Raw genomic sequence first — 57,671 nt, forward strand, 5'->3', positions numbered from 1 at the left:
CTTCAAAATCTTAAAATTACGTTAAACGATTTATTAGGACATCTCACCGAAAAAATGTTTTCTTCGGTGAACTTTGCAATTTGCTTTATATAAATTCGTGTTTCAAAAGAACCCTATAAAAAATAGAAGATGAAAAATGCCCCTTATTTATTGATGCTGTTTGCTCTGGTCCTTTCTACCGGATGCAGCAGTGATGACAACATAGAGCCTGTTGGCGTTAACGAAGTTATAGTTGACCAGGTAGAATACAATTTAGTATCCCAGAATGGCTCAGGTATTACTGGTAAAGCTACATTTACCAGGGATAGTAATGACAATACCACTATTCTAATTGAACTCACCAATACCAATACTGAAGAGCACCCTGCATCCGTAAACTATAACACTGCATCTGAAGGTGGCCCAAAAGCCATTACCTTAGAGCCCTGTACCTGTGCTGTTAGTACGACAGTAGTCACCAAGCTTGATGATGGTACCCCAATTGATTTTGACAAGCTGGTAAATTTTGATGGCCATGTTAGTATACAGGATACACCTGCAAACCCGGAGGTTGTTGCCTCTGTAGATATTGGTGCCAACGCAAACTAAACACCCTATCTCAAAAAATACAAATCAAGCCTGGCTATCTTTAGCCGGGTTTTTTCTTGCCCGTTTCCAAAGTTGCTATAGCCTTCAGGCCAGCTTAACCCAATATTGTCTTATCTGGACGAAAAATTTATGTTTTTACTTAAATTTTAGCATTGTTTCTTAACTTTGCATAAGAAGATAACCCTCAAAATTAACTCAAGATGAAAAATGCCCCTTTTTTATTGATAGTATTGGCTATGGTCCTTATATCCGGATGTAGCGGCGACGACATAGAACCCACCGGTGTAAACGAAATTATCGTCGACCAAATCGATTACAATCTAATTGCCGTAAATAACTCAGGAATTACCGGTAAAGCAACCTTTACAAGGGATAGTAATGGCAATACCACCATTTTAATTGAACTGGTGAATACTAATACCGATGAACATCCCGCATATGTAAACTTTAATAATGCAGCCGAAGGTGGCCCTAAAGCCATTACATTAGAGCCTTGTACCTGTGCCGTAAGTACTACCGTGGTTACACAGCTTGATGATGGTACGCCTATTGATTTTAATAAATTATTGAATATGGACGGCCATGTAAGTATCCTCAATAGCCCCACAAACGATGAAATAATTGCTGTTGCAGATATTGGTATCAATGCAGATTAAACTTCCTTTAAAAAAAGATTCTGGAACCCTGGCCAATTAAACGTCGGGGTTTTTTATTGACTAAAACACATCAAAGGCCTTCCTCACTAATCGCTTCTTCAGGAAGTTCTGAAGCCTTCCCTAAATATTTTATAAAATTACGCTGTACACTATTGATATGTATATGGCTGGTTAAATTTGGAAACAAAATGAGTGATACCTGAAATACTTCAGCATTGTCACGGATAGTAAAGCTGATGTCATAGGAATTCTTCTTAGTGTTCCTGCTACTCTTCCAACGTTCCGGAATACCATTAAACTGGATAGCGCTACCCCTGCCATAACCCGCGCTAATCTGTTGCACCCCAAAATAAGGAAGATATGCGGAAACGGAATCCCCTTTTATTTTCAAATAATTTGGATTCCCGATCAGATTAATATTACTACCCGTATTTCCAGGAAGGAATAAGGCGCTACTCGCTACACTGTTCATCGCATTATTGGTTGAAGGTTGCGCCCAATCAGATTCTATAAGCAGCATTTTCTCCGCTACCAGCTTCTCAAGCACCTGATTTTCCTCAGCTGCACCGACTGCCTTTCCAGAACTTCCACAGCTCCATAAAACCCCTAATAAACCTACTAATACTATAGCTTTCCTCATCTTTCCAGTGTTTATAATTTCCTTAGCTTTAATAAGATAACTAAAATAGTTTTCACTTCTTATTAAAAATATGCTAAAACCAAAAAGATCCTATCACCCAACAATATACCATGCACAGAAATCCTATTTAAAACTGTGAAACCTCCAGGTAAGCCGTTTTCACTTTCGTCTTGTCCTCGGTAACATGCGTCCAGCTGAAATAGACCTTACCCCCTGCCAATTCCATTTGAGGAAACCCGGAACTACGTGATCCATGCATCTCAGCAATCCCTTTAACATTCGATAATTTTCCGGACCTGTCTATTTTTACAGCCTTTAGTTGGGCTCCCGTTTCATCGGCTTCCATCCAGCTCACGATAGCTATCTCTGCATCCAACAGTACCACATCTACACGTCCTATGGCATTGGCCTCATCTACCCGGATTGGCGGGTCAAAATTTGCTCCCCCATCTGCTGAAAATGCCAGCTTAACCTTTCCTTGTTCTCCTGCAGCAGTAAACCAGGCTACGGCCAGGTTATTATCCAAAGCAGCTACCTTCGGGCCGTTTACCGGACATCCTTTTATGCGCCAGTTATCGGCATGTATGGGCTTTGGGGCGGTCCATTTTCCCTCCACCTGTCGAACAATACTAATATCGCGTATTTCTTCCTCAGAACGATCCCTGTAGAGTACAACAGCACCGTTGGAAGTAATAGCTGCAGTAGTCTGGCAGCAATCGCAGGTACGAGAATCCAGCAAAGTATTTTGGCTCACCTCTCCCTTTTCAGAAACTATAGCAGCTCTCAGGGTCATAGGGCCACGTGGCATATCCTCCTTTTCCAACGTATTCCGGCCATCCAGCCAAGTCATAAAAAAAGAGTTGTCTTTATAAGGTACAGCAGCTACAAATCCGTGTTCTGTGGGTGTTCCATCCTTATGCAAGGGAAGGTTAGCCGACCAGTTTGTGGCTCCTTTTGGACGTACATTCAGCTTAATATCATAGGCAAAGGTTTCCGGAGCGGATTTTTGGAGCACATGCGATATAAAATTCCCCTGGTTTTCAAATAGCATGGGATAATCGGCCCAATTTACAAACCAATCTGTGCCTTCTGTAATTTTATTCGGAGCTTGCCATACATCATCCTTCATCTCCGCATAATACAACGAAGCGAGGCTATCTCCACTTTTTTCAACCCATGATAGGAATACCTTATCGCCGTTGGAAAATAAATGAGGTAATGCACTATTATTGCCAACCGGAGAAGCTAATGCGTGTACTAAATAACTGTCTTTTTTGGGTGCTTCAGAACAGCTTAGCAGCAAACCCACGAAAAAGATGACTGTATAAGGGATATAATTTTTCATTTAATGTGTGTCTTTTAATCTTTGAAGTACTTCAGGGGAATCCCAAACCACTTCCCCTACAATTTTTTCCACCTTCTCCCCTGCCTTGTTATAAATAAATGTGGTTGGTAAGGCATCAATTTCCTGTTGCGCCCAGGAACCATTGTACTTAATAAAGGTAAAATCAAATCCTTTTTTCGCCTTAAAGGCTTTAATGACTTTAACAGACTGGTCTGAAGCCAACAAGAAGATATAACCTTCTTTTTTAAGGATCTCCTGCGCACGCAACAGGGAAGGCATCTCTTCTATACAGGGCCTGCACCAGGTAGCCCAAAAGTTCAGGAGCACCCGTTTTCCTTTATAATCCGAAATAGTAACAGGCCTTCCTTCCAGATCTACAAATTGGTTTACGGTTTGTAATAATTTTTCGGAATTAGGAACTTTTTTTTCACTAATCTGCTGATTATTAATAATATTATTACAGCTTATGAGAAGTGTTAATATAAGTGAAAAAAAAAGTATTTTCAACCACATAAATTTCAATTATTTGGTCGAAAGTAATTAAAAATAGGCATAAAAAGAAAGGATTATTAGCTAATAGAAATTTGAGATTTGGTCCCGTCCCGTCCCGATAGCTTCTCCTTCGTAATACTATGGAGAAGGAGCTATCGGGAGCTATCGGGATGGATTTTGAGATTTAGAAGTTGATAAACTTCACTCTTTCTCCTCTTCAAATTGATTGTTAGCCAATAATATTTTTTGGAGTTTTTTGGAGCCTTTGTTACGGTACAAGTCGCGTATGAGTTTCTGACGTTTGCCCTCTGATAGATCCAGAGAGTCGATCAAAGTCTTCATTAAAAGGATTTCTTTTCGACGGGCATCGTTAGATTCCTGGTAATCCGGTTCAAATTTGTAGAGCTTGGGACCTTCTTCTTCGACCAGCTGTAATTTGGCCTCCAATTGCGGCTTTTCCTGTGAAAGAAGTCGGTTGGTGCACAATATAAAAAGGCATATACATGCCACAAGGAAAGGAACTTTTTTCATTTTAGTAGTCGTGTTCCCTCTCAAAATACATCATTTTTTTGCAATGGCCATAAAGCTTTTAAAGTCTTGTTTTTTAACCTAAATAATTAACCTAACACCGATAGATTATAGCATAGTGATTAATACTCATCCCCTGCCCTTTTGTAACTATTGGGTCTTAAGGACACGCACCTTAACTGATTTGCTAATAGGTGTTTTACTTCTGTCTGCATAGTGATTATAAGGCACCAGGACATTAGTTTCGGGAAAATAAGCCGCTAAGTTACCCTTAGGAATTTTATACGGCAGCACCTTAAAATTATAGGCTGTGCGGGTTTTGGCATCATAGGTGCTGCTAAGATGTACTACCTCCATTTTCTCCAATCCCCTTTCCGCCATATCCTCTGGGTTCATAAAAACAACCCTTCTTTCATTATATACCCCCCGGTATCTGTCGTCCAAACCATAAACCGTAGTATTAAACTGGTCGTGAGACCTTATGGTCATTAGCATATATTCATCGGCTTCCAGCTTATGTTCCGGCAGCTTATTCAATGTAATTTGTGCTTTTCCTCCCGGAAGTTTACTAAAATCGAGCTGTCTTACATTATTTGGCAGGTAATATCCGGCTCCCCTGGCCCTTTCCCCGGTGTTTTCAAAGCCTTTAGCCACTTTATCAATTAATTCCCGGATCCTGTTGTAATCGCTACCCAGGGCCTTCCAGTTAACCGGATGCTCTCCCTTAAAATAAACATCTGCCAGGCCGGTAATAAGCTCAGGTTCACTTTTCAATTGTTCTGAAGGTGCTTTTAAAACTCCTTTGGATTGGCGCACCCTGCCCATGCTGTTTTCTACGGTGACAAATTGTTCTTTTCCGCCCTTTACCTCTTTTTCGGAGCGACCGTAAGTGGGTAAAATCAAAGCGGTTTTCCCTGTCACCAGGTGGCTACGGTTTAATTTAGTACTTACCTGTACGGTGAGTTTGCATCGCTGCAAGGCTTCGGCTGTATAATCGGTATCAGAAGCAGCCATCAAGAAATTACCTCCCAGGGCCATAAATATTTTGGCTTTACCCTCATGCATTGCCTCCATGGCTCCCACCACGTCCACACCTTCTTCTGAAGGTGGCGTAAATCCCAAATGGGTTTCAATTCGTTTATTAAAAGCGGTATCAACGTAATGCATAATCCCTACACTGCGGTCGCCCTGCACATTGCTGTGCCCCCTAACCGGACACGTACCGCTGAAGGGCTTCGCAATAGCACCTTTAAGCAAAAGGAGGTTTACATATTCCCTGATGGTTTCCACTCCATTCTTATGTTGTGTGAGCCCCATGGCCCAACAAACAATAATTTTCTTTTTCCCGGCCAGTAATTTTGCTGCAGCGTCTATACTTTCAACAGCGACTCCACTTAGTTTTAAAAGTTCTTCATCAGCGTATGTATCCAGGTCACTCAAAAGGTCCTCTGCACCCGTAGTATAAGTGGCAATAAATTTCTGATCAAATACATTTCCCTCCGTCTTATCTAACACGACCAGCTTTTTAAGAATCAATTTCAGTAAGGGAATGTCCTGGTTTATATTAACAGCAAGATGAAGGTCCGTGATTTTTTCTCCGGAACCCAGTAAGCCTTTAAGACGTTGTGGATTTTTAAAATTCACCAGGCCTGATTCTTCCAAAGGATTTATACTGATTATACTTCCGCCATTTTCCTTGCATTTCTCTAAGGCAGAGAGCATCCTGGGATGATTGGTCCCGGGGTTTTGTCCGGCTACAATGATTACCTCCGCGCCATAGAGATCCTCCAGTTTTACAGACCCCTTCCCTATTCCAAGGGTTTCAGACAGGGCTACCCCGCTCGATTCATGACACATATTGGAACAATCGGGCAAATTGTTGGTCCCAAAAGCCCTTACAAAAAGTCCATATAAAAAGGCTGCCTCATTGCTCGAACGGCCAGAGGTATAAAAAATAGCTTCATTAGGATCCTGCAAAGCCCGAAGTTCGTCAGCAATTAAGGTAAAGGCTTCCTCCCATGTAATAGGGCTATAATAGATACTGCCTTCCCTTAAAACAAGTGGTTCCGTTAACCTGCCTAAAGCATTCAAATCATAATCGGATCTCTGGGATAATTCTTCAACAGAATAGTTGCCAAAGAAGTCGGCTCCGATATGTGAGGTAGTTGCTTCGTCTGCCAGCGCTTTGACCCCGTTTTCACAATACTCCCCCAATTTAGAGGGCTTTTCAGGATCTGGCCAGGCACAACTGGGACAATCGAAGCCCTCTTTCTGGTTCATATGCAGAAGGGTGGTCATAGCCCTAACAACGCCCATTTCTTTAAAGCTGTGTTTCATGGCGGCTGCAATCCCTTCCCTACCGGCAGCATATGGCTTGGGATCCGTCACTTTTAAGTCATTAAATGCATCAGGACCTCTAACACATATATTTCTATTAAAAGTATTTTTAGCCATTTACTTAAAGTGTTGCTTTAGGGTTAGGATAATTATCGGATTGGTCTTCCAGCCGCTCATCCAGGCAAATAAAATCCTTTTCCAACAAGAGTGATAAGGCGTTTTTTCGGTCGATTTCCATATGCCCATTAAACCCAACCTGTTCATTGCGGTGCCAATTTTCTCCCAGACTTAAGGGTAGATTCAGAATGATGGTATTGTCTTTAAATTGAGCGGAAAGCTTCTTTGCATGGGCTTCCATTTTTACAGCATAGGTAAAAACCTGGCTATCAAAGTGCGTTCGATCCTCTATATACCCCTTGGTACAAAGCGTATCAACCTCCGAACGCGTTAGCCTGAAACGCACAGAATTTCCCAATATCCTAATCTTCATAGTCTTTTAGCTTATCCATTTCTAAATGTACAACATTATTCTATTTTGATATACCTCCATAGGGCAACCTGGAATGCAAGGTTTTAACTGATAAAAATCATAGATCATCTGACTGAATAAGCAGATTTTTGTGATCTAAACTATAAAAGTCATGTCAACCAAAAACATTACACATACAACTCACGCGTCTAATGCTGTTTACGGATTGGGTTTTATTGGTGCAGCCGTTTATTATATTCAAATGGCCTCAGGTTTCTGGTCGGTAATAGTGGGACTTATTAAAGCGCTCTTATGGCCGGCATTTATTATTTATGAAGTCTTACGTCACCTTGAACTGTAAAAACTAATTTTCGTATCTTCTAACAACTAAATAAAGACCTTATGAAGAACCTGGTGAGAGCCATTGTTGCAGCCATCGGTGCAAAGAAAATAGGCGGTGGAAAATGTGGTTGTATAGGAACTATTGTTGTGTTTTTGATTCTGTATTGGTTACTTGGTTATGTTTTTGAACTCTTCTAGTTTGCTTTATTCCAATTAGGCATGAGAGTTCCTTTCAGACTTGCCCTTTTGTTTCTTTGGATTAGTGTATTTTTGCCGGATGCCGAAGAAAGAGCAATCCCAATTTGAATTTGTAGGCCTTATGGCCGCGCTCATGTCTATAGCCGCCTTGGCTTTGGACGCCCTATTGCCTGCACTGGATATTATTGGAATAGCTGTGGGTGTCACTAACCCTGCTCATAACCAATTACTCATTTTACTTTTCTTTTTAGGCCTGGGCACCGGACCGCTTTTGTTCGGGCCTGTTTCGGATAGTATTGGTCGGAAACCTGTAGTTTTTATGGGCTTTGGACTCTTTATTCTTGCCAGTCTCTTATGTGTTTTTGCCCAGAGTCTGGAGATAATGATTACGGGTCGTGTCTTACAGGGTTTTGCCCTTTCCGCCCCGCGAACCATAAGCATTGCGATGATCCGTGACAAATACAGCGGGAACTACATGGCAAGGATCATGTCTTTTGTAACGGTAGTCTTTATCCTCGTCCCTATAATTGCCCCGGCTATGGGCAAATGGATCCTCGATTTCTACGGTTGGGAAGCCATTTTCCATGTGCAGGTTATCTTTGCCATCCTTGTCTCTGTCTGGTTCTGGAAAAGGCAGCCAGAGACCCTGATTCCGCGCAAAAGGACTTCTTTCCGGGCGGGGGTCTTTATAGATGGGTATCGGGAATTGCTTAATTACCGTCAGACTATGTTATTTACGGTTATCTGGGGTTTTATTACAGGTTCTTTTTTAGTTTATCTGAGTACCTCACAACAAATTTTCCAGGAGCAATATGCCTTAAAGGAGGCCTTCCCCTATATTTTTGCCGCCCTCGCAATAACCATTGGAACTGCTACCCTGCTTAACGGTACCCTTGTATTGCGCTACGGTATGTTGAGATTGGTAACTGTTTCCATGGCATCCTATGTGCTCATTTCATTGCTCTATATTGTACTTTTTGCAGGTACTGGTAACCCTCCTTTTTTGGTACTGCTTCTCTTTTTTGCGCTACAATTTTTCGCGCTGGGATTTCTGTTTGGCAACCTTCGTTCCCTCGCTATGGAACCGGTGGGACATATTGCCGGTATAGGAGCTGCTATCACTGGTTTTATCGCCACTATAATGGGGGTAGCCATAAGTGCTTATATCGGTAAATTTGTAGTAGACAGTGTCCTTCCCATGTTTATTGGGTTCCTGGTTTGTGGTCTAATCGCTTTTGCAGTATTGGCTTATTTCTTCCTGGGTAAACGGGGCGTACAGAGCATTGATTAGTAAATCAAGGCACAAACTGTGCTTCGTGCTGGCCAGCTAATAAAAAACCCGCATTTCACAAGGATACGCGGGTTAACTACACTAAAGTATTTCTTCTTAATTCTCAATCAATCCCTGTCCTTCTATCCATGGGGCTCCCGAAGCTTTCACTTCTCGCTCCAGGGCTGGTAATTGGGTTTTTACAAATCCATTAAGCTCTGCTTTCATAGCCTCTAACATAGATTGGCCGGCACTGAAAGCGGCTTTATGATTAGCTGTTGGGCCATATGTACTGCTAGAAAGTGCCCGGCGACCTATGGAGTTCCCGGAATTTGGGCTTGGATCATTCCTTTCCCCAATTTCATTCTTAGCCGGATTTCCATTCATTTTGGAATCCATTTTTTGAAGCATCATCCTGGCATCGTGTAATTTCTGAACCAGATCAGCGGAAGGCGATGTCGCTTTTAGTAAAGCGCGCTGCATCGCACTAACTTTTAATGTGCTTTCCTTTAAAACTGTTTTTGTAGCCTTCAGATCTTGCTGAAAAGTCTGATAGGTTTCTGTGAACGCCGCTATCTCTTCATAGGACGCTCCTTTCAGAGCACCTTCCGCAAGAGGAACTACCTTAAAGTTTTTTGTGCTACCCAGTTGAGCCATTTGTCCATCTACCACTTTCGATAAAGTAACGGAATAGTCACCGGGTGTGACCATAATACTGCGGTCATAGCTGTTCCCTGTGGCCTTGGGTGGATTAAGGTCCTCCCCGCTTCTATCGGCGATATCCAAAGCCCAATTTACCCGGTTAAAGCCTTTCTTATTAGTCCCCTTAACTACTCTGACCACCTGTCCTCTACTATTTTTTACTGTAAGGAATAATGCTGGTTTTTCCTGAACCTTTTCTGCTTCCAGGGCATCCCATCCCGGAAAAGGAATCGAAGTCTTTCCCTTTTCAGCCATTTTTCGGGAAGACTCCAAAGAGACAAGAGAATCTTTCAAATAATAGGTGAAAATGGCACCAAATTCCGGATTCTTGGCCACATACTGATTACTTCCCTGGGCATAACGCGCCTGTTTAGGCACATACCAATACGCAGGTTTAACATCAAATAGTGTTCCTTCTGCATTTTTTACATTGTTGTCAAAGTCCCTTAGCGGGGTAATATCATCAAGTACATAAAAGCCTCTTCCAAAAGAAGCGGCTACCAAATCATTTTCCCTTCTCTGAATAGTAATATCACGAATGGCAATAGTTGGCATGCCTCCTTTTAGCTGAGTCCAGCTTCCCCCTCCATTAGCCGTAAAATAAACCCCATTTTCCGTGGCCGCAAAAAGTAAATCCTGTTTGACATGATCCTGCACTAAACGCCAGGTAAGCAATCGCTTTGGAAGATTTCCGTTGATCAAACTCCAGGTACGGCCCTTGTCCGAACTTTTTAATAGATAAGGCTTGTAATCTCCGTATTTGTGATTATCAAGCGCTGCATAAACAACATTCGCATCAAACAGGTCGGCTCGTACATCATTTACAAATGGTATGGCCGGTACGCCCTTTATAGAGCTTAATTCTGTTTTACGCCAATTAGCACCTCCGTCTTCCGACACTTGTATAATTCCATCATCGGTTCCTGCGTAAAGTAAACCTTCCTGTTTGGGAGATTCGGCCAGTGACGTAATGGTGTTATAGTTAGACATGGCATTTACATCCCAGGCATTATCCCAACTCTGTTGCCCTCCCATTATAGGCAGTGCCAGCCTCTCCTGATTTCGGGTCAGGTCTTTTGAAACAGCCTTCCATTCATCGCCGCGATTTTCCGATTTCCAGACCCGTTGTGAAGCAAAATAGAGACGGGTAGGTTTATGCGGACTCACCAATATAGGTGCATCCCAGTTAAAACGCTCCGCCGGTTCTCCTGCTGCCGGTTGAGGCTGGATGAATACGGTTTCCCCGGTGGTCTGGTCTACCCTCCATAAGACGCCTTGTTGAAACTCCCCATAAGTAATGTCAGGATTGCCCGGTTCGGTAGCAGATTGGTGACCATCAGCACCCAGCGTGATCCACCAGTCTGAATTTAAAATCCCCGCTGCACTTCTGGTCCTTGAAGGACCGCCATGAGAACCATTATCCTGAGTTCCTCCATAAATATTGTAAAAGGGTTTACTATCATCTACTGCAACCTTGTAATATTGGATCACCGGCAGATTAGAAACGTACTTCCAGCTTTTGGTGTGATCAAAGCTCTCATACAAGCCTCCATCTGTACCGAATAATACATAATTAGGATCTGATGCCTTAAAAGCCATTGCATGACTATCAACATGCTTTCCTTTTTCATTCATGGTGACGAAGGTTTTTCCAAAGTCTTCAGAAATCTTGACGTAATTGTTCATCAGGTAAAGCCTTCCTTCTTTATGCGGGGAAGCGTAAAGTTCCTGGTAGTAATGCGGGCCTGTACCGCCAGAAACCGTATTAGACTTCTTAGTCCAGGACTGACCGCCATTTTCAGACAGAAAAATACCTCCGGTTAATCGTTCCAATTCTATAGCTGCATAGATCATATTGGGATTGAAAGGATTCATGGCCAGGCCTATCTTACCCAGTCTTACCTTAGGAATTCCTGTGCTCAACTTTGTCCAGGTCTCACCACCATCAACACTTTTATGAATTCCCGAACCAGGTCCACCACCCATATAGGCCGCTACTGTTCTGTGTCTGTCCCAGGTTGCCGCATAAAGCATATCAGAATTGGTAGGATCAATTAGCAGGTCTGTGGCTCCGGTCCACTCCTCATTCCCAAGGGTTTTATTCCAGCTATTACCGCCATCGGTAGATTTATAGACACCACGTTCTCCGCCTTTACTCCAAAGCGGGCCTTGTGCGGCTACCCAAAGTGTATTGGAATCTTCGGGATGAACAATAATTTTAGAAATGTGTTCAGATTTACTGAGACCCTTATTCTTCCAGGTCTTCCCGTCATCATGACTAACGTAGATCCCATCGCCAAAACCTACATGCCTGCCTCCTACATTTTCACCTGTACCTACCCAGATCGTACTTGGTGCAGATTGGTCTATAGTAACACAACCTATGGAATAAGTGGATTCTTTGTCGAAAATAGGTTTCCAGGTGGTTCCGGAATTTACAGTTTTCCAAACCCCTCCTGAGCCTACGGCAATATACCAGACATTTTCATTATTAGGATGAATGGCTATATCAGCTACCCGACCGGAAGTAAATGCCGGTCCTAAACTTCTGAACTCCAGTCCTTGAAATGGATCCTCCTTAACCTCCTGAGCCTGAGTTGTACTAACTAGTCCAAGGCAAAATATTAATGCAACAAAGTAATGTTTTACGATCTTCATAAATGGTTATTTTTTAGAAGACCGAATGTAATAAAAATTGTTAAAATTAAAAGCCAAAATTAATGAAAATTGGAGCCACAACAAATCAACTAATCAAGATCCGAGTAGTATTGGCGTACTCCAATATTATTTGCTTTAAAACCAGTTTAATAGACCGTTTAGACTGCTTTAACGGATTTTAGAAAATCATGCCAGACTTAGTAATCCTATAGGGTTACAGCCGGACGGGTTGCAGTGTTTTCTTTAATTTTTTATACTCCTTAAACTGCTTAGGTTCCAAAATAGTTCCAATATGTTCAGTTTCCTCTTTAGATAATTGCATAAGGCTTTTCTTCTTTTCTTCAGGGCTTGCAGAACTACTTCTAACCGCATTTTCCTTTGCTAATATTTCAGCAATTTTTTCATAAACTGAAGATGCCTGCTCTACGGTCATCCCGACATCAGGCTGATAGGCCTGCACCAGCTTTGCAGCTTGCTTCTCCACATCATTTTTAGGAACAAATTGTGCATTTGTGTTATGAACTAAAAAGAGGGCAAGAATAATTGGCAAACCTTTAAGTAAATTTTGAAATTCTTTTGACATAATGATGATTTTGTATCCCAAGGTAAGCATTACAATCGGCTAAAACCTAATGGAAAGTTAACTTGCATCTTATTATACAACTACCATTCCAAAATTATGAAAACGATTCTTATATTCGCAATTAAATTGCTGTAAGTATGCTAATCTGGGCTGCCTTTATCTTTTTAATTTGTATTTTCCTTGCCCTTGATCTCGGCATTTTTAATAAGCATGACCATGTTATTCGTTCCAAAGAAGCCGGCATCTGGACTGCTGTTTGGTTTACGGTAGCCATGAGTTTCAGCGGCGTAATCTACTGGCTTTTCGCCAGTGGCACTATTGATAATCCAACAGGCTTAACACCCGGAAATGCTGTATTAAAGTATATTACAGGATATTTGATTGAACTCTCTTTAAGTATTGACAATGTTTTTGTTATAGCCGTAATTTTTACCGCTTTTGCCATACCTCCCATCTATCAGCACCGTGTTTTATTTTGGGGCATACTAGGGGCAATAGTTTTCAGGGCCTTTATGATCCTGTTCGGAGTGGCTTTAATAAACCGATTTGAGTGGACCATTTATGTATTTGGGATTTTCCTTATTTATACTGCTTATAAAATGCTACGTACCGGGAATACGGATTTTAACCCAAAGGAATCTTTTATTTTTAAACAAATAAAAAAAATCTATCCTATTACCACTGTCATCAGCGGACATAATTTCTTTATTAAAAAAATGGGGTTAACTGTGGCCACTCCTTTGTTTGTGGCTCTTATTGTCATTGAGATAACAGATATTATGTTCGCTTTGGATAGTATTCCTGCGATCCTAGCCATAACAGCAGATCCTTTTATTGTTTTTAGCTCCAATATTTTTGCAATTTTGGGATTGCGTTCTATGTACTTTCTAATATCGAGGATGTTAACTAAATTTAGGTTTATCCATTATAGCCTTGTCGTAATCCTGGCATTCGTGGGATTCAAAATGTTATTATCGCAAAAGTTTCACCCGCCAGAATGGGTATCCCTTACGGTAATTGTTGTATCGCTCTTAAGTGGCGTGATAGCTTCCGTATTGATCCCCGAAAGAGATGAATTCACTATTGATGAGTAGCGTGGGATTTAGCAGTGAAGTTTAGCCATGCCAATATATTCCAGCACCTTTAATTCTAGAGATTTATAAGTATCTAATTGCTGCCTGATTCGATCTTTGACGTCCTCAAAAAACAGCGTATGATCCTTCAAAGCAATAATCATCTCCTGGTTTGAATTTTTTAAATTCGCCAGTTTCCGTTTCAAGATTTCCATTCTCTCGAATAGTGTTCGCGTTTTTGGCTCGCAGACATAGGATTTTAATTGCTCTTCTAAGGAGATAAGGTCTAGTTTGTTCCGTTCAAGCCTTACCAGCGCGGAATTGCTGTCAGAATGCCTGGGAACACTGGATGTGGGTTCTATCGCAGTCATTTTAATTTGATTTTGGGGATGCTCGTTCTATTAAAAGGTCGCTTTAAGGTACGAAAATATTGACAAAATTTTCTGCAATGGAATCAAAATATGAAAACTTTAACGAATTCTTTCAGGAACCTTAACTTTATAACAAAAAGCTTAACCAAGAAGATTCTAATTTTATTAATTCCATATAGCAGGAAAAAAGAAGTTCTCCCAGGACAAATAGCCAGAGTGTACATAAATAATGCCTGGGAAATATAGAAATAGCCGAGACTCTTATTGAGTTCCTTCCTCAAATTCAAGATTTGCGATGACCTTATTCCATTGATCAGAAAAAGGCGATTCATAGAGCTCTTTTAGCAACCTGCGTCTTTGCCGAGTTGATATTTTTAAAGAATCCATAATTTGCAGTCGACTCTGGATTGTTGCAGCTCTTTCCTGTTTCAATTTTAAGCGCTCTTCCGGGGAAATCACCAGTTCTGCATCAAATTTTTCCAGAACAGTTCTTTTCTCAACTTTAAAATCCTTATTCTTTTCTTCCTGCCCATATGCCAAAGTGACTATAGAGAATAAAAATATCAGGAGAGCAGATCTTTGTAAATATAATTTAAAGCTAAACTTCATTACTCGTGTTCTATTTTGCAAAATACTGATTTTTAACGATATACTAAGGCTATAATTTATGAGGAATAGACCCCAGAACGATTTTATAAGCACTTTGTCGTTTAGCTGATTTAACTACCTTTGAGAAAAGATAAAATTCCTTGTTGCAATGAAATATCCTGTGAAATTAGTATTGTTGTTTTTGGCTATATTTCAGCTTGTTCAAGCACAACAATCAATAAGCTCTGCCAGGGTTGAATTCATCTTCCTCTCAAAAGATGTTGATGGTACCATTGAGGGGTTTCAATCGACCTCTAAAATTGATCCGGATGACCTTAGCAGTTCGGTTTTAGCTGGATCAGTCGAGGTTTCCACCATTAAAACAGGTAATTTTTTGCGCGACTGGCATTTAAAAAGCAGCAAATATTTTGATGATGAAGAATATCCCTTAATTACCTTTAAAAGTGAGGAGATCTCGCCAACCGAAAAAGGGATTAAGGTTGTTGGCATTATAAAAATCAAAGGAATTTCAAAAACATTAACCTGGCAATTTGATAAAGATGGCAATACACTTAGGGGTGCTGCTTCCCTCTATTGTTCTGATTTCAATATCAATATTAAAAAAAGACGAGAGGATAACAAGGTGGAGATTAATCTAATCCTAGAACTTAAATAAATATTTTCATTAAATACTGTAATACAGTTACTAAGAATTTTTTATCTAATCTTTTAATTTAAATATTAATTTGTAAATTTTACCCACTGCCCAGTTTCCTAAAGGAAAATAAAAAGCAAAAAATAGAGACATCCCCAGGGTAAAGTTGCGTATCCCGAATATCTGATCAATAATATTATTCGGAAAGGCATAGGACGTCTCGAATAAATAGCCCCCAAATTCCAACAAACCCATTGCTACAAGGCCGTATGCATACTGCGCATGAAATGGAAGGTTTCTCAGCAGAAGAGAAATAGGAACCATATACAAGATATAGCAGGTAATCACCTGCCACCAGTTGTTAAACATAGCAATCTCAGCCTCCTTTCCAAACCAGTTCATTAGCATGCCCCAGGTAAAATACACCAGGCAGTATATTAAGATTAGCCGTTTATCTACTTTTAACTTAGTACTGGCCCATGAATATATTGCATGCATAACTTTTTCAACTTCTTTTTTTGTTGATTATGGCAATGGCATCATTTACGGTCTGCATTTGATCCATATCATCGTTTTCGAGCGTAATACCAAAGGCATCTTCCACGTCCAGGACAATATCCACAAGATTAGCTGAATTAATGTTGAGTTCATTGATAAAATGACTTTCCGGAGTAACATCTTTAATGGTTACATCTTCCGGTAAATAGGGTTGTACAATACCCCTGAGTTGCTGATAATAATCTTCTTTTTCCATATTTTTTTATTCCTCAAAGTTTTTAAATATAACACAGGCATTGACATCTCCAAAACCAAAACTCGCCTTCGCAATTGTTTTTGGTTTGTAATTTATTGTTTTTTCGGGAATTCGGGATCTATCAACTAATTTTTCAATTTCAGGATGCAGGTCCTCACTATTCACATTACCGAAAATTTGACCTTCCTTAAACTGCAAAATGGCAGCTACACACTCCAAACTACCGGCAGCAGCCAAACCGTGTCCCATTATTCCTTTAAACGAATTGATATAGGGGAAATCTGTTCCCGTAAGTTCTAAAGCCTTTTGCCAGTTATGGATCTCTACCGGATCCTTGGCAGTGGCTGTTAGATGGCCATTGATCGCGTCTATTTCCCTGCTGCTTAAACCGGCGTTAGCCAAAGCTTCTCTAATACAGCGTTGTACAGACATACTGTTAGGAGCCGTCATACTCCCTCCGCCTCTATGACCACCACTATTAATTGCGCCACCCAATACTTCAGCATAAATGTTAGCTCCTCTTTCCCTGGCGCTTTCTAAGGACTCCAATACCAGGGCTCCTGCCCCACTTCCGGGTACAAAACCGGAGGCAGATGCGCTCAGAGGCCTGCTGGCCTTGTCAGGATTGTCATTAAAACTCCTCGGTAGAATCCGCATGGCATCAAATCCTCCCCAGACGTATGGGCCGCTATCGCTGCAACTACCCGTTAAAATTCGTTTGGCTTTACCATTATAAATTCGATCATAAGCCATGATCACACCCTCTGTACCTGTGGTACAGGCAGATGAATTGGTAGTCACCTGATTGCCTGAACCAAGAATTCCCCCCAGATAGGCACTTATGCCGCTTGCCATGGTCTGTATAACAGATGTACTCCCCAACCGGCGTGTATTTCCAGCATCTACATGGTGAATTGATTCACGAAACTTATCCACCCCTAAAATACCAGTGCCAAAAATAACGCCACTATCCCAATCAGGTTCTTCTTTGGCTGCTTTACTTAATCCGGCGTCGTTCCATGCATCCGTACCTGCTATAACCCCATACACCACACCACTGGCGTTTAGATCCCGTAGTTGTAATTTGGTAAAGTAATTATTTATATATTCTGTTGTAAGTATTGGTTTACCAGCTACTTGACACCCAAAGTTTAGTTCTTTTAATTCCGGATAAAAACGTATGCCACCCTTACCCTCCCTCAGGCTATTCGTGAAGTTGGTCAACCCCACTCCGTTGGGAGCGCAAATGCCTAAACCGGTTATTACTACTCTATGTGCCATTGGTTGAATTTTTAATCATACCGGCAAGTTCTCCTTTACAAACAAGCTTTTCTGCTGCATTGTACATTTTTACTTTGCATTTTAATTTATTGAATCGGAAGTAAATCTTTTCCGAAAATACAGACACTTTTTCACCGGGGTATACAGAAAGATAAAATTCCATCTCAGAGCTACTGAATCCCACGTCAAGGTCATTTATTTTAATGTCAGGTGTTTCTGAAAGCAAATAAATGCCCAGGCAAACCAATCCAATTTGAGCGCAACATTCCGTGAGGATTACCCCCGGGGTAATAGGCTGATTTTTAAAATGTCCTCTATAAAAATCTAATTCCTTATGAAAACAAAAACTACCCTGAACACCATTGCTATCAACGTGTGTTAATGAATCCACAAACAAAAAAGGTTTGGAATAGGGTAATTTTTCTATGATATGATTATAATCCATTTCTTATCTTAAACTTTCACCTCCATCAACCTTTATTACAGTCCCATTTATCCACTTGGCCTCATCAGAACATAAAAGAGAAACAACATCCGCAATATCCTCAGGCTTTGTAAGCCTTTTATTTGGATTTCGGGCTAAAGCCTGCTCTTTCAGCATTTCGCTACCCGGTATACGCCTTAACGATTCGGTGTCTGTAATCCCAGCCTGGATACAGTTCGATTTCAGGCCCAGGGAAGCAAATTCAATGGCCATATTCCTTACAATAGCTTCCAGAGCTGCTTTAGCTGCTCCCACCGCACCATAATTAGGCATGGCCTTAACAGACCCCTCACTAGTGAATGCAATGATCCTGGAATCGTTTTCAAAGAGTTTGGCTTTAATAAGGGCATTTGTCCAGTCGTATAAACTTATCGCCATCGCATTTATTGTAAGCTGAAAATCCTGGTTGTTAAGCTCTTCTTCTGTTTGGGAATTCATGGGTTTCAGATTGCCCTTTGCAATACTGTGCACCAAAACTTTGATCTTTTCACCTTTCGGAAGTAGTTTTTGTATTTCCTCTATTAATTGAGCCCTGCTGCCAGCTTGAATGGCGTCTTTGTTAAAACTGTGCAATTGCACTCCAAAACCGCTAATTTCTTTAAAGGCGTTTTCTATATCGGGCATATGCAGATTTCGATCCCTGTGAACAATAAGGATGTTGTATCCGCTCTTGGCCAGTTTACCTGCTGTGGCAAGGCCAAGACCTTTGCTCCCACCCAGTATTAATGCCCAACTCTGTTGTTTCATATTATTCACCTTTCTATTTTTTCTTTACCACTTCAGCAATACCCGTTGTGCGGAAAATCCCGGCCCAAAACTAAGGATCATCCCTTGTTCTCCTTTGCTAATCTCTTTTGACAGAAATCGTTCCAGTACATACAGGACCGTTGCACTACTCATATTACCGTAAAGCCGAAGTGTTTCGCGTGTATCATCAATATTCTTACCTAACTCACCGAACAACTCTTCCACCGTTTGGACAATCTTTTTTCCGCCCGGGTGAAAAATTAAATGGTCAACATGTTCAATGGAAGTTCCGTACTTTTCTAAAAATGGATGTACAATTTTAGGGAAATGTTCTGCTATCGTTTCAGGAACCGATGGGTCCAATATCATTTGCAGACCTGTGTTTTTAAGATCAAACCCCATCAGATGCGTGGCGTTGGTAAAGTGATACATCTCTTCACCAACAATTGAAGGTCCTTCTGCCTCCTCTTCCGAAGTCAGCAGTACGCAGGCGGCACCATCTCCAAATATGGCGGCACTAACCATATTGGCCATAGAGAAATCAGTTAGTTGAAATGTTGCAGTGGGACTTTCCACAGCTATTACAGCAGCTCGTTTTCCCGGATTTGCTCTTAAAAAGTTAGCAGCATATATCAGTCCGGAGACACCCGCGGCACAACCCATTTCAGTAACCGGTAACCTTACAATATCCTGTCTTAAGTTAAGATCATTAATGATATAAGCATCGAGTGAAGGGATCATAATACCTGTACAACTCACGGTAATTATATAGTCAAGAGAATCAGGCAGCCAGTTGCTTTCACTCAGTGCTTTTTGAAGCACAGCTGTTCCCAACTTTTTTACCTCCCTTACATAGATGTCGTTTTTAGCCTCCAAACTTGTCGCCGTGAACACCTCTTCAATATCCATTATCCCATATCTTTTCTCCACGGCGGCTCCCTCAAATATTTTTATCACCTTTCTTCTAAACCTATCCTCCTGACCACTAAGCCATAGCTCCACAAAAGGCAATATATCCTTTGTTTTTCTGGAGTATGGTGGCAGTACTTTGGCCACTTTTTTTATGCGTACATTATTCATTCGATTGGTTTAGTCGAGAAGTCCTTATCACCCATACATATCTGAAGGCAAATTTCCAATTAATGGTATGCCTTACCTGATGTAAATTTTTTGAAAAAGCAATTAAGTCTTTTTTTGTAAATCCACTTTTAATAGAGATGAGACCATCGTGTTTCGCAATTTTTGTTTTTATAAAAATAGCACTAAACCCTTTAAAAAGATAATATGCTAGCGCGCTTCTTTGTAAATCATTGACAACCACCCCAATTGTGGCTAATTTGATGAATTTTGACAGGAATACTGGTATTTGTTCATTGCTGAAATGATGCATAGTGAGTGTACAGAGCAGGATGTGGCATTTAAAATCCAATGGGTTTAAAGTTAAAACATCCTGTTTTATGAACGAGATCTCAGGAAAATTTACAGATAGTTCTCTCCCTATAGCGATGGCTTTATCGCTTAAATCGAGCCCAATTAGCTCCACGGCAATATTGGCTTTTCTAAAATATTTAGCCAATACGCGCATCGTATCCCCATCGCCACAGCCCATATCCACTATTGTATATTGCTGTTTTGGGCATTCCCTTACCAACTCACGTACCTTGCCCACAGTAATTGAACTACCCCCTAAAAGACGGTTACTGGTATTAATGTCCTCAAATACCATTCGGAGGGTCTGCATAGAAACATCAGGATTGTCCATCATTTCTGAATCCGTATTTCTATATCGGAAAGAAGTCATATTGAAATAGGTTTACCATGGGTTCTTTTAATAAGCGATCTGATAAGCCCCGGGGACTTAGAGACCGTTTGCATTAAAAAGTTGGAGGTAGCAGGCTGCAATAAAATATATTGTAATATGCGGCCAGTCTGCATTCGTCGCTTAAAGGCTTGTTTCCATGCCTTTGTGTAATCCTTTTCCATTTCCATACGGCCATAGTCTTTGTTTTTAAAATAAGTGTCAACTCTTTCAGAGGCGATTTTAGCACTATGAATTGCCATGGCCATCCCATTGCCGCATAGCGGGTGAATTAAGCCTGCAGTATCGCCACACATTAAAATATGATCCTCAACGATATCTTTTTGTCCAAAAGACACCTGAGCTATGCTTATAGGCTCGTCAAAAAGTGGCCTGGCATTTTTTAGAAAATAATTAAGATGTTTATTCCCGGATACCACATTTGAATTAAATTTTTCAATATTCTTTTGGGTCCGGAAGCTTTTGTACGATGCCAGATAACAAAAATTTACTGCTCCTGATTCTGTTTTGGACAAGCCTCCATAGCCACCTTCAAAATTATGCAAGGCAACAAGGTTATCAGGAAAATCAGGCATAAGATAATGCGCCTTAACTCCCAGCCATGGTGATGGTTTACTAATAAAACCTCGATTTAACTGTTTGTCCAATCCCGATCTTTTTCCATAAGCCCCAATAACTATTTTTGCAGAATACTCTTTTTCTTTTTCAGTTCGTACTACAAACCTATCTTCTAAAAATACAATATTGTTTACGGTTTCAAAATGGACAATGGCCCCCACCGCTATAGCTTTTTGGTATAGCGTATGATCAAAAGCAAACCTGCTTATTCCAAATCCCCCCAGAGGTAATTTTGTCTGAAGTAACTCGCCATTTCGGGTTGATAATTGCAGTGTATCAATGGAAACTGTATCAGGTAAGCTAAGCTTCAGTTGTTCCAGATATGGCAGAATCTCATTGGAGACATATTCACCACAAACTTTGTGGTGCGGATATGTATTTCGTTCAAGTAGTAAAACATTATATCCCGCATTTGCTAAATGCACGGCACAAGTCAGTCCGGCCAAACCACCGCCTATAATAATAACATCGTAGTTATCCACATTTGGAAGATAGGAGTTTTTAAATAAAAAGCCCTACAGGTATGTCGGGTTCAAAAAATCAGAATTGTTATCTTATCAACCTATCAATTAGCCTGAGCCTTGGCATCATCTATCATTTGCTTATTAGCAGATACGCCAATTTCAACTCTTCTGTTCCCTGCCTGTCCTTCTTTAGTGTCATTGTCAAACCTTGGAGCAGCTTCGCCAAAACCTTCTACAGTCATTCTGCTTGTTGCCACGCCTGCATCGGCAATATATTTAGCAACAACATCGGCCCGCCTTTTAGACAACTTTAAATTATAGTCATCATTACCTACGCTATCTGTATAGCCCTGGATCATTAAATTGGTGTCCGGAAATTCATTAAATATTTCTGCAACCTTGTCGAGATTGGATTTGGCTTCTGGCGTTAAGTCAGAACTGTCAAACGCAAAGTTCACCCCGCTCTTATCGTCAAAAATTATATGAATGCCTTCACCTACCCGTTTTACATCAGCTCCGGGAATTTCCGTTTCAATTTTCTGGGCTTGCTTATCCATCTTATTACCAATTAAGCCGCCTGCCACACCTCCTATTGCAGCACCAATTAATGCACCTCCTATATTCCCGGCGATAAGACCTCCAATAAGTGCACCTCCACCACCTCCAATAGCAGCGCCTCTTTGAGTTTTATTAGAGTTTTTTATGGCATTACAGCCCGTGTTTAAGGAAACAAACATCATGGCTACAATAAGGATACTTGTTAATTTTCTTGTCATGTCAATACTATTTAATTAAATTATTTTCTAAAGTGTTACATCTTTAGACACTTTGTCTAAGGTCAGCTCTACATCAAAAGGTTTCCCTTTATAATCTACTTCAACCATAAAAACAGTCTTTGATTCTGTTAAGCTCTTAATGATCATACGGTAGCCGCTTTTATCGCCACTAAGCGGTTTGTTTTTCGTATCCACTAATTTAAATTGAAGTCGGGTAGTACCATCACCGGGCTCATAGAACGACCATAGAATACGATGTGTTCCTTCCTGGCATCTATCGGAACCATTAATAGAGAACCTGCCTGTTCCATTATTTGGAATAAACATCCACTCTCCTCCTTTAAAGCAGGGAGAATCTGCAATGCCAAATAAATCTGCTTTATAGAGGCCCTCTTCACCGATAAACCTGATATCTGTAAGGGACCAGGTACCTTTAAGTGTCTTTTTCTTCATTTTAGTTGACTGAGAAGTTGCTGTTGTCGTTGCTGAGCAAGAGACTATGAGCAGGGTCAGTAACAAATAGAATGTATTTTTCATAATATTTTATTTATCAATTATTTGCTTGGTTACTAAAATATAAAAATGGTTTATTTACTATGAACTATTTAGAAAAATAATTTTAATACGCCAACAACTCAGTCAGGGCCGTAAAAAACCGTTCTTTTGGCAGGTAATTATTTTCCAATGATTTCGCAAAAGGCACCGGGGTTTCTATACTGGCAACCCGTTTGATAGGAGCATCCAAATACTCAAAACACTCCTCCACAACAAGGGCAGATATATCGCTCCCAACTCCACCAAATAAACTATCTTCCTGCAGGATAATTAGTTTTCCTGTTTTCTTCACGGATTGAAATATTGCATCTGTATCCAGGGGCTGGAGAGTTCGTAAATCCAGTAAGTCGGCCTGAATTTCTGGGTTTTGCTCCAGGCATTCAAGAGCCCAGTGAACCCCTGCTCCAAAAGTGATAATAGATACATCATCGCCCTCCTTAAGCACAGCAGCTTTTCCAAACGGGAGCGTATAATATGATGTAGGAACCTCCTGATATATACTGCGATATAATGCTTTATGCTCAAAAAACATTACCGGATTCGGATCATTTATTGCTGTGGCAAGCAAACCCTTTGCGTCATACGGGAAAGCGGGATAGACCACTTTGAGTCCCGGCGTTTTTGTAAACCAGGCCTCATTCGTCTGACTATGAAATGGACCGGCACCTACCCCGCCACCGCAGGGCATACGAATTACCACATCGGCATTTTCATTCCAGCGATAATGGACTTTAGCAAGATAATTGACAATTGGATTGAATCCGGAGCTTACAAAATCAGCAAATTGCATTTCCATAACACACTTCATCCCGTTTATAGACAGGCCCATAGCCGCTGAAACTATTGCCGATTCGCAAATAGGGGTATTTCTTACCCGATCTGCACCAAAAGCCTCTACAAATCCCTCAGTAATTTTAAAAACACCACCATATTCAGCGATGTCCTGCCCTAATATCACCAAATCTTCATGCTTTTCCATAGATTGCTTTAAACCTTCAGAGATTGCATCAACCAGCCTAATATTATGCCATTCGTTATTTGGTTTAATATCTTGATAATTAAACTCTTTATAGACGTCTTTTAATTCTTTACTTTCATTTATCTGAACCTGTTCTTCTGCAAAAGCCAACTTCAGATTATCATCTATTTCGTGAATAATCTGCTTTTTATAATCAACTTCCAGCTCCTCAGATAGCACCCCCTGAGCATGAAGATATTCTACATAATTTTCCAGAGGATCCATGGCTGCCCATTCTTCTAAGAGTTTCTTAGGGACATATTTGGTGCCGCTGGCTTCTTCATGCCCGCGCATTCTAAACGTTTTAAACTCTAATAAAACAGGTCTTGGCTTTTTCCGCATGCTTTCACACAGCTCATTGACTTTGCTATAGACTTCAAGAATATTATTACCATTTATGATATGGGCTTCCATTCCATAACCCTTGCCTTTATCGGCAATATGTTCACACCTAAATTGTTCTGAGATTGGAGTTGAAAGGCCATAACCATTGTTTTCAACACAAAATAGTACCGGTAAATCCCAAACAGCCGCCACATTTAAAGCCTCATGAAAGTCTCCTTCGCTTGTGGCTCCTTCACCTGTGAAAACTGCTGTCACTTTATTTCTCTTTTTTAAAAGATCAGCCAAAGCAATACCATCTGCTACTCCCAGTTGAGGTCCCAGATGGGAGATCATCCCCACAATCTTATATTCCTGCGTTCCAAAGTGAAAACTTCGATCCCGTCCATTTGTAAATCCACTCGCTTTACCCTGCCATTGCGCAAATAACCTGAATAAAGGTATTTCACGTGTAGTAAAGACCCCTAGATTCCTGTGCATTGGAAGAATGTATTCTTCCTTATTAAGAGCACTGGTCACACCTGCTGCTATAGCTTCCTGACCAATACCGCTAAACCATTTTGATATCTTTCCCTGTCGCAAGAGAATTAACATCTTCTCTTCTATCATCCTTGGTTTTAACATGGCGCGATACAACTCCAGGAGCTTTTCTTTGCTAATACCCTTACTTAAATATTGCATATATCAACTTAAAATCTGTGCTATTTCGGGTATAAATGTAACAAAATTGCCCTCAATAAAACAGTAGATTACCATGCATATTTGCTTCTAATATTTCTTAACTTTGGAATGACTAAAAAAGCAATAAGATGACTAGTATTCCCAGCGTTGATCTCAAAGATTATATAAGTGGTGAGCCAGAGCGAAAAGAAAAATTCATTAGAGAAATAGGTAATGCCTTTGAAAATATTGGCTTTGTAGCTCTAAGTGGTCATTTCTTATCCGATGATTTGGTAAAGGAACTTTATAGAGAAGTTAAAAAGTTTTTCAACTTGCCCCAGGAAATTAAGGACACTTATGAAATAGAAGGTATTGGCGGTCAGAGAGGGTATACTTCATTTGGTAAAGAACACGCCAAAGGTAGAAAAGAGGGAGATCTGAAAGAATTCTGGCACTTTGGGCAATATGTTGAAGATGATCCTGTCCTGGAACGCGAATATCCGGACAATGTAAATGTGAAAGAACTTCCTGAATTCAACTCTGTTGGCGAAGAGACTTATAAGATGTTGGAAAAGACAGCGAAATATGTCTTGCGAGCCCTGGCGCTTCATCTGGATCTGGATGAAAATTATTTTGACGCTTTTATTAAAAATGGCAATTCTATCCTGAGGCCCATTCATTATCCCCCTATTGTCAATGAACCCAAAAATGCGGTTAGGGCGGCCGCTCATGGAGACATTAACCTTATCACCCTCTTAATGGGTGCTCATGGCAAAGGTCTGCAAGTGAAAAATCACAAAGGTGAATGGATTGATGCCATAGCCACTCCAGATCAGTTAATGATCAATGTAGGTGATATGCTTTCACGATTGTCTAATGAACAACTTAAATCTACGGTACATAGAGTTGTTAATCCGCCCAGGGAACTATGGGGTACTTCGAGATATTCAATTCCGTTTTTTATGCATCCGGTTAGTAGCATGCCGCTTAATTGCCTTGAGAATTGTATCGATAAGGAACACCCTAAGCAATTTGAAGATATCACAGCAGGTGAATTTTTAAACGAAAGACTCATTGAGTTAGGGTTAATTAAAAAGTAATTTTATACTTTAAATAAATTGTTATATCTATTTATAATTCAATAATTTATATTAATTATATAAACATAATTAGTAGTCACTTATTTAAAAATGATATTATCTAGGCAATGGATTTAAAAGATCAGCTAAAAAACCTTTTCCCGGAACATATTTCTTCTGAAGAGGAACATACACCGGAGACTAAATTTGAAGTACTGCTTCAAAAAGAGCCCATAATTTGCAAATATGAAAAACGTAAAGGCAAGCCTATTACAATTTTGGAAGGCTACAACGGAGATGAAAAGGATTTTAAAAAATTAGCGAAGCACTTAAAGAAAAAATTGAGTGTCGGAGGTACTTTTAAAAATGGTTCTATAATCATACAGGGCGATTACAGAGATAAAATTATGGCCCTTTTACAGGAGATGGGATTTAAGACTAAGCGAGTTGGCGGCTGACAAATTGATAATTGTATTCGAAAAACCGCTGGAATATAATTTTTAGATTAGAATTCCTTAAGTTTTTCTGTTAATTTGTTTTTGTTTTTTTCGATTAAGTGTTATTTTTAGACGTTATAACTTAAACAACCTATTCAAAATGAGTTCCCAATTGCACATTACCAACGGGGATAGTTTCACCCAAAAGTTAAAAACACTAAAGCTTAAGGGCGACATAATCACCTGGCGCGAAATGCTTTGCGAGGGAAAAACGGAGACTAATGTAGGCAGTGAATCGTTTTGGAAAACCCGTTTTGATTTTCTTCACAAAAATTATAAAGTAAGCAAGTCCTGGTTTGTTGAGAAGACCTTAAAGGAATATCGTTCCCTCTGTAACCATAAACAACAGGATCAAATCGTGCTTTGGTTTGAGTATGACCTCTTTTGTCAGATCAATATGCTGGCCGTATTGAGTTGGCTAAAAAAGCACAGGCGATATGCCGAAATTTATTTGGTATGCACAGGCGATGAAGATCAAACAAGTCATTTATACGGCCTTAGTGAATTAACTGATGACCAACTTTTAAATTCCTACAAGAATAAAATTAAGCTTTCCCAGAACGATATCGAATATGCAGACTATGTCTGGCAACTGTATTGCAGTGATAATCCCATAAGGTTAGAAAATTTAATAGATTTTGAGAATTATCAGTTTGCTTATCTCTCTGATGCTATCAAAACCCACTTAAAGAGATTTCCTACCATCAAAAATGGTCTTAACGAACCGGAGAACCGTATTTTGGAAATATCCCTGCAGCAGAAACCAAAATCCAAAAAAGCTTTATTAAGTAAACTGATTCAAAATCAAGGTTACTATGGGTTTGGTGATACGCAATACGAACGCGTAATAGCGAACTTAAAACCACTTTTTTCTTCTTTCAATCCTGTACGGTTAACCGCTAAAGGAAAAGCAATTTTGGATGGACAAACCAATTATTATTCTCAAATAAGGGATAATGAAGACTACCTTGGAGGTGCATTAAAATATAATTTTTTATACAATACTGAGTCCGACAGAATTTTAAAACTGTAGTATGCAACTGAGTGCATCCGAACTCATTCTCAATGCCGATAAAAGCATTTACCACTTAAATCTACACCCTGAAGACCTCGCCGAAACAGTTATTGTTGTCGGCGATCAAAACAGAGTTCCTTTAGTTTCCAAATATTTTGATACCATTGAAATCGAAAAAGGTAAACGAGAATTTATCACCCATACCGGGACACTTAATGGGATACGAATTTCTGTAGTATCTACCGGCATCGGAACAGATAATATTGATATTGTAATGAATGAGCTGGATGCCCTGGTTAATATTGACTTTAAAACAAGGAAAATAAAGGAAAACAAAACACGCCTGGACATCATTAGAGTAGGAACCTCCGGCGGCATTCAACCTGATATTAGTACAGATTCATTTTTATTAAGTGAATATGCCATTGGTTTTGACAATGTTCTTCATTTCTACCAAAGTGAACATATTCAGCATCCGGAAATGCAACTTGCTTTTATAGATCAGACAGGGTGGTCTGTCTTTAAATCTATCCCATATGTTGTAGATTCAGATTTGCAGCTAACGGAGAAACTTCGGTCAGACAGGGTTATAATGGGATTTACTGGAACTAACACGGGATTCTATGGCCCGCAGGGGCGCCGACTACGCTTGTTACTAGAGGATGATGAACTCAACCGGAAATTAAGCGCATTTGAGTACAACGGCAAGAAAATCACCAATTTGGAAATGGAAACTTCTGCTATTTTTGGCCTGGCTAAACTTATGGGCCATAGAGCTGCTTCAATGAATTGTATTTTGGCAAACAGAAGTACAGGGGAATTTTCAACAAACCCGGTCAAAACCATTGATGCCCTTATTAAATACACACTTGAAAAACTTACTGCCCATTGAAAGCCGTAAAAATCGTAGGGGTCCCCGAACATTTTAATTTTCCATGGCTAATGGCCATCAATGAAGGGGCTTTTAAATCAAGAGGGATTGAGTTGATTTGGGAAGATGTCCCGGAAGGTACCGGGAGAATGAGTTCTATGCTGAAAAATGGAGAAGCAGATTTAGCCATAATCCTAACAGAAGGAATTGTTAAAAGCATCATCGAAGGCAATCCTTCAAAAATTGTTCAGGAATTTATAGCATCTCCACTTCAGTGGGGAATACATGTTGCCGCCAAAAGCGATTACCAAATTCTGGATGATCTTAAAAATAAGACGGTCGCAATCTCAAGATTTGGCAGTGGCAGCCACCTTATGTCCTTTGTAAATGCGCAAAATCTTGGTTGGGACACTACTTCGCTGGACTTCCATGTGGTGAATACCCTTAATGGGGCAATTGAAGCTCTGACGGAAGGGTCGGCAGACTATTTTATGTGGGAACACTTCACAACAAAACCTATAGTTGACAAAGGGATCTTTAGAAGACTGGCAGATTGCCCTACTCCATGGCCATGCTTTGTTATTGCAGCCACAGATTCATTTATAAAGGAGAATAAAGGATGTCTTCGGCATATTTTAGAGACTATTAATCGCTACACTTCTGAATTTAAACGTATCCCCAGCATTGACAGAACCCTGGCAAATAATTACGGGCAACAACTGGAAGATATACGCGAATGGCTGAGCATGACACAGTGGAGTCAGACGCAGATTGATGTGCAAACAATTGAAATTGTCCAGGATCAGCTGTTAAAGTTAGATTTGACAGACCATAAACTGGAAGTAAATAACCTAATTACCAATTTATAGGTTCTTTCCCCATTTTTAGCAGTAATTCGTTTGTTTTGCTGAAATGCTTATTCCCAAACCAATATCCCCTATTAGCACTTAGAGGAGAAGGATGACCGGAGGTGAGAATATGGTGTTTGGTATGATCAATTAGCGAGGCCTTCTTTTTGGCAAAACCACCCCATAAAAGAAATACTAGCCCTTTTTTAGTAATAGAAAGCCTTTTAATGACTGCATCGGTAAATACTTCCCAGCCTTTATTTTGATGACTGCCCGCACTTTGCGCCCTTACGGTAAGTGTGGCATTTAATAACAAAACACCTTGATCTGCCCAATGTTCAAGATTACCACTTTCGGGATAGGGTTTACCAATATCTCTTTCAATTTCCTTGAAAATATTTATTAATGATGGTGGATGCGCGACACCTGTTTTTACTGAAAAACATAGACCATTAGCCTGGTTTGCTCCGTGATAAGGATCCTGCCCGATAATAACCACTTTTGTTTTGTCAAAATTTGAGTGGTCAAATGCGGCAAAAATCTTGTTCCCGGGAGGGTAACAAACCCCCGAAGCATATTCATGCCTTACAAACTGAACCAAAGAAGTAAAATAAGGCTGCTCAAACTCAGTTTGTAACTGGTTTCGCCAGCTTGAATGTATAGATACGTTCATTAACTTAAGGCCTGATATTATTGATAAATTTAAATCAATATTAGCTATTCTACCAAATGGGATGTCAGATTATTATTATAAACGAAGTCTATTTGGAACTTATGTTCACTTTCTGCTCCTGGAGTATTTCATTTTGGCTCATCCGAAACTCCAGGGCTTTAATATAAGCCGAATTCTTTTTCGAAGAATGTTTTGAATAGGCCTTATTGGCCCAATCAACAGCTGCCACAAGCCTATTATTACGTTCGTTTAATATAGCGAGATTATAACAAGCCTTGCTACTTATTTTGGGATCGGGATTTTCCGATTCAGATCTCCATAGATTAGCTGCGGACTCCCAATCTCCGGATAAGGTAAAGCTTTCTGCCTTCTCAAATTCCGGAGTACCTTTAACATAATATGCTCGTGTAATGCTATATTCGTTTGGCTGCAACCTGGAACCGTAGGAACTGCCGGCTATTTTACTTTGTTCGATTATGCTTTCCACACGTCCTTCTATTGCCTGGAGGGCTTCGTAGGGATTAAGTCCCTTTGCGGTCGATACAATTTGATTGTTAAAAGAAAATTCATCCAGGACAAGTTTATTTGATGGGTCATAGATTCTCCACCCATTCTCAATTAAAGTCTCCAGGGTAATCTGCTGCCCGTTAACTTTGTATTTAACACGCAACAAATCATTCTGCTCCATTTTTGTATTTTTTAGGGAGACCTTGGTGTCTGCATTATAATATGCCAACGAAAAAATTGCATCAACCTCATATTCCCTGCATAATGCTTCAATGGTCTTCCAGTTAAGATAGTTGCCATCATCTTGCAAATCCTCGACATTTTGCCCAACATCTTCCATAAGGAGAATGGTATCAAAACGTTTGTCACTTGCAAGTTCATAGTAGAGTCCGGCTATTGCAGCATCACGGGCTTTTAGGATCATCTGTTCATTTTCCCTGGAAATAAGCCGATTTAATGAGTTTTCCTCTTTACCCCCTTCTATATGTATCTCACCTCCTATGATTCCTACTCTTTTAATCTTATCTGAAAGAGAGACAGGCGCGGGCTCCATGGCCCGGATATCAACATCCCTGGTAGTAACGCAACTTACGGCTATTGCCATAGGGATAAGTAATAAGACCCTGTAGTAAAATTTTATCATGAAAACTTGTTTTAATAAAATCGTTCTCTATACTTACTAAACAGCCATTTATATAGGATTATTGCCCTAAATGGGAAAATCAACAATCCCAGGATCTATAATACCTGAACAGCCGGACACAACAAGAAAGCGATTATAAGCAATAGTTATATAGAATTTTCAAAATCCGCCCTATTCCATACCTTTGCCACCTGCAATTCCAAGTAATGCAAAAAATAGACAAAAAGACTTTACAGGATTTAGAGTTTCCCCTGGTATTAAAACAGCTTGCCGAAAGGTGCAGTACCGAATTGGGAAAGAATAATACTCGTTCCCTTCAACCAATAGCAGACAAGGATGAATTATTGGTTGTATTGGGACAAACTTCTGAATACCTGGCTTCTTATAGTAATGATAATCGCATTCCTAATCACGGATTCGATTCCATAAACAGTGAATTACAGCTTCTTTCCATAGAAAATACTACTTTGGAAATTGGGGGGTTCCAACGGATTAGCAGAATATGTGTTACGGTGGATACCCATAAAAAATTCTTTAAAAAGTTCAAAGAGTATTATCCCCTATTATTTGCCGGTTCGGAACAATTGGAACCCAATTCGGAGATAGCATCCAATATTGAATTGGTAATTGATCGTTTTGGGGAGATCAGAGACAATGCTTCGGAATCGTTAAGAATTATACGCCGTCAAATTAACCAGGTAAAAGGTAAAATCAACCAGAGTTTTGCTGCAGCCTTAAACAACTATCAATCCGCCGACTTTTTAGATGAAATCCGCGAGTCAGTTGTGGAAAACCGTCGGGTTTTGGCCGTAAAGGCTATGTACAGGCGCAAAGTTAAAGGTACTGTAATGGGAACCTCTAAAACTGGAAGCATTATATATATTGAACCTGAAGCCTCTTTAAAGTATTCCAGGGAATTAAACAACCTTGAATTTGACGAAAAAGAAGAGATTCAAAGGATTCTTAATCAATTAACCAATCTAATAAGGCCATACGATGATCTGTTAAAAACCTATCAAACGTTTTTGACAAAGATGGATATTACGGCTGCGAAGGCCAGGTATGCTGACGAAATGAATGGGTTATTACCCGAAATAAACAATGAAAGCCGACTTTATTTACGTGATGCTTTTCATCCTTTACTTTATATGACTAATAAGGGTATAGGACAAAAGACATGGCCGCAGACCATAGAGTTGCATCCAGAGAAGAGAATAATTGTTATTTCGGGCCCAAATGCCGGTGGAAAGAGTATTACCCTAAAAACCATTGGTTTATTGCAGATTATGTTGCAAAGTGGTCTGCTGATTCCGGTGCATGAACGGAGTTCTGTTTGTTTGTTTAAAAATATCCTTACGGATATAGGTGATAATCAATCTATTGAAAATCATCTCAGTACCTATAGTTACAGGCTGAAGAATATGAATCGTTTTCTGAAAAAGTGTAATAAAAATACGCTGTTTCTGATTGATGAGTTTGGAACAGGCAGTGATCCTGAATTAGGCGGGGCGTTGGCTGAAGCTTTTTTGGAAGTTTTCTATGAACGCGGATCATATGGCGTAATTACCACCCATTACGCCAATCTAAAGGCGTTAGCGGATGAATTGCCCCATACTACAAATGCTAATATGCTATTCAACTCAAAAACCCTGGAACCTACATTTCAACTGGAGCTTGGACAACCGGGCAGTTCTTTTACTTTTGAAGTTGCCCAAAAAAATGGTATCCCCTATAATTTAATTAATAAGGCAAAGAAAAAAGTCGAACGCGGTAAATTACGATTTGATGCCACCATTGCTAAAATGCAAAAAGAGCGAAATAAAATGGCCCGTACAGGATCGAGACTTCAGGAGGAGGAATCAAAAGCCAGGGATGAAGCAAGTAGGCTCGAAAAGCTTAATGCCAAGATAAAATCGAAGCTGGAGAATTATCAGGAATTGTATGACCACGATCAGCGGATGATTCATTTGGGAAATAAAATAAATACCATTGCCGAAAGATATTTTCGGGATAATAAGAAACGCGTTCTGGTTTCGGAACTCTTGCGAATTGTAGAAACTGAAAATAGTAAACGCAAGAAAAAGTCTGCTGCACAAGCCAAAATTGAGCGCCAGAAAAAGGTTGCTACTGCTAAGGAAGTTCAAAAAGAGGTTAAGGTTATTAGGGAGAAAAAGAAAGTGGAAAAGAAAAAAATCACATCAAATAAGAAGCCTAAACCCAGACCTGTTTTAAAAGTTGGAGACCGTGTCCGTTTATTTGACGGAAGGGCAGTAGGAAGTATTGACAAGATTGAAAAAAATAAAGCTGTGGTAAACTATGGGATGTTTACCACTAACGTAAGTGTAGATCAATTGGAATTGGTGGAAGCCAAAAAATAGTTCATATACAACTTAGGGTTCAATACTTGGTGCCAACACACGATGAATATCTTAAAGACATATTAAAACCTATCGTTTTCTGCTTTCCAGTCTCTATTTTTGCAGCATGATATTTGAAGCTGATAAAAAAATTATCTTATTCGATGGTGTTTGTAACCTGTGTAATAACTCCATTCAATTTGTAATTAAGCACGATGCTAAGAATATGTATCAATTTGCTGCCCTGCAAAGCGATGCCGCCGCCGCACTACTTTATGAAAGGGGGATTGATTCTTCCAAAACAGATTCTATTATCCTGATAGATCCCAATAAAGCCTATTATACCAAATCATCGGCAGCTTTGGAGATCGGAAAATCTTTTGGAGGCGGATGGCGACTGTTGGGCATTTTTAAGTGGGTTCCTGAGCCAATAAGAGACTGGGTTTATGATGTAGTAGCTAAAAACAGGTATAAGTGGTTTGGAAAACAAAATGAATGCATGATCCCAACTCCCGAATTAAAATCAAAATTTCTGGATTAGTCTATTTTTGATTGTTTAATATAAAATCAATAGATTCATTTTTGCATAGCTTTTCAGAATATGCCAAATTCTTTTGCCTTATGGGTTGTGCAAGGCCCAACTTCTGCAAATAATTGATATCGCCGACGCTATTCAGTGACACTTTTCCCGAAAGCAGCCCTATACAGCTTATTTTTTGCCTTCCTTAGACCCTTTAGGAAACAAATGTTCATTGGTGAAATTTTTAAATTTATTTTACTTCGTCATAAAATTCATCCCAATCTTCAATGCGTGGCTTTCCTAATTTTCCAACAGATTTACCAACTACCATGGCAACGGTAGCATCTCCGGTAACATTTATTATAGTCCGGCACATATCCAATGGTCTGTCAACCGCAAATATCAAAGCAAGGCCTATTGCCAACTTATCTGATGGAAAACCAATAGACTCCAATACAATAACCAGCATCACCATCCCTGCTCCCGGCACAGCCGCGGAACCAATAGACGCCAATAAGGCCGTAAGAACTATGGTTAGTTGCCCCGCCAAATTTAAGTCAAATCCCAGGGCCTGAGCTATAAAAACTGCTGCAACGCCCTGATATAAACTTGTACCATCCATATTAATAGTCGCTCCAACAGGTAGCACAAAACTAGACACTTCTTTGTCTACCCCAATATGCTCCTCAACTCTTTCCATAGTTACCGGTAAGGTTGCTGCACTGGAACTGGTAGAAAATGCCAAAAGCTGAGCTGGGCTTATCTCTTTAAGAAACCAGAAAGGGTTCTTTTTTGTATAAACTGCCACTACAATGCTATAAAATACAATCATTAAAGATAGTCCGAGAACTACTACTCCCGCATACTTTAATAAGGCATATAACAAATCTGCATCACCAGATGAAGCCACAACATTGGCTAACAATGCAAAAACTGCAACCGGGGCCGTAAGCATAATTAAATCTACCATTTTCAGAACCACATCATTTAAAGAATCGAAAAATTTCTTCAGGGGTCTGGCCCGCTTTTCGCCTATTAACAACATGGAGATCCCCAGAAAAATAGTAAAAAATATCACCTGCAGCATCAAGCTATTGTCACTTAAAGCACCAAAAGCATTGTCCGGGACCATATCTTCCAGAAATTGTAATGGTGGGCCTTCTTTCTGTCTCGAAGCTTCTTCAATTTTTGAAGTTACCCCGGTGTCGGAGGCGTAGGTCTCTGTTAGTTTAGTAATTGTTTCTTCTGAAATGCCTTCGCCAGGCTGCATTATATTCACCAGGATAAGACCTATAGTAATCGCGACAATAGTAGTACAAATATAAATGGCTATAGTGCGCAAGCCAATGTTCCGAAATTTAGATATGTCTTTCAAATCCGAAATCCCTTTAACCAGGGATGCCAAAATAAGAGGAATTGCAATTAGTTTAAGAAGTTTAACGAAAATGGTGCCAAATGGATTGATCCAGTCCTGAACAAAACCACGCCCCCACTCAAGATAGGTCATTGCAAATCCAAAAATAAGCCCCAGGACCATCCCGATCAGGATTTTCCAATGCAACTCCAGTTTCCTCATTTAATATTGTTTAGGTTGGTAAGATAGTATATTGATTGGAAAACCCCTAAAAAAGCAAATTTATAATTTTATGGTTCTGTTTAAGAGCGTAAAATCTGCCAGCACTAATGCCGCCATAGCCTCAACTATGGGCACTGCCCTGGGCACCACACATGGATCATGCCTGCCCTTACCCTTTGTTTTAACCATATTTCCTTCCTTGTCAATAGTTTCATAGGGTTGTATAATCGTCGCCACGGGTTTAAAAGCAACATTAAAATAGATATCCATGCCATTGCTGATGCCTCCCTGAACACCACCGCTATTATTGGTACTGGTACTTCCGTCTGTATTGAATTGGTCATTATGAACGCTTCCCTTCATTTTAACACCTTCAAAACCACTGCCATATTCAAACCCCTTTACCGCATTAATTGATAACATGGCTTTCCCAAGTTCGGCATGGAGCTTATCAAAAACTGGTTCTCCAAGTCCCACAGGGACATTCTGAATAACGCAACTTATAATCCCGCCTATAGTGTCCCCTTCTTTACGTACCTCTTTTATATAAGATTCCATCCTGGCCGCTGTTTCCGGATCCGGACATCGTACAGCATTGCTTTCCGTCTGTTTTAAATCAAGTTCTGAATATGCCTTTTCCAAACGAAGCGATCCAACCTGAGAAACATATGCATTAATACTAATTCCATCTAAGAATTGTTTAGCAATTGCTCCTGCAACCACTCGACTGGCCGTTTCACGAGCAGAACTCCTGCCTCCTCCCCTATAGTCTCTAAAACCATATTTTTTGTCATATACATAATCTGCATGTGAAGGGCGATATGAATCCTTAATATGAGAATAGTCTTTTGATTTTTGGTTGGTGTTGTAAATAGCAAAACCAATGGGCGTACCGGTGGTCCTACCTTCAAATATACCTGAATAAAAAACCACTTCGTCCGGCTCTTTGCGTTGGGTAACTATAGCCGACTGACCGGGTTTTCTTCTATCCAGTTCATGCTGTATGGCTTCCAGATCTAAATTAATTCCTGATGGACATCCGTCCAAAACCCCGCCAATCGCTTTGCCGTGTGATTCACCAAATGTAGTGAGCTTAAAAAGTGTTCCAAACGTATTGCCTGCCATAAGTTAAAGGTCTTTCTGGTATTCTTCGTGGAGTATAATCTTTCATTATATCCAGGTCAAAGATAGATTTTAAATAACGGGAAACCAAAATGGAGGTTTGCTTAATATTTAGGTAACAATTGACAGAAATTTCACTCAACATTTAACCTTAACCTTATCTAATATTGATCAAGACTTAAAACCTGAATCGTATGGTAAGACTAATTTTGTACCGGTACTAAATATTTCACCTTGAAAAAAAGAAAAATAGATATTGTTGTAATTTCAGATGTGCATTTGGGTACTGCAAGATGTCGTGCAGAAGAACTGCTGGCTTATTTAAGCAGTATAAAACCAAAAAAACTGATTCTGAACGGAGATATCGTAGATATTGGACAATTGAATAGAAATTTTTTTCCAGCCTCACACCTAAATATTCTTAAGAAACTCATCAACATGGCATCTAAGGGCACTGAAGTCCTATATATCACAGGGGATCGTGACAGAGGCTTGCGAAAGTTTAGGAATTCATCAATTAGAAATATTAGTATCCAAGACAATTTGGTTCTGGAATTAGACGGAAAAAAAACCTGGTTTTTTCATGGAGATATGCTTGATTTTTCCCTGAAATATGCGAAATGGATGGCAAAACTGGGACGCGTTGGATATAGCCTCTCAGGCCAATTGAATAACCTGGTGAATTTCATCTTTGCACAATTCGGTAAAGAAACAAACTCCCTGGAGAAAGAAATTAAAAATAATTCAATAAATGCCGGGAAGCATATTAAAAATTTTGAAAAAACGGTTGCCGAGATAGCCATATCAAATGGTTATGATTATGTGGTCTGTGGGCATATCCAAAAATCGAGGAAAGAGATGGTTCAAACTCAAAAAGGCAGCTGTACCTACCTGAATTCAGGTGATTGGGTTAAAAATCTTACCGCCTTGGAATATAGTTTTAAGAGATGGAAGATATATAATTACTGCCACGATAAACTCTTACCGTTTTTTGCAGATGAAGAATTGAAATCACTGGATTTGCATGAGCTGATCAACACTCTTGAATCAAAAAAATCGCGCAAACGATATTCAAAGTAAAAGTAAGAGCAATCATGTAACGTTCATCGCATTTTTTAAAATAGTTACCGGATGCTGCGCTATGCGCTTTGTCCCATCGGCAATTTGATGCCTGCAACTTGTTCCATTTGCTGCAATGATTACGTTTTCATCAGATTTACGTATGGATGGAAAGAGCTTTAACTCGCCTATTTGCATACTAGTTTTATAATGTTCTTTTTCATAACCAAAAGACCCCGCCATTCCACAGCAGCCTGAAGCTATTATGCTAACACTGTAGTTTTCAGGAAGATTTAATATGTCAAAAGTTACTTTTTGATCAGATAAGGCCTTTTGATGGCAGTGATTGTGAATTTTAATTGTGGCGGCCGATGTGGTGAATTGTTCCTTCATTATTGCCCCATTTTTAATCTCATTCGACAAAAATTCTTCAATAAGAAAAGTATGATCTGCAATCGCGTTAACTATCTCAGTATCTAAGTGAAATCTTTTGTATTCATCCCTGAAAGTTAGGATTGCGGAAGGTTCAATACCCAGAATTGGTACCCCTCTCCTGGCATAGTCATGCAACGGTCCGATATTTTTTTCTGCCAGCTTTTTAGCCTCCTTTAAAAAACCTTTTGAAATGAGTGCCCTTCCACTTTCACCCTGAAAAAGATGTACATCATACCCTAATCCCAGCAACAAATCAATAGCATCTTTTCCTACAGCGGTATCCATATACCTGGTGAATTCATCAATGAATAAAAGCACTTCTTTTTCCTTGGTAACTGATTGTTTTTTAGTATTTTGAAGATGTTTTACTAAATTATAATTTGAAACGTTTGGTAAGGTTCTTTCCAGGGCAATTCCTGAAATAATTTTTATTGGAGAACTAAGTAGCCTGGAATTATAAATCGTATTTGTTATTTTGGGAAATATGCTTCCTATAGCATTCAATCTGGTATTATGAGCAAATATCTTATTTCTAATTGCATACCCTCTGGATTCCTGGTATTGAAATAAAAATTCTGATTTTAGGGTAGAAACGTCAACATTACTGGGGCATTCAGATGCACAAGCTTTGCAACTTAGGCAGAGATCAAAGACGTCTTTTAGTTCTTCTGAATCAAAACGGTTTTTTTCAACGGAATTTGTGAGTACTTCGCGAAGCACATTAGCTCTCCCCCTTGTCGTATCTTTTTCATTTTTTGTCGCTTGATAACTAGGGCACATCCCCCCCGGGGCCTTATGGGTTTTTCTGCAATCCCCGCTCCCATTACATTTTTCTGCGGCTTTTAATATTCCCTCACTGTCGGAAAAGTCAAAAAGCGTTTTGATATCGGGTTCATGCCTGTCAATTTCATACCTCAAAGCTTCATCCATTCGATAGGCATCTACAATTTTGCCAGGATTAAAAATATGATCGGGATCAAAATATGATTTTATTCTGGTTAACAACTTATAATTGTCATCACCTAGCATCATAGGTATGAATTCTGCCCTTACAATACCATCCCCATGCTCCCCGCTGAAGGATCCACCATATTTTTTTGTTAGTTTGGCCACATCAGTTGTTATAAGCCTGAACAGGGAAACATCTTCCGCTTTTTTTAAATTAAGGATGGGTCTTAAATGTAACTCCCCTGCCCCTGCGTGCGCATAATAAACTGCCTCCTGACCATAGGATTTCATAATCTCGGTAAATTCACCAATGAAATCTTTTAAATCGTTCAGAGCTACCGCCGTGTCCTCAATACATGCTACGGCCTTCCGGTCTCCTACCATATTCCCTAACAGGCCCAGACCAGCTTTCCTCAGTGCAATGGCCTTGTTTATATCAGCACCTCTAAGAATAGGATTTGCATAACTTAGTCCCGAACTTTCAATCGTCTTAATAAGTTCTTGTAATTTGCGCTCAAGACCTTCTTTGGTATCATCTTTTAATTCCAACATCAGCAGTGCTGCCGGATCACCTTCAACAAAAAATCGATTCGACAATTGTTCCCTATTGTTTTTTGTGCAATCCAGGATAACTTTATCCATCATCTCGCACAAATACAAATTATGATGCATTACAGGAGCCACATCCTGCAGACAACTTTCCAGATCTTTATAATGAGTAACTACCATAGCAGCGTTTCGCGGTGGAATATCATCTAATTGCAAAGTAATTTCCGTTGTAAAAGCCAGAGTTCCTTCACTTCCGCTAAGTAGTTTACAAAGATTAACCTCCTCTTCAATACCACCGAAAAGCTTAGTGCGCAATAGTTCGTCTACCGCATATCCTGTATTTCTCCTATGAATACCCTCTTTAGGAAATTCTTCTTTAATCTGTTGTTGTACATTTTTGTTCTGTAATTCCCTATGCAATTCCCTGTAGATAGTTCCTTCCAGGGTATTCAATTCCATTTTTTTTCTGTATTCCGAAGGCGTTATTGATTCAAAGGTTGCCTGTGAGCCATCTGAGAGTATGGCCTTTAAAGAAATCACTTTATCTCGCGTTACCCCGTATTGAATTGAGGTTGTACCACTGGAGTTATTACCCACCATTCCCCCAATCATACATCGGTTTGAGGTAGATGTATTTGGACCGAAGAACAAACCAGAGTCTTTCAGATATTGATTTAGTTCATCCCTGATAACACCCGGTTGAACCTTGACGGTTTTCTTTTCAGTATCTAACTTAAGAATTTTGGTATGATGCCTGGAAACGTCAACAACAATACCTTCCCCAACGCATTGTCCGGCTAATGAGGTACCGGCGGTTCGGGGAATTAATCCGACATGCTGTTCCCTCGCAAAAAGTATCAATTTAACAATATCATCTTCATCTTTGGGGAAAGCAACAGCGATTGGCTCTTTTCTATAGACCGAGGCATCAGTTGCATAAAGTGCTTTGGACAGTTTATCAAATTGCAAACTTCCGCTGAGGGAATTTCGTAAGCTTATTAAAAGATTTTTATCCAATCCAAAACAATTTTAAGTGCGAAATTAAGTTTTAAATAGCTGAGAGCCTTTTTTTTGATTCGCAATTTAAACCTAAGCTAAAATCAGAACATATGAAAATTTTAAATTCTGTTTTACTAATCACCCTTTTATTTTCAGTTACTGCAAGTTCACAGGATATTTCAGATAATGCACTGGGGCTTCGTCTTGGCGACAGTGATGGATTTGGTGCAGAAATTTCATATCAAAGGCTATTGAGCAGATATCACAGACTTGAACTTAATCTGGGCTGGAGAGATAGCCGGGAGTTTGATGCCATAAAAGTTTCAGGCCTTTATCAATGGGTGAGGCATATTGATGGTAATTTTAACTGGTATTATGGAGCAGGTGCCGGATTGGGAAGCGCCAGTTTTGAACCTGTTCCGGGAAATGGAACTACGGAACCATTTACCCCTGATGGAGGCTTTTTCGCGTTTATAGCTGGTACAGTGGGAGTCGAATATAATTTCGACATCCCCCTCTTGTTATCACTCGATATAAGACCTGAACTTGGCCTGATAGGGTACAATGATTTCTCAGATAATTTTGACTTTGATATTGCCCTCGGAATTCGATATCAGTTTTAAAATCCCCACTTTAGACTTTTCTGTCCTTAACACAACCTTATGTCCAAGGACTTTTTTTATTCTCCTTTATATAAGTACCTTTGCCCTGCTTATTTAAAAAACAATGAAAAAATACATTTTTACAGCATTGCTATCAGGGATACTTGTAGCATGTAACACAACTCCGGAGGGCTATAAACTGGAAGGTACTTTAACTGGTGAATTGGAAAACGGAACACAGGTCTTCCTTAAAAAAACCGATGAAACTAATCAGTTAGTTGAAGTAGACACTACCACGCTGGAAAACGGTCAGTTTACATTTACAGGTACTTCTGATCTCCCTGAGCTTCATTATATCCTAATCAACAGGGTGCGAGGTAATATTCCGGTGGTTCTTGAAAACGGATCGATTGAAGTTAAAGCTCAAAAAGACAGCCTTGCTTTCGCCGGAATGAAAGGGACTCTACAAAATGACCTTTTTGCCGATTTTCTTGAAGAATCAAGAGGATTATCAGGAAGGGCTCAGTCTATGTCCAACGAAATGAGAAATGCTACGGCAATGCAAGATACCGCAGCTATGACTTCTTTAAGGGATGAGTACTTCGAATTGCAGGAAGAAGCCAAGACATTTGAAGTCAGATTTACCAAAGAACATCCTGAAGCCCTTATTTCGGCTTTAATCATTGAAAAGGTAATGGCAACCAAGGGACTGCCTGAGAATGAGATTAAGGAACTTTATGAAGCCCTTACCCCTACTATCAAGGAAACTGTTGTTGGACAACGCATAAAAGACAAACTTGAGAAACTTACAACAACTTCAATTGGTTCTAAAGCCCCTAATTTTTCAGCTCCTACTCCTTCGGGTGATGAATTGGCATTGAATGATGTTTTAGGAAAAGTGACAATTGTAGATTTTTGGGCAGCCTGGTGCAAACCCTGCAGGGCGGAAAACCCAAATGTGGTAAAAATATATAATAAATATCATGAAAAAGGCCTGAATATTCTTGGGGTTTCATTGGACAGAAGGGCTGAGGACTGGACCAAGGCTATTGAGGATGACGGCTTGGTTTGGAACCATGTATCCAATGTTCAATATTTTGATGAAATTGCCGAACTCTACAATGTAAAGGCTATTCCTGCAACATTCATTTTGGATGAAAATGGAGTGATCATTGCAAAAGATTTAAGAGGTATGGCATTAGAAAATAAAATTAGCGAACTACTTCAATAAAAGGAAGTTCTTAACAATAAAAAAACCCTGATGCCTAATGCATCAGGGTTTTTTTATACATTCTATTAGATCTTAAAACTTATTCTGCACATCGTCGAAATCACCGGCGATCGTAACATCATCTCCGATTTTAACCTCGCCAAAAATATTGACTACAGAGTCAGAGCCAATGAATTCTATAGTGGATCCATCTTTTAAGTCTAAATCACCATAAATAGTAAGATTTCCTTCTATCCGTAAGGTTGCACCTTCTTCAATTTTAATTTCTTTCCTTTTCCTATTCCTGCCTACCAACAAATTACCATTCATTTCTAGAAGGCCACTATCTTTTTTTATATCCACATCATTGATTACTGTCCAGGAACCGCACATCAATAGGGATCCACTCACTTGGATTGAATTAAATCTCTTTGCTCCTCTAAAAGCACTATCTTGCCCTTCATTGATAACTAGTTTACTTGTACCATTATATTCTTCGAGTGTTGCACAAGTGGCAGCTAAGCTTTGCGACAATCTATTTAGTTTTATAATTTGTAAACCTTCTGCTCCTGAAGCAGCGAAAACATAATCCCCTTTAGATTGGACATAATTAACCGAGCCATTAATTTGTATTACCCCATAAGGTGCAGCACTAGGTCCCCTATCTTCGGATAACGAAAGCCCGGCACCACCATTGGCCATTAATATAATATCCTTGTTAAAAGCAACTGCGTTATTAACCACATCTCCTGTCGCCGTATTATTGGGATCAATACTTATGGGTATATATTGCAGACGGGTTCCGGAATCATAAGAATATAATCCAACTCCTTTACTTCCTTCCGCTACAACAATTTTATCTTCTACAAAATCAACCGTTCTTTTGGTATATGCCCCAAAATCTGAATTGATCGGAATTTCTTTTTTGATCTTTAAATTATCATCCAGAATGCGCAATCCAAATCCGGCATCTAACAAGGCCACTTTATTATTGTCGAACGCCAGTGACCGTAGGTCAGAAAATAATTCTTCCCTTTTAACATCAAAATCTTTTGTATCATATATGGTTACAGATCCATCTTTTCCACTGGAAACATAAACTTCATTACCATCTACATGTACATCTGTTGCATTGTCACCAGGCTGGTATCCATAAAGTATACCAGCACCTAAATCCATTGTGCCTCCGCCATTGATTCGTATTTTAGTAACAAAAGAACTGGACGAAGCGGTAAAAGATGCTTCCTTATTCAGACCTCCAACTGCATATAAATATCCATCTGAATATTGTAATGAGTTAATATCTGAATTTAAATAGATGAGTCGTGAGGTTACCACCGGATTGTGAGGATCAGCTATATTTACAATGTCGATAGCTCCATAGTAATCTTCTCCGGCTAAATTATAAGAAACATAAGCATAATCTCCGTCAACATCGACATGAGAGGCAGTCAAATCAGCACTCCCTCCAATGCTTGGCGGACTCACCTGAGCCACAAGTGTAATAGGATAATCCCCTGCTTCATCAGCTTTAGCAGCCGAGAATTTTTTATTTGAATTAAGTTCATCTTCAAAAATATCCAGCACACCGGAATTTTCGAAATTAATGCTACCACTTAACTTTACTAAATCATTTTCTAGAATGAGGTTCTCCTGTTGTTCATCAACGAATACAGTAGTTTCGTCATCACAGGATATAAAAATGGCCATTGAAGCCATAAGTAAATAGGGGACTCTTTTCATCATAAGTAGGTTATTCAATCTAATTTGGGTAATTAGTAAACGGCAAAGTAACCTAATTGGTATATAAACTGTACTTTTTTTCGTTCAAACGTAGGATTTGATCGATTATAAACTTGTTTATTCTGATGTATTATTTAGGTTTTTTCTTACTAAAATTCTATTTTATTAAAGCTTACCCAATTTTTCAAGAACAAATAAAATTACGATTGGAATGGCCAGAAGCACTACCATTAAGGTATCCGAAACTATAAGGTCAGGTTTAAACAGCAAGGTCGTAACATATCCCCCGATTGCCCCACCGAAATGGGCGGTGTGTCCAATATTACCCAATCGCTTTTTCATGCCATAAATAGAATATAGCATATAGGCCAGTCCCAGAATATAAGCAGGGATAGGAATGGGTATAAACATAATGCCGAGTTGCATATCGGGCTGAAGTAAAATTGCCGCATACAATATGCCCGTTACTGCACCACTTGCTCCTACGGCGCTATAATAGGGTTCATTTTTATGAAAAAAAAGAGCGAGTAAGCTCCCTGCCAGGAGACTTATAAAATAAATAATTAAAAATTTTTCCCAGCCAAACCATCTGATAACGACAGACGCGAAGAAATATAAGGTAAACATATTCATGAAGAGATGAGAAATATCTACATGAAGAAATCCGGAGGTTAACATTCTATCGCGTTGTCCCGCCTTAATGGCACTTATAGTAAACTTATAGCGATCAAAGAAATAAACATCATTAAATCCCTTTATTGAAATCAAAACATTTGCAGCCATAATCCCAATAGTAGCCAGATGCAAATTCATAAATATATCAATTTAATTAAGCGTCAAATATAGCTATATTTGCGCATATTAATTTATCGAATGCAGCTGCTCGTTTATATTATTGCCTTCCCGTTTTTATGGTTAATCTCAATTCTGCCCTATAGGTTATTCTATTTATTTTCTGATATGGTCTATGTGCTGGTATATCGGATCATAGGGTATAGAAAAAAAGTAGTTTATGCTAATTTGGCTTTGGTTTTTCCTGATAAAAGTGATGAGGAATTAAAACGAATTCAAAAAGCGTTTTACAAGCATATGTGTGATATGTTTTTGGAAACCATTAAAACCCTGAATATAGGTGAAGAGGAATTAAAAAAGCGCTATGCCCTGCCCAATATTGATCTGTTGCTTGAAGTAGAGAAAAAGCGCAGTATCCTGGTGATGTTTCCCCACTATGCGAATTGGGAATGGAGTATTATTGTAAATCGATATGTAACATCAAAAGGGTTTGCTATCTATCAGAAAATTGGCAACAAATATTTTGATCGCTTGATTAAGAAAATTCGCGCTATTTGGAACACAACGCCCATTTCACAGAAAGAAACGGTCATCACGATGGCCCGTAATCATCAGAATGGTGTTACCGGTGTTTATGGAATCGTAAGTGACCAATCTCCGGAGGCACACCGCGCGCAGTACTGGACCAAATTTATGAATATTACTGTCCCTGTTTTTAATGGTCCCGAAGTCCTTGCCAGAAAGTACGACCATGCCGTGGTCTTTGCTAAAGTGTCCAAAGTAAAACGAGGTTATTACAGGACCGAATTTATACCCATAGCACTGGAAGGCGGTAGTTCTAAAGAGAATGAAATTACCGATCAGTTCCTAAAACTGGCTGAAGAAGAAATCAGGGAAAAACCGGAGTATTATTTATGGACGCACAGGAGATGGAAACACAGAGATAAAGTGCCGGAAAAATATCTTTAGTTGCAATCCATCTTTAAATAGCTGCAGTACTACACTAAGGATTTAGGCAATTCCTGCAATTGCTTTTATTTCGCCTATAATTCTATCTGCCAGTGCATCAGCTTCTTTCTGCGATTTAGCTTCCGTATAAATGCGTATAATTGGCTCGGTATTGGATTTTCTCAAATGCACCCAATTATCGGGAAAGTCTACTTTTACCCCATCAATTGTTGAAACATCCTCATCGCTATACTTTTTTTCCATGGAAGCTAAGATCTCATCAACATCAAGATCGGGAATTAGCTGAATTTTCTTTTTGCTCATATAGTAACTTGGATAACTATCTCGTAATTCCTTTACGGTACCTCCTCTTTCGGCCATAAGCATTAAAAATAATGCAGTGCCAACAAGGGAATCCTTCATTTTCTTCACAACATTCACCTCTCCAACCGCTGCTGCCTCATAAATACCATTGTGTTTAGTCGTAATATCTCTAAGCGCACGTGAAGAAGATAAATTGGATACCGTATTCCCTTTTGTTTTACCCAAAACATAGTCTGCACATGCCACCAGGGTATATTCCTCTCCAAACATTTCTCCGTCATTACTAATAAATGCCAAACGATCCACATCCGGGTCAACTACGATCCCAAAATCGGCCTTTTCCTTTACCACCAAATCACAGATATCACCCAGATGTTCTTTCAAAGGCTCAGGATTATGTGGAAAATGCCCCGTGGGTTCGCAATACAGCTTTATTACTTCAACCCCTAAAGAATCCAATAATCGAGGTATAGCAATACCTCCAGTAGAATTTACACCATCTACGACCACCTTAAATTTAGCTTTCCTAATGGCCGCTGCATCTATTAATGATAAATTCAGAACTTCATCTATGTGTATATCTATATATGCGTCATTTTTTGTAATCTTTCCAAGGTCATCCACCTCAGAAAAAGTAAAATCTTCATTTGCAGCCAATTGAAGAATAATTGCTCCTTCCTCTGCATTAAGGAACTCACCTTTTTCATTTAAAAGCTTCAGGGCATTCCATTGTTTCGGATTGTGGCTGGCTGTAAGAATAATTCCACCATGTGCATTTTCAAGTGGTACAGCTATTTCCACTGTAGGAGTCGTAGACAGTCCAAGGTCTACTACATCGATACCAAGTCCTACCAATGTGGAGACTACCAAATTCTGAATCATTTCCCCGGATAACCTCGCATCCCTTCCAACAACCACTTTTAAATTCTCCGAGTTGGTATATTGTTTTAACCATGCACCATAGGCAGCTGCAAATTTTACGGTATCAATAGGTGTAAGATTTTCGCCGGGCTTCCCTCCTATGGTCCCCCTTATGCCTGAAATAGATTTTATTAAGGTCATAAAATTTTATAAGTTTTCTGCAAATATATAAGACTTAATCAATATCATGTCCTCTCAATTTGTAAATTGAGTTTTGAAGATTATATTCGTAGTTCATGAATTTTTTGGCACATATATATCTCTCATTTGGAGATGATGAAGTTACCATCGGGAATTTTGTAGCAGATAGCATTAAAGGAAACAAATACAAACACCTTCCTGAGAGGATACAAAAAGGAATCCTCCTGCATCGGGAAATTGACACTTTTACAGATGCACATCCAATTGCCAAGCTGAGCAGTAAGAGATTACATCAAAATTACAGTCACTATAGCAGGGTAATAGTGGATATTTTTTATGACCATTTTTTGGCCAAAAATTGGAATCAATATTCAAGAACTCCTTTAAATCTATTTGTTGATCAATTCTATGATTTACTGAAGGATAATTATACTGTTTTGCCCGATGCCACCAAGCGTATGATCCCTTACATGATGAGTGATAATTGGCTCCTTAACTACGCCCAAATGGATGGAATCAGCAGGGTTTTATCAGGGATGAACAGGCGAACCAATAATAGAAGCAAAATGAATGAAGCCATTATAGATCTGGAAAAACACTATGATACCTTTGAAATAGAATTTACCGCTTTTTTTAGTGAACTCGAATCCTTTTCCAAACAAAAATATATCTCCTTATGCGAATACTAATTCTTCTTCTTGGGCTTTTAACATTTGTACATTGTAAAAAAGAACCTGCGAAGCCTACAGGCCTGGTAACTAAAAATGCTATGGTTGTATCTGCACGTAAAGAAGCATCCAAAATTGGAACAGAAATTCTTAAAAAAGGTGGGAATGCCTTCGATGCAATGGTTGGGACAGAGCTGGCATTGGCCGTGGCCTATCCTTTTGCCGGTAACCTTGGCGGTGGTGGATTCATGGTTTACCGTAAAAACAACGGCAATATAGGTGCCATTGATTATCGTGAAAAGGCACCATTGGCGGCCCATAAGGATATGTATCTTGACTCTCTGGGCAATGTTATTCCGGGTAAAAGCACCATTGGTGCAAGTGCAACAGGAGTGCCGGGCACCATTGCCGGTATTTTTGAAGTACATAGTAAATTTGGTTCCTTACCCATAAAAGATATCATTGACCCTGTTATAAAACTGGTTGATCAAGGGGTTGAAGTAACTCCAAAACAGGCTGCGAGACTAGACAAATACTGGGAACAAATTAAAAGTGTGAATGGTGAAAACACATTGTTTTATACTAAGTGTGATGCCGGAGACACATTGAAGTATCCGGCCCTTGCCAATACTTTAAGAAGAATAGCAAAAAACGGAAGGGATGAGTTCTACAAGGGAGAAACTGCCAAAATCCTTGCAAGATTTATACAGGAAAAAGGCGGTTATGTTACAGAAGAAGATCTGGCGAAGTATGAGGCCAAATGGCGGCAACCCGTGGTGTTCAATTACAAGGACTTAAGAATAATTTCAATGAGTCCGCCAAGCAGCGGCGGAGTGACCATAAATCAAATCTTTAAAATGATTGAACCTTATGACATTTCTGACTTTGGTCATAATTCTGCAAAATCTATTCAATTGTTTACAGAAGCTGCAAGACGGGCCTATGCCGATAGGAACTTCTTTCTCGGCGATCCGGATTTTGTAGTTATTCCTCTCGATGTTTTATTGAGTAACAAGTATTTGCAGGCTCGAATGGAAAACTTTTCATTTGATGCTGCCACACTTTCCAGTGAAGTGCAGCATGGAAAAGTGGAAATTGTAGAAAGTAGTGAGACTACACATTATTCCATTGTAGACCAGATGGGAAATGCTGTTTCTGTAACTACCACCTTAAACGGCGCATATGGTTCCAAACTATATTGCGATGAACTAGGGTTCTTCCTTAATAATGAAATGGATGATTTTAGTGCAAAACCAGGTGAACCTAATATGTTTGGGCTTATTGGTGCTGACGCTAATAGTATAGAAGCTGAAAAACGAATGCTAAGCTCAATGACCCCAACTATCGTTGAAAAAGAAGGTGATCTTTGGATGGTTGTGGGTTCTCCGGGCGGGTCCACAATTATTACTGCCGTAGCACAAACAATTCTTAACGTATATGAATTTAATCTGAGTATGCAGGAAGCGGTGAACGCTCCCCGATTCCATCATCAGTGGTTACCCGATCATATCGTATTTGAGACCGAGGGATTTACGGATGCGTTGAAAGCTGAGTTAAAATCCAAAGAATACCTGATTAGTGAGAAACCTACCCCAATCCTCGGAAAAGTAGATGCCATTCTGGTTTTACCCGACGGGAGTCTTGAAGGGGGTGCAGATAAACGTGGTGATGATACCGCAGTAGGTTTTTAAGAGCTGAAAGGAGTGAAATAAAGATATAATCTAATAGCTTCTTTTTGAATACTTATTTCCTCAATTGATTTTTTAATTCTTCCATTGATTCCTGCAACTGTCTCAGCAATCCTTTTTCAGTAGTTGCATCGACCCCAAAAGTAATCTTACTGCTTACCTGCCATAATTCCTGAACCTGCTCTGAATCTATTTCATATGGCGGATACGTTTCATTAAGCGAAATAAGCAGCATTTTTGAACTTCCCGGCAATTTTTCAATTTTCTTTACAAGTACTGCGTCGTGAAGTACAATCACATACATTTTATTAGCATTTATGTCGTCTAATCCTTCCACGGCTTTTGCCAGTACCCATTCACCCGGTTGCAAATTTGGCAGCATGCTATCGCCTTCAACCTGAAAACCTCTGTATGTAGCATTTCTGAACTCAGGAAGTGGGAGATCAAAAGCAGGTAATTGTTTATACCAGCTTGTATCCTGAATGTTTTGAGGATAGCCGGCGGCAGCTTTGGCATTGACCAAAACCATGTTGTCATTGTCTTCAGAATCAACGGTTACCACTTTTGGAATAACACTTGTCCCGGAATAATTTAAATATTGATTATTACTATCCCCAAAAAGCCACAGTGGATTTACATTAAATTGTTTTAACATTTCCACCACTACTTTACCTGAAAGTTTGGTGCGACCACGTTCGATATCAGCAGTAGTATTGGGAATTCCAAGCATCCTTGCAAATTCTGCCTGGGTATAACCCAAATCCCTCCTTATCTCAATAAAGCGTTTAATAGTAAGTTCATTTTCCATAATCGTTCTCTTACGTTTCTATAGCTGATTTTTATTATACCACGGTAAAAACCTGTGATTTTTAGCACCTCACTAAATAAGGTTCTGGCTGTTTTTTTTGGCATTTTGCCCATTGATAGCTTCTCAAAGATACAAAATTTGGATTATTTCCAAAATATTATCGGAATATTTCCTAATTTAGGATATTTTCCATATTTTTGGATTATATACAAACAATGATTCTCATGATGGATGAAATAATAACAGAAAAACTAAGTCTCTGGGCTAAAGAAGGATTAGAAGACAGCACTTATATAAGCGTGTCAAGAAAACACAAAAAGAAGGATAAAGTGCAGGTATATAAAGATAGGGTTACTAAAAACAGTACGCAAAATTCAATCAGCAAACAATTAAGCTTATTCTGAAAATAATGGAACAAGAAAAAATTTTAGTGTATGACGGAAGTTTTAACGGGTTTTTAACTTCAGTCTTTACGGCATTTGAAGAAAAAATAAATGTCGTGGACATTCAAAGAAAAAATGAGATTCAAAAAGGTCTTTTTACAGAAACCCAAATCATTCTAACTCAACTTAGCAAAGCTAAACGTGTTTGGAATGGTCTTAGCAAAAGGAGTAATACTGCCATTAAAAATATTTATTTTGCCTTTTTAAGTGAAACCCATGGCATTGAAAAACTACTCTTTTCTTATATCAAAAAAATAGTTGCTAAAGAGGAATCCAATCCAATAGAACTAACAGATGAGATGCTTTTTAAAATAAATAATCTAGCTGCTATAGTGGGCAAGAAAAAAAACCAGATGGAGGCTTTTACGAAATTTCAGGTTTCCAAGGACGGTGTTCACTTCATTATTGCAGAGCCGGAGTTTGATTTAATACCCCTGGTATCAAAGCATTTTCGTTATCACTTTAGTGACAGACAATGGATTATTTATGACATTAAGCGTAACTATGGTTTGTATTTTAATCTTAAAACCGTTCAAATAATTTCCTTAGATCCTAAAGCTGTTTTTACCAACAAGGCGTCATTTAAATCCAATGAGCATTCAGGGTTGTCAGGTGCTATAACGTTATGGAATTCCTATTTTGCGAACAATTCTATAAAGTCTTTAATTGCCCAAAGACCACATACCTATCAAATGCCCAAGCGGCAAAGAGATATTAGGGAGAAAAGGGAAGCGGTATAATTTAAACTTCTGACCATTTTAAATCAATAATGCATCCGTGATATATTTTCAAAATGGCATTAAACTATATGCTGGTTGGCTGCAAACGGGGATTTCTTTTGGACACATGGTTTGAACAACTCTTCAAGCAGAACTATGCTAACCGGGTCATAATTTTAATACGTTTTGGAAACTAATCCCGGGATGCCTTACAAACAAAAAAGTTTGCATCATTTTGATCATGATATATTGTTGAAATCAAAATATACCTTACTTCCAATTTAGTTGTCAAAATCGTACCTTTGCAACTTTGCCTAATTTGATGATAAATTTTGAGGAGAATATTGAAGTTAAGGGAGTTCGGGTTCACAATTTAAAAAATATAGATGTAACCATCCCAAGAGAAAAACTGGTAGTAATTACCGGACTTTCCGGCAGTGGAAAATCCTCCTTGGCTTTTGACACCATCTACGCCGAAGGCCAACGTCGTTATATTGAAACCTTTTCTGCCTATGCAAGGCAATTTTTAGGAGGTCTTGAACGTCCTGATGTAGATAAAATTGACGGTCTTTCCCCTGTAATAGCGATAGAACAGAAAACCACTTCCAAATCACCGCGTTCTACTGTTGGAACCATTACCGAAGTCTACGATTTTCTCAGATTATTATATGCACGGGCCTCGGATGCCTATAGCTATAATACTGGTGAAAAAATGGTCAGTTACAGTGATGATAAGATCAGGGAGCTAATCAGCGAATCTTACTTCGGTAAGCGAATAAATATTTTAGCCCCGGTTATTAAGTCAAGAAAAGGACATTACCGGGAACTATTTGAACAAATTGGTAAGCAGGGCTTTGTAAAAGTAAGAGTAGACGGTCAGATTACAGATATTACTAAAGGGATGAAAGTAGATCGATATAAAACCCATGATATCGAAATCGTCATTGATCGCTTGGTTGTTGACGGAAATAGTAATCAGGACAAAAGACTTTCCGAGTCTATAAATACTGCGATGTATAGCGGTAACAATGTCTTAATGGTACTTGAAGAAGGAGAATCAGTCCCCAGGTATTTTAGCAGGGATCTGATGTGCCCAACAACCGGAATTTCATATCCCTCACCGGAACCCAATACATTTTCATTTAATTCTCCTAAGGGAATGTGTGTAAGCTGCAACGGGCTGGGCCATGTATATGAAGTGAATGAAAGCAAAATTTTTCCCAATAAAAAATTGTCCATTCAATCAGGTGGCATTGCGCCTTTAGGTGAGTACAAAAAGTCTTGGGCTTTTAAACAATTGGAAACTATTTCCAAACGCCATGAATTTGAGCTTACGGATCCAATTTCAAAAATTCCGGATGATGCCCTGAGTATTATCCTATATGGTGGCTCAGAGCAGTTTGAAATTGACTCCAAAACTTTGGGCGTAAAAAGACAGTACCATATTGATTATGAAGGTATTGCAAATTTTATCAAAAATCAGTATGAACAGGCGGATTCTACCTCAATAAAACGCTGGGCAAGAGATTTCATGGACAAAAAAACCTGTCCTACATGCAATGGAAGCAGGTTAAAAATAGAATCTCTCAATTACAAAATTGAGAATAAAAATATTGCAGACCTGTGTCAGCTTGATATCTCTGATCTGGCTCAATTTTTTGATCAGATTGAGGATAAATTACAGGGAAATCAAAGAAAGATTGCGGAAGAAATAATTAAGGAAATTAAATCCAGGATTAAGTTTTTATTGGATGTAGGACTTGATTATTTATCGCTCAACCGAAGTTCAAAATCCCTTTCAGGAGGTGAAGCGCAAAGAATACGTCTTGCAACGCAAATTGGTTCCCAGTTGGTCGGCGTGCTTTATATCCTTGATGAACCCAGTATAGGCTTGCACCAGAGGGACAATAATCGTCTCATTCAATCATTGGAATCACTGCGGGATATTGGCAATTCGGTAATCGTTGTTGAGCATGACCGTGACATGATTGAAAGTGCTGATCATGTAATTGATATTGGCCCTAAAGCAGGGAAACATGGAGGTGAAATAATTTCTCAGGGAACGCCTGCCGAGCTCATTGATCATCACACAGAAACCGCTCAATACATTACTGGTGAAAAAGAAATTCCTATTCCTGATAAAAGAAGGAAAGGGAATGGAAAAAAAATAATTTTAAGAGGTTGTACCGGAAATAATTTAAAGAATGTATCAGTGGAATTCCCTTTGGGAAAAATGATTTCCGTGACCGGTGTTTCGGGAAGTGGTAAATCCACGCTTATAAATGAAACGCTTTACCCTATTATGAATGCCCATTATTTCAATGGCGTAAAAAGACCCATGCCATACTCCGAAATTTCCGGGCTTGAACATATTGATAAGGTGATAGACATCAACCAATCTCCTATTGGAAGAACACCCAGGTCAAATCCGGCGACCTATACCGGGGTTTTTGGTGAAATACGTTCACTTTTTGCAAAAACCCCTGAAGCTGCAATACGTGGCTATAAACCGGGTCGGTTTAGTTTTAACGTAAAAGGAGGGAGATGTGAGACTTGTCAGGGTGGAGGTTTAAGGGTAATTGAGATGAACTTTCTGCCCGACGTATATGTGGAATGTGAAACATGTAATGGAAAACGATTTAACAGGGAGACCCTTGAAATAAGATATAAAGGACAGTCTATTGCCGATATTCTTGCCATGACCATTGATGAAGCCGTGATCTTTTTTGACCAGATACCAAAAATTTACAGAAAGTTAAAAACTATTCAAGATGTGGGACTTGGATATATCTCTCTGGGTCAGCAATCCACTACCCTATCAGGAGGTGAAGCACAGCGCGTAAAACTCGCAACTGAATTATCCAAGAGAGATACGGGAAATACTTTCTATATTCTTGACGAACCAACAACCGGACTTCATTTTGAGGATATTAGGGTACTCATGGAAGTTTTAAATAAATTAGTAGACAAAGGAAATACAGTTTTAGTAATAGAACACAACATGGATGTTATAAAAATGGCAGATTTTATAATTGATATTGGCTACGAAGGAGGTCGGGGAGGCGGCATGATTATTGCAAAAGGAACTCCGGAACAAGTTGCAAAAGACGACAAAAGTTATACTGCGTTTTACCTGAAGAAAGAATTAGCAGCAAAGAACTCAAAATTAAAGGTACGTACTTAAATGACCTGTTCAGTTTAGATTGGATTTAGTTGAAAAAAGACAAAAGATGAGAAAAGAAAAACACCATAAAGGATGGAATGAAATAAAAACCAATGACTCATGGGCTATTTTCAAAATTATGGGTGAATTTGTAAACGGTTTTGAAAAAATGAGTGCCATAGGGCCATGTGTTACGATTTTTGGTTCTGCAAGAACACCGGAAGATGCCAAATATTACGAACTTACCGTGAATGTTGCTAAAAAAGTATCCGAAGCAGGATATGGTATTATTACCGGTGGTGGACCAGGTATAATGGAAGCAGGTAACAAAGGGGCACATTTGGCAGGAGGTACCTCTGTTGGTCTCAATATAGAACTCCCTTTTGAACAAAATGATAACCCCTATATTGACGATGATAAAAGCCTTGATTTTGACTATTTCTTTGTTCGAAAGGTGATGTTTGTAAAATATTCCCAGGCATTTGTAGTCTTACCGGGCGGATTTGGCACCCTGGATGAACTCTTCGAAGCGGTTACCCTGATCCAGACAAAAAAAATAGGCAGATTTCCAATTATATTAGTAGGAAAGTCTTTTTGGAAAGACCTTTTAACATGGATTAAGGGCACTATGCTGAATGCCGGAAACATTAGCTCGTCTGACCTTGATCTCATACAAATTGTGGATACGGAAGATGAAGTTGTTGAGATTATTGATGCATTCTATAAAGGCCACACCCTGAGTCCAAATTTCTAAGTCAACGATGTTTCACAAGCGTATTTCAACTTTTTTAGTAGCTACCACCCTGTGCTTACTCATGGGGACAGCTTGTGTTTATGCACAACATAATAATAATCTTAAGGCTTCCCTGGAAGCCGAATCTAAAGAGTTAAATATCCAACAGGAATTTGAATATATAAATGATTCCAGAGATACCCTTGACGTCCTGTACTTTAATGATTGGGCAAATGCTTATTCCGATAAAAGTACTCCCCTCGCGAAGAGATTCGCCGAGGAATTTAGAAAAAGCCTGCATTTGGCCAAGGAAAAAGATCGCGGAAAGACAGAAATTTTCACTATTGTTGATGATGAATACCGGGCGGTCTCATGGGGGAGAACTTCAGGTCTGGACATCATCAAAATTGAACTTAATAGCCCTTTGGCGCCGGGTGCTTCTGCTAAATTATTTATTACCTATACTGTAAAGCTTCCGCCAAATAGATATACGCCTTATGGCTATAATAATGACGGGGGTTATTATTTAAAAGATTGGTACCTCACCCCTGCTGTTTATGATGGCGAATGGCAATTGTATTCAAATAAGAATCTTGAAGACCTGTATACAGACATTACGAATACCAACATTATCTTCAGTTATCCTGATTCTCTGTTTTTAGGCACAAACTTAAAAGAAGTAAATATTACTGGATTCCCCGGAAAACAGCAGGCTACACTTGAAGGTGTGAACAGAAAGAGTGGTTATATCATTCTTAATGCGGAAAAAAAATTTACAAAACATGTCACTCCGGAACTCATAGTGATTACGGATCTCAAGGCAACAAAATACGATGAAATTTCCCAGGGGGTTTCCATAAATAGAATTTCTCGGTTTATTCATAATAATCTGGGCGACTTTCCCTATGAACAACTGCTTGTTAGCGAAGTAGATTTTAATAAAAATCCAATATATGGTTTAAATCAACTGCCATCTTTTATACGCCCATATGAAAGGCAATTTCAGTTTGAAATGACCTTTATGAAAACTGCCCTCAATAGCTATATTAGAGAATCAATTTTCCTTAATCCAAGAAAGGAAAAATGGATAAACGATGCAGTTATCAATTATATGATGATCAAATTTGTGGAAGAGTATTATCCCGATCAGAAACTACTGGGTAAATTATCTAAAAGCTGGCTTATAAGAGGCTTTAAACTGGCTCAAATGGATTACAATGATCAATATGCCTTCCTGTACATGTTTACTGCAAGGAAAAATCTTGATCAGGCACTTACCACTCCTAATGACTCACTGATAAAATTTAATCAAAAAATAGCTAATACCTATAAAGCAGGACTAGGCCTGGCATATCTGGCAGATTACACCGGAATTGAAAATATAGATAAGGCTGTAAAGGAGTTTTATAAAAGGTACTCCTTAAAACCAGTGGTACCCTCTGATTTTGAAGGGATTCTAAAAAACCATTCTGAGAAAGATATCGATTGGTTTTTCAAAACCTATGTCCCTACTGATGAGCGTATTGATTTTAAAATTTCCAATGTAATTAAAACACAGGATTCTCTAACTGTTACCCTTAAGAATAAAACGGGTGCAGAAGTTCCAATATCACTTTTCGGATTAAGAAATGACACGGTGGTATCCAAATATTGGTTTACCGGGATAAAAGACGAAGAAACTATTACCATCCCACGGAATTTTGAAAAGAGACTGGTGCTTAATTATGACCAGACCATCCCTGAATTTAATCAGCGGGATAACTGGAAAAAGCTCAAGGGATTTTTCATTAGCAATAAGAAATTAAAATTTCAATTTTTTAAAGATGCTGAAGATCCTTATTACAACCAGATTTTTTATATGCCTACATTGGGTTTCAATATTTATGATGGCTTAACACCGGGGATTCGATTTACCAATAAGACTCTTTTGGAGCGACCTTTTGTATTTGATTTATCACCCGCTTACTCTTTTAATGAAAAATCATTAGTAGGTTCTGGCAGACTTAGCGTGCGGCATTATCACGGTAAAAGCGGATTTTATGTTACCAATTATCAGA

Annotated in this window: 54 protein-coding genes (1 of these 54 running past the window's edge); 24 read left to right on the forward strand and 30 right to left on the reverse strand. The window is 39.2% G+C overall.

The window, feature by feature from the left end; genetic code table 11:
• Positions 1-129 precede the first annotated feature (129 nt).
• The gene (locus tag Q0X77_RS06405) at positions 130-588 is read left to right on the forward strand and encodes a hypothetical protein (protein ID WP_297794752.1); all 459 of its coding nucleotides are present in this window, start codon (positions 130-132) and stop codon (positions 586-588) included.
• Positions 589-788: 200 nt separating this feature from the next.
• On the forward strand, positions 789-1,244 hold the full coding sequence (locus tag Q0X77_RS06410) for a hypothetical protein (RefSeq protein ID WP_297794755.1): 456 nt from the start codon (positions 789-791) through the stop codon (positions 1,242-1,244).
• A 70-nt stretch (positions 1,245-1,314) separates the two neighbouring features.
• Here Q0X77_RS06410 and Q0X77_RS06415 read toward each other — a convergent pair whose 3' ends face one another.
• The 6 genes from Q0X77_RS06415 to Q0X77_RS06440 form a co-directional block, all read right to left on the reverse strand.
• On the reverse strand, positions 1,315-1,884 hold the full coding sequence (locus tag Q0X77_RS06415; RefSeq protein WP_297794758.1) for a DUF4251 domain-containing protein: 570 nt from the start codon (positions 1,882-1,884) through the stop codon (positions 1,315-1,317).
• A gap of 127 nt (positions 1,885-2,011) precedes the next feature.
• Positions 2,012-3,229 carry a hypothetical protein gene (locus tag Q0X77_RS06420; protein ID WP_297794761.1) on the reverse strand — a complete coding sequence of 406 codons (1,218 nt, stop codon included), beginning with the start codon at positions 3,227-3,229 and terminating at the stop codon, positions 2,012-2,014.
• Positions 3,230-3,736: a TlpA disulfide reductase family protein gene (locus tag Q0X77_RS06425; protein WP_297794764.1), complete on the reverse strand. Its 507-nt coding sequence runs from the start codon at positions 3,734-3,736 to the stop codon at positions 3,230-3,232.
• Between the two features lie 186 nt (positions 3,737-3,922).
• Positions 3,923-4,252, reverse strand: coding sequence for a hypothetical protein (locus Q0X77_RS06430; RefSeq protein ID WP_297794766.1), 330 nt, complete (start codon positions 4,250-4,252; stop codon positions 3,923-3,925).
• A gap of 147 nt (positions 4,253-4,399) precedes the next feature.
• Positions 4,400-6,703, reverse strand: a complete 2,304-nt coding sequence (locus tag Q0X77_RS06435; RefSeq protein ID WP_297794769.1) for an FdhF/YdeP family oxidoreductase — start codon at positions 6,701-6,703, stop codon at positions 4,400-4,402.
• 4 nt (positions 6,704-6,707) lie between these two features.
• The gene (locus Q0X77_RS06440; protein WP_297794772.1) at positions 6,708-7,076 is read right to left on the reverse strand and encodes a hypothetical protein; all 369 of its coding nucleotides are present in this window, start codon (positions 7,074-7,076) and stop codon (positions 6,708-6,710) included.
• A 151-nt stretch (positions 7,077-7,227) separates the two neighbouring features.
• Here Q0X77_RS06440 and Q0X77_RS06445 point away from each other — a divergent pair, with 151 nt between their 5' ends.
• The 3 genes from Q0X77_RS06445 (at position 7,228) to Q0X77_RS06455 (ending at position 8,886) form a co-directional block, all read left to right on the forward strand.
• Entirely contained in the window at positions 7,228-7,416 is a 189-nt protein-coding gene (locus Q0X77_RS06445) for a hypothetical protein (RefSeq protein ID WP_297794775.1), read from the forward strand.
• A gap of 41 nt (positions 7,417-7,457) precedes the next feature.
• The gene (locus Q0X77_RS06450) at positions 7,458-7,595 is read left to right on the forward strand and encodes a hypothetical protein (protein WP_297794777.1); all 138 of its coding nucleotides are present in this window, start codon (positions 7,458-7,460) and stop codon (positions 7,593-7,595) included.
• Between the two features lie 79 nt (positions 7,596-7,674).
• Complete coding sequence (locus Q0X77_RS06455) at positions 7,675-8,886, forward strand: multidrug effflux MFS transporter (RefSeq protein ID WP_297794780.1); 1,212 nt, start codon at positions 7,675-7,677, stop codon at positions 8,884-8,886.
• Between the two features lie 96 nt (positions 8,887-8,982).
• Here Q0X77_RS06455 and Q0X77_RS06460 read toward each other — a convergent pair whose 3' ends face one another.
• Together Q0X77_RS06460 and Q0X77_RS06465 are read right to left on the reverse strand one after the other, a co-directional pair.
• Positions 8,983-12,225 (reverse strand): glycosyl hydrolase, encoded by a 3,243-nt coding sequence (locus Q0X77_RS06460; RefSeq protein WP_297794783.1) that lies wholly within the window; start codon positions 12,223-12,225, stop codon positions 8,983-8,985.
• Between the two features lie 214 nt (positions 12,226-12,439).
• Positions 12,440-12,808, reverse strand: coding sequence for a hypothetical protein (locus Q0X77_RS06465; RefSeq protein WP_297794785.1), 369 nt, complete (start codon positions 12,806-12,808; stop codon positions 12,440-12,442).
• Positions 12,809-12,945: 137 nt separating this feature from the next.
• Between Q0X77_RS06465 and Q0X77_RS06470 the strand changes: the two genes are divergently transcribed.
• Positions 12,946-13,902 carry a TerC family protein gene (locus Q0X77_RS06470; RefSeq protein ID WP_297794787.1) on the forward strand — a complete coding sequence of 319 codons (957 nt, stop codon included), beginning with the start codon at positions 12,946-12,948 and terminating at the stop codon, positions 13,900-13,902.
• 8 nt (positions 13,903-13,910) lie between these two features.
• On the opposite strand, the gene Q0X77_RS06475 is transcribed toward Q0X77_RS06470, so the two are convergent.
• Together Q0X77_RS06475 and Q0X77_RS06480 are read right to left on the reverse strand one after the other, a co-directional pair.
• Positions 13,911-14,252: a hypothetical protein gene (locus Q0X77_RS06475; RefSeq protein WP_297794791.1), complete on the reverse strand. Its 342-nt coding sequence runs from the start codon at positions 14,250-14,252 to the stop codon at positions 13,911-13,913.
• Positions 14,253-14,513: 261 nt separating this feature from the next.
• A complete protein-coding gene (locus Q0X77_RS06480; RefSeq protein WP_297794795.1) occupies positions 14,514-14,882 on the reverse strand; it encodes a hypothetical protein in 369 nt (122 codons plus the stop codon).
• Positions 14,883-15,009: 127 nt separating this feature from the next.
• Between Q0X77_RS06480 and Q0X77_RS06485 the strand changes: the two genes are divergently transcribed.
• On the forward strand, positions 15,010-15,516 hold the full coding sequence (locus Q0X77_RS06485) for a YceI family protein (protein ID WP_297794798.1): 507 nt from the start codon (positions 15,010-15,012) through the stop codon (positions 15,514-15,516).
• A gap of 45 nt (positions 15,517-15,561) precedes the next feature.
• Here Q0X77_RS06485 and Q0X77_RS06490 read toward each other — a convergent pair whose 3' ends face one another.
• The 11 genes from Q0X77_RS06490 to Q0X77_RS06540 form a co-directional block, all read right to left on the reverse strand.
• Complete coding sequence (locus tag Q0X77_RS06490) at positions 15,562-15,993, reverse strand: hypothetical protein (protein ID WP_297794801.1); 432 nt, start codon at positions 15,991-15,993, stop codon at positions 15,562-15,564.
• A gap of 7 nt (positions 15,994-16,000) precedes the next feature.
• Complete coding sequence (locus tag Q0X77_RS06495; RefSeq protein ID WP_297794803.1) at positions 16,001-16,249, reverse strand: acyl carrier protein; 249 nt, start codon at positions 16,247-16,249, stop codon at positions 16,001-16,003.
• 6 nt (positions 16,250-16,255) lie between these two features.
• Positions 16,256-17,530: a beta-ketoacyl synthase gene (locus tag Q0X77_RS06500; protein WP_297794806.1), complete on the reverse strand. Its 1,275-nt coding sequence runs from the start codon at positions 17,528-17,530 to the stop codon at positions 16,256-16,258.
• A complete protein-coding gene (locus tag Q0X77_RS06505; RefSeq protein WP_297794810.1) occupies positions 17,520-17,975 on the reverse strand; it encodes a hydroxymyristoyl-ACP dehydratase in 456 nt (151 codons plus the stop codon). The genes Q0X77_RS06500 and Q0X77_RS06505 overlap by 11 nt, the downstream gene beginning before the upstream one ends.
• Before the next feature lie 3 nt (positions 17,976-17,978).
• The gene (locus Q0X77_RS06510; protein WP_297794813.1) at positions 17,979-18,761 is read right to left on the reverse strand and encodes an SDR family oxidoreductase; all 783 of its coding nucleotides are present in this window, start codon (positions 18,759-18,761) and stop codon (positions 17,979-17,981) included.
• 24 nt (positions 18,762-18,785) lie between these two features.
• Positions 18,786-19,841 carry a type III polyketide synthase gene (locus tag Q0X77_RS06515; RefSeq protein ID WP_297794816.1) on the reverse strand — a complete coding sequence of 352 codons (1,056 nt, stop codon included), beginning with the start codon at positions 19,839-19,841 and terminating at the stop codon, positions 18,786-18,788.
• A complete protein-coding gene (locus tag Q0X77_RS06520) occupies positions 19,834-20,562 on the reverse strand; it encodes a methyltransferase domain-containing protein (protein ID WP_297794819.1) in 729 nt (242 codons plus the stop codon). The genes Q0X77_RS06515 and Q0X77_RS06520 overlap by 8 nt, the downstream gene beginning before the upstream one ends.
• Positions 20,559-21,680 carry an NAD(P)/FAD-dependent oxidoreductase gene (locus Q0X77_RS06525; protein WP_297794822.1) on the reverse strand — a complete coding sequence of 374 codons (1,122 nt, stop codon included), beginning with the start codon at positions 21,678-21,680 and terminating at the stop codon, positions 20,559-20,561. The genes Q0X77_RS06520 and Q0X77_RS06525 overlap by 4 nt, the downstream gene beginning before the upstream one ends.
• Positions 21,681-21,763: 83 nt before the next feature.
• A complete protein-coding gene (locus tag Q0X77_RS06530; RefSeq protein WP_297794825.1) occupies positions 21,764-22,438 on the reverse strand; it encodes an OmpA family protein in 675 nt (224 codons plus the stop codon).
• A gap of 27 nt (positions 22,439-22,465) precedes the next feature.
• Positions 22,466-22,975: a lipocalin family protein gene (locus tag Q0X77_RS06535; RefSeq protein WP_297794828.1), complete on the reverse strand. Its 510-nt coding sequence runs from the start codon at positions 22,973-22,975 to the stop codon at positions 22,466-22,468.
• Positions 22,976-23,057: 82 nt separating this feature from the next.
• Positions 23,058-25,034, reverse strand: a complete 1,977-nt coding sequence (locus Q0X77_RS06540; protein ID WP_297794831.1) for a dehydrogenase E1 component subunit alpha/beta — start codon at positions 25,032-25,034, stop codon at positions 23,058-23,060.
• A 128-nt stretch (positions 25,035-25,162) separates the two neighbouring features.
• On the opposite strand from Q0X77_RS06540, the gene Q0X77_RS06545 reads away from it, so the two are divergent.
• The 5 genes from Q0X77_RS06545 to Q0X77_RS06565 all read left to right on the forward strand — a co-directional run bounded on the left by Q0X77_RS06545 (position 25,163) and on the right by Q0X77_RS06565 (position 29,344).
• Entirely contained in the window at positions 25,163-26,113 is a 951-nt protein-coding gene (locus Q0X77_RS06545) for a 2-oxoglutarate and iron-dependent oxygenase domain-containing protein (RefSeq protein WP_297794834.1), read from the forward strand.
• Between the two features lie 107 nt (positions 26,114-26,220).
• On the forward strand, positions 26,221-26,550 hold the full coding sequence (locus tag Q0X77_RS06550) for a translation initiation factor (RefSeq protein WP_297794837.1): 330 nt from the start codon (positions 26,221-26,223) through the stop codon (positions 26,548-26,550).
• Positions 26,551-26,689: 139 nt separating this feature from the next.
• Entirely contained in the window at positions 26,690-27,622 is a 933-nt protein-coding gene (locus Q0X77_RS06555) for a DUF1835 domain-containing protein (protein ID WP_297794840.1), read from the forward strand.
• A gap of 1 nt (position 27,623) precedes the next feature.
• Positions 27,624-28,496 carry a nucleoside phosphorylase gene (locus Q0X77_RS06560; protein WP_297794842.1) on the forward strand — a complete coding sequence of 291 codons (873 nt, stop codon included), beginning with the start codon at positions 27,624-27,626 and terminating at the stop codon, positions 28,494-28,496.
• Positions 28,493-29,344 (forward strand): substrate-binding domain-containing protein, encoded by an 852-nt coding sequence (locus Q0X77_RS06565; RefSeq protein ID WP_297794845.1) that lies wholly within the window; start codon positions 28,493-28,495, stop codon positions 29,342-29,344. The genes Q0X77_RS06560 and Q0X77_RS06565 overlap by 4 nt, the downstream gene beginning before the upstream one ends.
• Here Q0X77_RS06565 and ung read toward each other — a convergent pair.
• Together ung and Q0X77_RS06575 are read right to left on the reverse strand one after the other, a co-directional pair.
• Entirely contained in the window at positions 29,331-29,996 is a 666-nt protein-coding gene (gene ung, locus Q0X77_RS06570) for a uracil-DNA glycosylase (protein WP_297794848.1), read from the reverse strand. The genes Q0X77_RS06565 and ung overlap by 14 nt on opposite strands.
• A gap of 88 nt (positions 29,997-30,084) precedes the next feature.
• Positions 30,085-31,146: a DUF6340 family protein gene (locus tag Q0X77_RS06575; protein WP_297794851.1), complete on the reverse strand. Its 1,062-nt coding sequence runs from the start codon at positions 31,144-31,146 to the stop codon at positions 30,085-30,087.
• Between the two features lie 206 nt (positions 31,147-31,352).
• Between Q0X77_RS06575 and Q0X77_RS06580 the strand changes: the two genes are divergently transcribed.
• Together Q0X77_RS06580 and Q0X77_RS06585 are read left to right on the forward strand one after the other, a co-directional pair.
• The gene (locus Q0X77_RS06580; RefSeq protein WP_297794854.1) at positions 31,353-33,524 is read left to right on the forward strand and encodes a DNA mismatch repair protein MutS; all 2,172 of its coding nucleotides are present in this window, start codon (positions 31,353-31,355) and stop codon (positions 33,522-33,524) included.
• A 106-nt stretch (positions 33,525-33,630) separates the two neighbouring features.
• Positions 33,631-34,044 carry a thiol-disulfide oxidoreductase DCC family protein gene (locus tag Q0X77_RS06585; protein WP_297794857.1) on the forward strand — a complete coding sequence of 138 codons (414 nt, stop codon included), beginning with the start codon at positions 33,631-33,633 and terminating at the stop codon, positions 34,042-34,044.
• A 229-nt stretch (positions 34,045-34,273) separates the two neighbouring features.
• On the opposite strand, the gene Q0X77_RS06590 is transcribed toward Q0X77_RS06585, so the two are convergent.
• Positions 34,274-35,599: a dicarboxylate/amino acid:cation symporter gene (locus tag Q0X77_RS06590; RefSeq protein ID WP_297794859.1), complete on the reverse strand. Its 1,326-nt coding sequence runs from the start codon at positions 35,597-35,599 to the stop codon at positions 34,274-34,276.
• A 60-nt stretch (positions 35,600-35,659) separates the two neighbouring features.
• Positions 35,660-36,724: a chorismate synthase gene (gene aroC / locus Q0X77_RS06595; RefSeq protein WP_297794863.1), complete on the reverse strand. Its 1,065-nt coding sequence runs from the start codon at positions 36,722-36,724 to the stop codon at positions 35,660-35,662.
• Positions 36,725-36,955: 231 nt separating this feature from the next.
• On the opposite strand from aroC, the gene Q0X77_RS06600 reads away from it, so the two are divergent.
• Positions 36,956-37,801 carry a UDP-2,3-diacylglucosamine diphosphatase gene (locus Q0X77_RS06600; protein ID WP_297794865.1) on the forward strand — a complete coding sequence of 282 codons (846 nt, stop codon included), beginning with the start codon at positions 36,956-36,958 and terminating at the stop codon, positions 37,799-37,801.
• A 12-nt stretch (positions 37,802-37,813) separates the two neighbouring features.
• Here the strand turns inward: Q0X77_RS06600 and Q0X77_RS06605 are convergent, their stop codons facing one another.
• Complete coding sequence (locus tag Q0X77_RS06605; protein WP_297794868.1) at positions 37,814-40,729, reverse strand: FAD-binding and (Fe-S)-binding domain-containing protein; 2,916 nt, start codon at positions 40,727-40,729, stop codon at positions 37,814-37,816.
• A 92-nt stretch (positions 40,730-40,821) separates the two neighbouring features.
• On the opposite strand from Q0X77_RS06605, the gene Q0X77_RS06610 reads away from it, so the two are divergent.
• Positions 40,822-41,334, forward strand: a complete 513-nt coding sequence (locus Q0X77_RS06610; protein WP_297794871.1) for a hypothetical protein — start codon at positions 40,822-40,824, stop codon at positions 41,332-41,334.
• Positions 41,335-41,437: 103 nt separating this feature from the next.
• Positions 41,438-42,544 carry a TlpA disulfide reductase family protein gene (locus tag Q0X77_RS06615; RefSeq protein WP_297794874.1) on the forward strand — a complete coding sequence of 369 codons (1,107 nt, stop codon included), beginning with the start codon at positions 41,438-41,440 and terminating at the stop codon, positions 42,542-42,544.
• A gap of 72 nt (positions 42,545-42,616) precedes the next feature.
• Here the strand turns inward: Q0X77_RS06615 and Q0X77_RS06620 are convergent, their stop codons facing one another.
• Together Q0X77_RS06620 and Q0X77_RS06625 are read right to left on the reverse strand one after the other, a co-directional pair.
• Positions 42,617-44,269 (reverse strand): hypothetical protein, encoded by a 1,653-nt coding sequence (locus tag Q0X77_RS06620; protein ID WP_297794877.1) that lies wholly within the window; start codon positions 44,267-44,269, stop codon positions 42,617-42,619.
• A 162-nt stretch (positions 44,270-44,431) separates the two neighbouring features.
• A complete protein-coding gene (locus Q0X77_RS06625) occupies positions 44,432-45,079 on the reverse strand; it encodes a rhomboid family intramembrane serine protease (RefSeq protein WP_297794879.1) in 648 nt (215 codons plus the stop codon).
• Positions 45,080-45,139: 60 nt separating this feature from the next.
• On the opposite strand from Q0X77_RS06625, the gene Q0X77_RS06630 reads away from it, so the two are divergent.
• A complete protein-coding gene (locus tag Q0X77_RS06630) occupies positions 45,140-46,027 on the forward strand; it encodes a lipid A biosynthesis acyltransferase (RefSeq protein WP_297794881.1) in 888 nt (295 codons plus the stop codon).
• A 42-nt stretch (positions 46,028-46,069) separates the two neighbouring features.
• On the opposite strand, the gene Q0X77_RS06635 is transcribed toward Q0X77_RS06630, so the two are convergent.
• Positions 46,070-47,392 (reverse strand): phosphoglucosamine mutase, encoded by a 1,323-nt coding sequence (locus tag Q0X77_RS06635; RefSeq protein ID WP_297794883.1) that lies wholly within the window; start codon positions 47,390-47,392, stop codon positions 46,070-46,072.
• A 95-nt stretch (positions 47,393-47,487) separates the two neighbouring features.
• On the opposite strand from Q0X77_RS06635, the gene Q0X77_RS06640 reads away from it, so the two are divergent.
• Both Q0X77_RS06640 and ggt read left to right on the forward strand, forming a co-directional pair.
• On the forward strand, positions 47,488-48,081 hold the full coding sequence (locus tag Q0X77_RS06640; protein ID WP_297794886.1) for an acyl carrier protein phosphodiesterase: 594 nt from the start codon (positions 47,488-47,490) through the stop codon (positions 48,079-48,081).
• Positions 48,069-49,751: a gamma-glutamyltransferase gene (ggt, locus tag Q0X77_RS06645; RefSeq protein ID WP_297794889.1), complete on the forward strand. Its 1,683-nt coding sequence runs from the start codon at positions 48,069-48,071 to the stop codon at positions 49,749-49,751. Before Q0X77_RS06640 ends, ggt begins: the two co-directional genes overlap by 13 nt.
• Before the next feature lie 52 nt (positions 49,752-49,803).
• Here the strand turns inward: ggt and Q0X77_RS06650 are convergent, their stop codons facing one another.
• Positions 49,804-50,556, reverse strand: a complete 753-nt coding sequence (locus Q0X77_RS06650) for a LexA family transcriptional regulator (RefSeq protein ID WP_297794892.1) — start codon at positions 50,554-50,556, stop codon at positions 49,804-49,806.
• Between the two features lie 409 nt (positions 50,557-50,965).
• Here Q0X77_RS06650 and Q0X77_RS06655 point away from each other — a divergent pair, with 409 nt between their 5' ends.
• The 4 genes from Q0X77_RS06655 to Q0X77_RS06670 all read left to right on the forward strand — a co-directional run.
• Complete coding sequence (locus tag Q0X77_RS06655) at positions 50,966-51,739, forward strand: TIGR03915 family putative DNA repair protein (protein ID WP_297794895.1); 774 nt, start codon at positions 50,966-50,968, stop codon at positions 51,737-51,739.
• Between the two features lie 301 nt (positions 51,740-52,040).
• The gene (uvrA, locus tag Q0X77_RS06660) at positions 52,041-54,902 is read left to right on the forward strand and encodes an excinuclease ABC subunit UvrA (RefSeq protein ID WP_297794899.1); all 2,862 of its coding nucleotides are present in this window, start codon (positions 52,041-52,043) and stop codon (positions 54,900-54,902) included.
• 46 nt (positions 54,903-54,948) lie between these two features.
• Entirely contained in the window at positions 54,949-55,635 is a 687-nt protein-coding gene (locus Q0X77_RS06665) for a TIGR00730 family Rossman fold protein (protein WP_297794902.1), read from the forward strand.
• A 7-nt stretch (positions 55,636-55,642) separates the two neighbouring features.
• A protein-coding gene (locus tag Q0X77_RS06670; RefSeq protein ID WP_297794905.1) for a metalloprotease crosses the window boundary here: on the forward strand, positions 55,643-57,671 show its 5' portion. Its footprint extends 806 nt past the window's final position; the window shows 2,029 of its 2,835 coding nt (coding positions 1-2,029); it begins with the start codon at positions 55,643-55,645; the stop codon falls past the right edge of the window.

Origin of the sequence: uncultured Eudoraea sp. (assembly GCF_947258925.1) — a bacterium.
Classification (GTDB): domain Bacteria; phylum Bacteroidota; class Bacteroidia; order Flavobacteriales; family Flavobacteriaceae; genus Eudoraea.

Coding starts and splice junctions, on each gene's coding strand:
- Q0X77_RS06405 (WP_297794752.1), top strand. CDS start 130: ATGAAAAATGCCCCTTATTTATTGATGCTGTTTGCTCTGGTCCTTTCT.
- Q0X77_RS06410 (WP_297794755.1), top strand. CDS start 789: ATGAAAAATGCCCCTTTTTTATTGATAGTATTGGCTATGGTCCTTATA.
- Q0X77_RS06415 (WP_297794758.1), bottom strand. CDS start 1,884: ATGAGGAAAGCTATAGTATTAGTAGGTTTATTAGGGGTTTTATGGAGC.
- Q0X77_RS06420 (WP_297794761.1), bottom strand. CDS start 3,229: ATGAAAAATTATATCCCTTATACAGTCATCTTTTTCGTGGGTTTGCTG.
- Q0X77_RS06430 (WP_297794766.1), bottom strand. CDS start 4,252: ATGAAAAAAGTTCCTTTCCTTGTGGCATGTATATGCCTTTTTATATTG.
- Q0X77_RS06435 (WP_297794769.1), bottom strand. CDS start 6,703: ATGGCTAAAAATACTTTTAATAGAAATATATGTGTTAGAGGTCCTGAT.
- Q0X77_RS06440 (WP_297794772.1), bottom strand. CDS start 7,076: ATGAAGATTAGGATATTGGGAAATTCTGTGCGTTTCAGGCTAACGCGT.
- Q0X77_RS06445 (WP_297794775.1), top strand. CDS start 7,228: ATGTCAACCAAAAACATTACACATACAACTCACGCGTCTAATGCTGTT.
- Q0X77_RS06450 (WP_297794777.1), top strand. CDS start 7,458: ATGAAGAACCTGGTGAGAGCCATTGTTGCAGCCATCGGTGCAAAGAAA.
- Q0X77_RS06455 (WP_297794780.1), top strand. CDS start 7,675: ATGCCGAAGAAAGAGCAATCCCAATTTGAATTTGTAGGCCTTATGGCC.
- Q0X77_RS06460 (WP_297794783.1), bottom strand. CDS start 12,225: ATGAAGATCGTAAAACATTACTTTGTTGCATTAATATTTTGCCTTGGA.
- Q0X77_RS06465 (WP_297794785.1), bottom strand. CDS start 12,808: ATGTCAAAAGAATTTCAAAATTTACTTAAAGGTTTGCCAATTATTCTT.
- Q0X77_RS06470 (WP_297794787.1), top strand. CDS start 12,946: ATGCTAATCTGGGCTGCCTTTATCTTTTTAATTTGTATTTTCCTTGCC.
- Q0X77_RS06475 (WP_297794791.1), bottom strand. CDS start 14,252: ATGACTGCGATAGAACCCACATCCAGTGTTCCCAGGCATTCTGACAGC.
- Q0X77_RS06485 (WP_297794798.1), top strand. CDS start 15,010: ATGAAATATCCTGTGAAATTAGTATTGTTGTTTTTGGCTATATTTCAG.
- Q0X77_RS06490 (WP_297794801.1), bottom strand. CDS start 15,993: ATGCATGCAATATATTCATGGGCCAGTACTAAGTTAAAAGTAGATAAA.
- Q0X77_RS06495 (WP_297794803.1), bottom strand. CDS start 16,249: ATGGAAAAAGAAGATTATTATCAGCAACTCAGGGGTATTGTACAACCC.
- Q0X77_RS06500 (WP_297794806.1), bottom strand. CDS start 17,530: ATGGCACATAGAGTAGTAATAACCGGTTTAGGCATTTGCGCTCCCAAC.
- Q0X77_RS06505 (WP_297794810.1), bottom strand. CDS start 17,975: ATGGATTATAATCATATCATAGAAAAATTACCCTATTCCAAACCTTTT.
- Q0X77_RS06510 (WP_297794813.1), bottom strand. CDS start 18,761: ATGAAACAACAGAGTTGGGCATTAATACTGGGTGGGAGCAAAGGTCTT.
- Q0X77_RS06515 (WP_297794816.1), bottom strand. CDS start 19,841: ATGAATAATGTACGCATAAAAAAAGTGGCCAAAGTACTGCCACCATAC.
- Q0X77_RS06520 (WP_297794819.1), bottom strand. CDS start 20,562: ATGACTTCTTTCCGATATAGAAATACGGATTCAGAAATGATGGACAAT.
- Q0X77_RS06530 (WP_297794825.1), bottom strand. CDS start 22,438: ATGACAAGAAAATTAACAAGTATCCTTATTGTAGCCATGATGTTTGTT.
- Q0X77_RS06535 (WP_297794828.1), bottom strand. CDS start 22,975: ATGAAAAATACATTCTATTTGTTACTGACCCTGCTCATAGTCTCTTGC.
- Q0X77_RS06540 (WP_297794831.1), bottom strand. CDS start 25,034: ATGCAATATTTAAGTAAGGGTATTAGCAAAGAAAAGCTCCTGGAGTTG.
- Q0X77_RS06545 (WP_297794834.1), top strand. CDS start 25,163: ATGACTAGTATTCCCAGCGTTGATCTCAAAGATTATATAAGTGGTGAG.
- Q0X77_RS06550 (WP_297794837.1), top strand. CDS start 26,221: ATGGATTTAAAAGATCAGCTAAAAAACCTTTTCCCGGAACATATTTCT.
- Q0X77_RS06555 (WP_297794840.1), top strand. CDS start 26,690: ATGAGTTCCCAATTGCACATTACCAACGGGGATAGTTTCACCCAAAAG.
- Q0X77_RS06560 (WP_297794842.1), top strand. CDS start 27,624: ATGCAACTGAGTGCATCCGAACTCATTCTCAATGCCGATAAAAGCATT.
- ung (WP_297794848.1), bottom strand. CDS start 29,996: ATGAACGTATCTATACATTCAAGCTGGCGAAACCAGTTACAAACTGAG.
- Q0X77_RS06575 (WP_297794851.1), bottom strand. CDS start 31,146: ATGATAAAATTTTACTACAGGGTCTTATTACTTATCCCTATGGCAATA.
- Q0X77_RS06580 (WP_297794854.1), top strand. CDS start 31,353: ATGCAAAAAATAGACAAAAAGACTTTACAGGATTTAGAGTTTCCCCTG.
- Q0X77_RS06585 (WP_297794857.1), top strand. CDS start 33,631: ATGATATTTGAAGCTGATAAAAAAATTATCTTATTCGATGGTGTTTGT.
- Q0X77_RS06590 (WP_297794859.1), bottom strand. CDS start 35,599: ATGAGGAAACTGGAGTTGCATTGGAAAATCCTGATCGGGATGGTCCTG.
- aroC (WP_297794863.1), bottom strand. CDS start 36,724: ATGGCAGGCAATACGTTTGGAACACTTTTTAAGCTCACTACATTTGGT.
- Q0X77_RS06610 (WP_297794871.1), top strand. CDS start 40,822: ATGAAAATTTTAAATTCTGTTTTACTAATCACCCTTTTATTTTCAGTT.
- Q0X77_RS06615 (WP_297794874.1), top strand. CDS start 41,438: ATGAAAAAATACATTTTTACAGCATTGCTATCAGGGATACTTGTAGCA.
- Q0X77_RS06620 (WP_297794877.1), bottom strand. CDS start 44,269: ATGATGAAAAGAGTCCCCTATTTACTTATGGCTTCAATGGCCATTTTT.
- Q0X77_RS06625 (WP_297794879.1), bottom strand. CDS start 45,079: ATGAATTTGCATCTGGCTACTATTGGGATTATGGCTGCAAATGTTTTG.
- Q0X77_RS06630 (WP_297794881.1), top strand. CDS start 45,140: ATGCAGCTGCTCGTTTATATTATTGCCTTCCCGTTTTTATGGTTAATC.
- Q0X77_RS06635 (WP_297794883.1), bottom strand. CDS start 47,392: ATGACCTTAATAAAATCTATTTCAGGCATAAGGGGGACCATAGGAGGG.
- Q0X77_RS06640 (WP_297794886.1), top strand. CDS start 47,488: ATGAATTTTTTGGCACATATATATCTCTCATTTGGAGATGATGAAGTT.
- ggt (WP_297794889.1), top strand. CDS start 48,069: ATGCGAATACTAATTCTTCTTCTTGGGCTTTTAACATTTGTACATTGT.
- Q0X77_RS06650 (WP_297794892.1), bottom strand. CDS start 50,556: ATGGAAAATGAACTTACTATTAAACGCTTTATTGAGATAAGGAGGGAT.
- Q0X77_RS06655 (WP_297794895.1), top strand. CDS start 50,966: ATGGAACAAGAAAAAATTTTAGTGTATGACGGAAGTTTTAACGGGTTT.
- uvrA (WP_297794899.1), top strand. CDS start 52,041: ATGATAAATTTTGAGGAGAATATTGAAGTTAAGGGAGTTCGGGTTCAC.
- Q0X77_RS06665 (WP_297794902.1), top strand. CDS start 54,949: ATGAGAAAAGAAAAACACCATAAAGGATGGAATGAAATAAAAACCAAT.